We start from the raw sequence: 57,671 nt of genomic DNA, 5'->3' as shown, positions 1-57,671 counted from the left end.
TCAGGGGTCGGCAGAGGGGTGTCGAGCGCGAGCGCCTTGCCCAAACCCGGCCTGCCGGCCACGATGATCAATTGGCCGGCGTGCAGGCCGTTGAGCAGCCGGTCCAGGTCGGTGAAGCCGGTCGGCACACCGGTCATCATTCCGCCCTGCGCACCCACCGCCTCGATCTCGTCGAGCGTCGGCTGGAGCATGTCGGCCAGGATCGCGAAGTCCTCGCTGACCCGCCGTTCGGTGACGTCGTAGACCGCCTGCTGCGCGAGGTCCACGACATCGTCGACGTCGCGGCTGCCGCCGCTGGCGGTGCCGTAGCCGAGTTGCACGATCTTGGTGCCGGCCTCGACGAGCCGGCGCAGCACCGCCCGCTCGCTGACGATCCGCGCGTAGTAGGCGGCGTTCGCGGCGGTGGGCACGCTCGCGATGAGGGTGTGCAGGTAGGGCGCCCCGCCGACACGGACGAGGTCGCCGGAGTCGGCGAGTGCCGCCGCAACGGTGATCGAGTCGGCCGGCTCACCCCGGCCGTAGATGTCCAGGATGATGTCGAAGATGGTGGCGTGCACCGGCCGGTAGAAGTCGTTGGTCTTGAGGATCTCGACGACGTCGGCGATGGCGTCCTTGGAGAGCAGCATGCCGCCGAGGACGCACTGCTCGGCGGCGACGTCCTGGGGCGGGGTCTTGTCGAACTGGCCGTCCCGCTGCACGGGCGGCTGGCCGCCGCCGGGCCGTGACTCCGCCCGCCTGTCGTCGGTGACCGACACGGGTCCCCCCTCCACTGCGTCGGATCCGGTCCCAGCTCTACCGCCGGGGTACGACAGTTCCCTCCGACCAGGCCGGTCGATCGGGGGCCATCGCGCCGGCGGTCGAGGGCCAACCATACGGACCCCGAGGTCAGCGACTCAACAAGCCCGGTGGACGAGCCTCGGGACAACCTGTGGACACCGGTGGACGAGCATGTGCGCAGGGTGTGCACAGGCTGTGGACAACGGTTGGGGAATTCTCGGCCACAAGGCTCTGAGCTGCTGAAACGCAGTCCCCAGCCTGTGGAGGAGAATATTTCGGTCGGTTCTGTGACACGATCTTCCCGTACTATCTCCAGCGAACGGCTACACCTGGACAGCGGATTACGCTTTCGGTTCAGAAGGGTCACACTCCGGCCGTGAGTTACCGGGACTGGGGACGCGGGGAGGGCAGCCCGCGCGAGCGCCCGCCGACCGCCTCGTGGGGTGAGCCCATGCTGCCCGCTCCGGTCGCCCCGTACGACGAGGACGCGCGCTATCGCACCTCCAGTCGGCGGCGCGCGCTGGACCGTGGGCAGGATGAGCCGGTCGACGCCTACCTGCCGCGGTGGGCGCTGGAGTCGGGGGTTCGGCACGCCGACGGCGGTGGCCGACACGCCGCGCCCGACGAGGACGAGCCCGACGTCGAGGTCGAGCGTCCGAGTTCCGGGGGCGGCTGGCGAAGCCCCGAGACGGGCGCCCCACGGCGTGCCATCGAGACGGGTTGGCGTGCGCAGCCTGCGATCGGCGCGGGTCCCGATTCGGACCACACCCGGGAGTGGACGCTCGACCGACCGCAGGACGGGGGGTACGCCGGCCGCCGGCGTGCCGACGCGGCGGGCGAGGAGCCGGTCTCCGGCGCGGTCCCGGACCGTCGTCCCCGCCGTGCGCCCGCCGGCCGTCCCCAGGTGATCTGGTCCGGTGGGGATCTGGAGTCCGATCCGGCCGACGGGACGTCCCGTCCGGAGCCGAGCCGGCCGACACGGCGCAGCCGACGGGCGGCGGAGGAGTCCTGGACACGTCCGGCGGTGGATCCGTGGGAACGCGGGTCGGAGCGGGCGGCGGAGCCGGACCCGCCGTACGCGCCAGCCGTGGATCCGTGGGACGCGTCGGGTGTGCACGCGTGGCCGCCGGCCGGGCCGGACGGCACCGACCTGAGCGAGCAGTGGTCGCAGGCGGAGAGCATCGGTGGCTGGGAGCGGTCGGACCGCACCGGCCAGTGGGAACGATCGGCGGTCGAGGACGACCAGTGGGACCGGACGCTCCCACCCCGTTCCGACCGCTTCACGGCCGCCGAGGGGTGGCCGAGCCGGGACAACGGTTTCTGGTCCGGCACGCGGTTGTCCGGGGACGATCCGCGCTGGATGGACACGACGACGTCGGCGCCCCGGTCGCCTGTGGTCGGTTACACCGCTCCACGACCGCGCACTGCTCCCGTACCCCCTGAGGACGCCCGGCGTCGGCCGCCGGTCGGCGCGGCGTCGGTCCGACGGCGGGTGGAGTCCGTGGCGACCGGCGGTTGGGCGCGTCGTCTGGAGGACGACCTGCTCGACCCGGATCCCGGCGGGTCCGTCCGGCCTCTGCTCTACACCGCCGCCTGTTACCTGGTGCCGGCGGTGCTGATCTTCCTGTGGTTGCTGACGTTGGACGGGCAGGCGCCGGCGGGGTGTGTCACCGACATCAGCGGGGGTGGCTGCGACTCCGCCCGGTCACGGGCGTTGGAGTCGCTGCTGGCCGGCTCGCCGCGCTTCGGGTTGGCGCTGGTGAGCAGTCTGGTGGTGGCGGCCCTGCTGCGGCGGGTGGGCACGACGTGGCGGTCGGCCACCATCGCGCTGGCAGCCGCGGTTGTCGGCGGTGGCCTCTCCACGGTGCTGATCAGCGCGGTGACCGGTCAACCGATCGGCTGACGGCGAGCCGTCACACGAGGGCATGCGCGAGGGCCCGCACCGATCGCTCGGTGCGGGCCCTCGTCGTGGTGCAGCTGGTCGTCAGCCCTGAACGACGTTCAGGTTGAACGACGCGGTGACCTCGGGGTGCAGCTTGATCTTCACCGGGTAGGTGCCGGTCGACTTGATGTGACCGGGCACCTCCAGCCGGCGACGGTCGAGGACCGGGCCGCCGGCGCCCTTGACGGCGTCGACGATCTCGGCCGAGGTGACCGAGCCGAAGAGCCGACCGCCGTCGCCGGCGCGGGCCTTCAGGTTGACCTTGAGACCCTCAAGCTGGCCCTTGACCTCGTTCGCGTGGTCGAGGTCGCGGATCTCGCGGGCCGAACGGGCCCGCTTGATGACCGTGACCTGCTTTTCCGCGCCCTTGGTCCAGGCGATCGCGAAGCCCTGCGGCAGCAGGTAGTTACGGCCGAAGCCGTCCTTGACCTCGACGATGTCGCCCGGGGCACCGAGGCCGGACACTTCCTGAGTCAGGATGATCTTCATATCGGTGCCTCCTCTCAGCGGGCCGTTGCGGTGTACGGCAGGAGCGCCATCTCGCGGGCGTTCTTGACCGCGCGGGCGATCTGCCGCTGCTGCTGCGAGGTCACGCCGGTGACCCGCCGAGCGCGGATCTTGCCGCGGTCGGAGATGAACTTGCGCAGCAGCGCCGTGTCCTTGTAATCGATATAGGTGATCCCGTCCTTGTCGAGCGGGTTCACCTTCTTCTTCGGCTTGCGAAGTGCCGCAGCCTTGGCCATTGACCTTGCTCCTGGTTTGCGATCGCGGGCGCTCGGCGCCATTAGAACGGAGGCTCCTCGTCGAAGTTGCCGCCCGAACCGGCACGCGCGGGAGAAGGTGCGGCCGAAGCCCAGGGGTCGTCGAAGTTGCCTCCGCCGCCACCCTGGCCACCACCGAAGCCGCCGCCACCGCCACCGGAGCGGGACATCTTCTGCACCTTCGCCGTGGCGTAGCGCAGCGACGGGCCGATCTCGTCGACCTCAAGCTCGATGACGGTGCGCTTCTCGCCCTCGCGGGTCTCGTACGACCGCTGACGCAGCCGACCCGAGACGATCACGCGGGCGCCCCGCTGCAGCGACTCGGCGACGTGCTCCGCCGCCTGACGCCACACGGTGCAAGCCAGGAAGAGCGGCTCGCCGTCCTTCCACTCATTGGTGGTCTTGTCCATGAAACGGGGCGTCGAAGCGACCCGGAACTTGGCGACCGCCGCACCGGACGGGGTGAACCGCAACTCGGGGTCATCGGTCAGGTTGCCGATGACCGTGATGGTGGTGTCTCCTGCCATGACCATCTCCTCGCGCACTCAGCGTCTCGTCGTACAGGCTCGCAGAGCCGTACGACAGAGTCGCGGAGGCTGATCCGGGCGAACCGGGTTGAATGCCGGACTGAATGCTTAGCGCATCTCCGGCCGGATGACCTTGGTGCGCAGCACGGACTCGTTCAGCCGGAGCTGACGGTCCAGCTCGGCCACGGCAGCAGGCGTGGCCTGCAGGTCGACGACGGCGTAGATGCCCTCGGCCTTTTTGTTGATCTCGAACGCGAGGCGCCTGCGGCCCCACACGTCCGTCTTCTCAACCGAGCCACCCGCGGTCCGAATCACGTTCAGGTACGTGTCGAGCGACGGGGCGACGGTGCGTTCCTCGAGGCTGGGGTCGAGGATCACCATGATCTCGTAATGACGCAAGACGTGCTCACCTCCTGTGGGCTAAGCGGCCACGGTCCTTCCGTGGCAGGAGGTCGTGCGTCGCTGCCCGCACGTGCCGGGGGAACCCGGCCGGACGCGGACAACCTGACCAGGATACCCGGTCTGGACGATCATGCCCGGGGTGGTCGGGCCAGTGCCCCGGACATGCCGACGGGGGCCCGCCACCCGACCGTCACTGGTCGGTGGCGAGCCCCCGTCAACGAGGCCGCGGAGCGTCCCGTCCGCATTCCTTGGGTGGGACCTGGGGAGGAACGACCACACCGATGAGGTTGGACCGAAGACGCCCCGCGGAGCTTTATCGTGTTGTTATCTGACGATACAACGGCTCTTGTCCCTTGTCGGGGCAAAAGGCAGAATCTTCCGAGATTCTGCGTCGGCGGAGATCTGGTACGTCGAGGGGTCGCCCCCACGGCGCCGGGCCGCGCCGCGGGGATGACCTCGCTCCGGGGCCAACGAGCGCCGACTGCCATGCGCGGCGAACCGCCACGCGCAGCCCCGGGCCCTGCTCGCCGGGTTCCAACCCATCAACGATCGTCGACCGGCCGGGGTGACGCGACGAGCGACGACACCGCACCGGCCGTCGCCGCAGCCGTCGGGGTCGCGACGTAGGCTCGCTGCCATGCGTATCGGAGCCCACGTCGATTCGACCGACCCGCTGGCGGAGGCGACCGCCCGGTCCGCCGACACCGTGCAGTTCTTCCTCTCCGACCCGCAGGGATGGAAGGCACCCAAGCCGCGGGAGGACGCCGAGCAGCTGCGCGCGGCCGAGGTCGACCTCTACGTGCACGCCCCCTACGTCATCAACGTGGCGACCCTCAACAACCGCATCCGGATCCCCAGCCGCAAGCTGCTGCTCGGGCACGCGACCGCGGCGGCCGAGATCGGCGCCAAGGGCCTGATCGTCCACGGCGGGCACGTCAACGCCGGGGACGACCTGGCGGTCGGCTTCGACAACTGGCGCAAGACCTTCGCGTACGCGGCCGACTCCGGCGGCTTCGGCGTCCCGGTCCTCATCGAGAACACCGCCGGCGGCGACAACGCCTGCGCCCGCCGGCTGGACGCGCTGGCCCGGCTCTGGGACGCCATCGGCGACCACGAGGTCGGCTTCTGCCTCGACACGTGCCACGCGTACGCCGGTGGCGAGGAGTTGCTCGGTCTGGTCGACCGGGTGAAGGCGATCACCGGCCGGATCGATCTGGTGCACGCCAACAACTCCAAGGGCGCGTTCAACTCCGGCCAGGACCGGCACGACAACCTGGACGGCGGGACGATCGACCCGGAGCTGGTGGTGGCCGTGATCCGGGCCGCCGGTGCGCCGGTGGTCGTCGAGACCCCGGGCGGCGTGTCCGGTCAGGCGGCCGACATCGACTTCCTTCGCCAGCAGCTCGGGACGGAGCGCCCGGCCGCATGACCACCGGACAGCCCGGGAACCCCCGGCCCACTCCGACCGACGACGCGCCGAGCCCATCGGCGCCGACGCACGTCGGGGCCCCGCCCGCCCCGCCGTCTCCCGCCAGCGCCACGTCCCGGACCGACGCGACCGCCGGCACCGACGCGGCCAGCCCGCCCCGCGCCGATGACACGCCTGTCGCCACCGCCGGGGCCGAGGGTGACGCCGCCCCGAACGGCCGGGCAGAACGCGACGCCACGAAGGACGGCATCGTCAAGGTCGGCGGCAGGAAGTCCGCCGCGAAGGGCCGCCGCGCGAAGAACGGCGCGGCCAAGGACATCGCGGCCAAGGACATCGCGGCCAAGGACGTCGCCGTCAAGGACGCCGCGGCCAAGGACGCCGCCGTCAAGGACGCCGCGGCCAAGGATGTCGATGAAGCCGAGGGTACGAAGGCGGACGACGCCGAAGCTCCGCGCAAGGCCGACGGTGACGCGAAGCCGGTCGAGGCCGAACGCTGGGAGGCGTTCGCCTCGGCGCCGGAGCCGCGGCCCAGCCGACTCAGCCGAGCCGCCCGCGCCGTCGGCCGGTTCCTGGCCCACGAGTGGACCCTGGCGACCCTCGCCTCGCTGACGCTGGCCGTGCTGATGACCTGGCCGACGCTGCGCTACCCGCGCTACACCCTGCCGCAGGACACCTGGGATCCGAGCCTGCAAGCCTGGCAGATGGCCTGGTCCGGGCACATCCTGCTGGCCGACCCGGCGCGACTGTGGCAGTCCAACACGTTCTTCCCGGAGCTGTGGAGCTTCGCGTTCTCCGACACGCTGCTCGGCTATGCCCCGGCCGGGATGCTCGGCAGCGGTCCCCAGGACGCGGTGCTGCGCTACAACATCATGTTCGTGCTGGCGCATGCGCTCGCCACGCTCGGCGCGTACGCGCTGGCCCGGCAGCTCGGCGCCGGTCGGATCGGCGCCGCCGTCGCCGGGGTCGCCTACACCTATGCGCCGTGGCTGCTGGCCCAGGCCGGGCACCTGCACGTGCTCTCCAACGGTGGCATCCCGCTGGCGCTCGCGATGCTCGCGCGGGGGCACGGCTGGTCGCTGCGGCACGGCTACCGGCCGGAGCGGCGGCATGACGGCTGGGTGTACGCCGGCTGGCTGGTGGCGGCCTGGCAGGTCAGCCTCGGCTTCGGCATCGGCCTGCCGTTCGCGTACTTCCTGGCCGCCGCGGTGCTCGTCGTCGCGGTGCTGTTCGGAGTTCGCCGGCTGAGGTCCGGTCGGGCGCTGCCGTTCGGCCGCCGACTCCTCGTGGCCGACATGGTGGGTGGGTTGTTCTTCGCCGGGGTGGGCGTGCTGATGGCGTCCCCGTACTTCATGGTGACCGAACTGCACCCGTACGCCGAGCGGACGATCCGCGACATCAGCATCTTCTCGCCGCCGGCGTCCGGCTTCGTGACCGCACCTGCCGAATCACGGATCTGGGGTGGGTTGCACGAGGGCGCCCGTGCGGCGCTGCCGTGGCATCCCGAGATGACGCTGCTGCCGGGCTTCGTGCTCTACGCGCTGGCCGCCGGTGGGCTGTTCTTCTCGGTCTGGCGGCTACGGCACCGGTTGCTGTTGCTCGTCGGGGTGCTGGTGACGATGGCCTTCGCGATGGGCACCCGCTTCTTCGACGGCACGTTCACCTACGTGCCGCTCTTCGAGCACGCACCGGGCTGGAACGCGCTGCGTACCCCGGGCCGGTTGATGCTGTGGACCACGTTGCTGCTCGCGTTGCTCGCGGCGGGCGCGGTGACCGCCCTCACCGACCGGGTCCGTGAGCTGGCCGCGCAGCGGATCCCGTCCTGGCCGGGGCCGTGGCTGCGGATGGCCACCCTGCTGCCGCTGCTGCTGGTCACACTCGAGGGCCTGAACGCCACCCCGCATCCGGTGGTGCCGACCGAGCCGGCGGCGATGCGCTCGGCTGAGGGACCGATGCTGGTGCTGCCCAGCAACCAGAGCATCGACCAGCACGTGATGCTCTGGTCGACCGACGGGTTTCCGGACGTGGTGAACGGCGGCAGCGGTTTCACGCCTCGGCAGCTCGACGACGTCCGGCGGATCAGCCAGTCGTTCCCCGACCAGAAGAGCGTCGACTACCTGCGGACGTTCGGCGTGCGCACGGTGGTGCTGCTCCGCAGCCAGGTGCCCGGCACCCCGTGGGAGATCACCATCGACGCACCTGTCGAGTCGCTCGACATCACGCGTCAGGACGTCGGCGACGCCGTCGTCTATCGACTCTGACGCTCTCTCACGTGGTGATGGCCGGCTCCGGTTCGGGTTCGGTGGGCGTTGCTCGGCGGCGCCAGCGGTCCAGCCAGGGTGCGTCCGGTGCGCCGTCGAGCACGCCGCCGTCGGGGTCGTCGGCGTAGGTGGCCCGTACGGCGTCCTGCTCGGGGTGCATGATCTCCCGGATGACCAGCACGCACAGGGTCACCACTGTCGCCAGCCGCAGCGTCGAGGCCAGCACGAACACGCCCTCCGGGAAGACCGGGCGGCTGGTCGCCGCGCCGAGCAGCTCACCGTAGAAGGCGACGAAGTAGCAGACCTCGGCGAGCTGCCAGGCCAGGAAGGCCCCCCACTTCGGGCGGGCCAGCACCACCAGCGGCAGCATCCAGAGCACGAACTGCTGGGACCAGACCTTGCTGAAGATGAGGAACGCGGCGACCACCAGGAAGGCGAGTTGGGCGAGCCGGGGCCGGCGCGGCGCCCGCAGCGCCAGCACGGCCACGCCGAGGCAGGCCAGCCCGAAGAGGGCGTACGAGATGGTGTTGAGGGCGGGGATGTTGGCGTTCAACCATTCGAACGGGCCCTGCTGGCCGGGGTCGTTGCCGACCTTGCCGTCGAGATAACGCCCGATGTACCAGAGTGTGCCCCAGTCGATCGGCCGGGTGGTGTTCAGCTCGAAGAACCGGCCCCAGTTGTCGGGGTAGGCCCGCGCGGGTTGCAGGTTCACCAGCACCACCGCGGCGATCGCGGTGCCGATGGCGGTGAGCGCGGCGCGGAGCCGGTTGGCTCGCAGCGCCAGGACGAGGATCGGCCCCAGCAGGAACAGCGGCCAGAGTTTCGCCGCGCCGGCCAGGCCGAGCAGGACGCCGGCCACCGCTGGTCGTCGTCGGGCCCAGGCCAGCAGACCGAACGCCGCCAACCCGATGGCGAGCAGGTCCCAGTTGACGGTGGCGGTGAGCACCAGGGCCGGGGCGAGTGCGAACAACGCGGCGTCCCAGGGTCGTCGGCGCCGCAATGCCAGGATCACCGCCACTGTGGCAATGGCGAGGGCACCGAGCACCAGCGCGTTGAGGTTGTAGAACCACTGGCCCTGGTTGATGCTCGGGTCGCCGTCGCCGATGGCGTGCACCGGAAGGCCCAGCGCCCCCATGAAGTAGCCGGTCAGCACCGGGTATTCCACCGGGTGGTCCCGGTAGGGCACCTTGCCCTCGTTGAGACCCTCGGCGTAGTAGAGGGCGAGGACGTCGGTGTAGCAGAACCGCGTGTACTGGACGTTCTTCTGCCAGGCGCCGTCCTGGCACGGGGATTTCTGCACCCAGTGCAACGCGAGCGTGAGGCAGGCCAGCGCCAGGACGATCCGGACGACGGTCCAGAACCGACGCTCGTGGCCGGCTGGCCGGTCCAGTGCCGTCGCGTGGTCGCCGAGCGGCCCACCGATGGCGCCGGAAAGGCCGCGGACGAACCCGTCGGAGCGGGACGGGTGGTCGGTGGTGCCGGCGTCGTCGATGCCGGGCGTCGACTGGGTGCTCATAAAAAGGCATCCTGCCGTACGACGGGGGGTGCGTGGAACACGCACGTCACAGTCTGGTTCGACATGACCCATCGACGTCGGAAGCTGTGAGCGTCCGCACGCCGCACCTGACGGACCGGATCTGGGTGACCTTCGGACGTGCCGTCGCGGGCAGCTTCGCGTACGGAAAACGCCGCCGCCGACCGGACGGGTTCGTCCAGCCGGCGGCGGCGTCGTGCGTGGTGCGGGTCAGTCCCGCGTGGTGGGTGTCAGCCCGGGCAGCAGCCCACCACCGTTTCCGCCATTCCCGGGACCGCCGGGGCCGCCCGGACCGCCGGGGCCGTTGCCGCCGGTGTTGCCGTCGGTACGCGGGCAGAACGGGTTGGTCAGCGGGTCACAGGTAGGTCCGCCCGGCCCACCGGGTTGACCGGGCCCACCCGGCTGGTCCGGGGGCGGCGGCGGAGGTGCTGCCTCACCGTTGCCGGAGTTCGGGTCGCCGATGTTCGCCGCGGCCGGGAAGTCGAGCTTGTCCTTGCCCTTCAGCGCCTCGTTCATGTACCGCTCCCAAATGTCACCCGGGAGGTTTCCACCACTGACCTTGCGCTTGTCCTTGAGAATGAGTGGCTTGCGGTCCTTCACGTTGCCCACCCAGACCGCGGTGGCCAACTGCGGCGTGTAGCCGATCATCCAGGCGTCGCCGTTGTCGGAGCTGTCGCCCTTGAGTTCCCAGGTGCCGGTCTTGGAGGCGGCCTTGCGGCCGTCATCGAGCCGGTGGTTGACCGCAGCCGGGTAGTCCTTCAACACCGACGTGACGTCGGCTACCACGTCCTTCTCGATCCGCCGCTTCGAATCGAGCTTCTCGCTGGACACCTTGTCCCACTTGCCGGTGTTCGGGTTCTGCTTCTCCACCGAGTAGAGGAAGTGCGCCTTGTTGTAGACGCCGCCGTTGGCGAAGGTGGCGACGCCGTTGGCGTGGTCCAGCACGGTGATCGGGTACTGGCCGTAGCCGACCACGTTGAAGAACGGGTTGGGCGTGATGTCCTTCGGGTCGGACTTCGTCAGGTCGTACGCCTTGGCCGGGTTGGTGTCCGTACGCCACATGGTGGTGACGCCGGCCTGCTTGGCCATGTCGACGACCTTGTCGGCACCGATCTCCTGGGTGACGTAGTAGAACGGCACGTTCAGCGACTTGAGCGTCGACACCCTGAGCGTGCAGGAGTTGTGGCAGCTCGGGTCATCCGTACCAGCGTTGCTGACCTTGAACTTGGTGCCCTCCGGGGTGAACGCCTTGCCCTTCCACCGGGACTCGAGTGCCTTTCCGGCCTTGAGCGCGGCCGCGAGGGTATAGATCTTGAAGCTCGAGCCTGGTGAGTGGCCGCCGCTGATCGCCCCGTTGGAGTCGGTGTTCTTGCCGGCGTAGTCGGTGCCGGTGCCGTTGTCGCCGCCGTAGTAGGCGACCACCCGCCCGTTCGACGGGTCAACCGAAACCACCGCGGCCATGAGGTTGGACGGCTGATCGCTCAGTTCGGAGCCCTTGGTCTTGCGCTGGGCCGTCTCGACCGCCGCCGCCTGCATCTTGGTGTCGATGGTGGTGCGAATCCGGTAACCACCGGCCATCAACGCCTGCGTGCACAGTGGCTTGGCCTCCGTCACCTGCTCGTCCTTGTCGACGCAGATGCCCTTGTCCCGCATCTCGTCCCGGACGTAGTTGATGACGTTGCCGTACGGCGTGTCGACGCCGTAGTCGAGCCCGACTCCGCCCTTCTTCGGGCTCTTGATGCTCTTCAACGGATATTCGGTGGGCCGCTCGGCCGCGCTCAGCCAGCCCTCCTTGACCATGCCGTCGATCACGTAGTTCCAGCGATCCTGGGCGTCCGTCGGGTTGATCGCCGGGTCGTAGCCCTGGTGCGTCGCACTGGGCTCCGGTTGCTTGATCAGAGCGGCGAGCACCGCGCCCTCGGCCGGAGTCAGCTTCGACACCGACTTGCCGAAGTAGGTCTGCGCCGCCGCCTCGATGCCGTAGGCGCCGCGGCCGAAGTAGATGACGTTCAGGTAGTGCTGCATGATCTGCGGCTTGGTGTACTCGTCGTTGAGCTTGGAGGCGAAGATCGCCTCCTTGACCTTCCGGCCGTAGGTGTCGTCCTTGAGGTTCTCGATCGCGTTGCGGGCGTACTGCTGCGTGATCGTCGAGGCGCCCTGCTTGTCACCGCCGGAGACGTTGTTCCATGCGGCCCGGACGATGCCCTTGTAGTCCACACCGGAGTGCCGGTAGAAGTTGCGGTCCTCGGCGGCCGCTACCGCGTGCTGCACGTACTCCGGGATCTGCTCGATCGTGACCAGCGTGCGGTTCTGGGTACCGACCTTGGCGATGATCGTCTTGTTGTCGAACGCGTAGAGGGTGGTCGCCTGCGGCGGAGTGATCTCGTCTGGCATGACCACGTTCGTCGAGTAGTAGGTGAACCCGACCACGCCGACACCGGCGAGCATGATGAAGACGGCGAACCCGGCGATCAGCAGGTTCATCCGCTTGCGCTTCTTGGCCTTGGCCGCTGCGGCGGGGTCGCCCGCACCACGGCCGCCTCGCCCACCTCGGCCCGGCCCGTTCGGCCCACCAGGACCACCGGGGCCGCCCGGTCCACCGGATACCGGCGAGACGCTCGCCCGAGCGACCGCGGCGCGGCCACCCACCGACGCTGAACCGACGCTGGCCCGGCCCGCCGAGGCGGCGCCGACGGCGGCGGTGCCGACCCGCGCCCGGCCCGCGGGTGCGCCCGGCGCCGGGGAAACCGGCACGGAGGCGCGGCCCGAGCCGGCGCGTCCGGCAGCCGCACCCGGCGCCGGCGACACGGGCACCGAGGCTCGGCCGCCGCCGCCCGGCGTGGCCGAACCCACCGACGCGGACCCGGCCGCGGCACCGCCACGTGGCGGCACGGACGCCGAACCACCCACCGACGCGCGACCACCGGCGGCCGGCGGTGTCACAGAGGCACGACCGGGGGGCGCCGCAGGCTCCGAGGCGGACCAGCCGCCTGCCCGGGAGTCACCTCCGGGCCGGCGGTACGCGTCGTCCGCGCCCGGTCCGGGGTCGCCGTTCGGGCCCGGGTACTGGGCCCGCCCGCGCGCAGAACTGGGATCGCCGTACGAGTTCATTCCTCACACCCTGCCGGTCGCGGTGGGGCGCGACTGCGCCGCCACCGGGTTGCCGTGAGTTGTTTCACCCGGGACGCCGGCACGGGGGTGCCGGCTCGCCAAGGTCATTGCCGTATCAATGGGGCCAATCGGACCAACGAGTGGTCGACCGTCCCGGGCGATGTGCACGGCCCCGGAGCCGGTCGAACCAACTGAGATCACCGTTGCGCCTCTCGCCTCCGCCGACCCACGTTCCCGGCGCCCGCCGCGTCCTGCTCGCTGCCGCCAGCACCGTCGCCATCACCCGTGAGACCGTCCCGGCCGAGCAGGTACTGCTCGACGAGATGGTTCCAGTCACAGCCGAGGCACACCTCCACCACGAAGACCTGGAACTCACGTAGCGTCATCGCCAGCACGGGCAGCTCGGCCAGTGTCCGGGCCTGTCCGGCGGACTGCTTGAGTTCGTCCCCGTAAATGTAGTGGACGAGAGTCAGATTCTCGCTGCGACAGATGGGGCATCGACGGTCGGTCGGTTCACCGTGGAACCGGGCAGCGTTCTTCAGGTACGGCGACGCGTCGCACACGTCGTACGTGCCGACCCGGCCGGCCAGGAGCTCACGCAGCACTGCTCGCTTCTGAAGCGAGTAGTCGACGACCTGGCGCTGCGTACGCATGCGGAGAAGGGTACGCGGTCCGGCTCGACGAGGCGACCACGGTCACGATCCGTGACGGAAGGACCCCGGAACGGGGGTTTGCCCTGGCCCACGCGACCCGCTAACGTGCGATGTATCGGTCCGATACATCGCGGCGGTTACCGCTCCGCGCCGGAGGGTAAAGAGAGGGTGGCCCGTGCTCGAATTCGCCATCCTCGGCCTCCTGCAGGAGTCTCCGATGCACGGCTATGAGCTGCGCAAGGAGCTGACCGCCAAACTCGGCGCGATCCGGGCGGCGATCAGCTACGGCTCGCTCTATCCCACGCTACGCAGGCTCCAGGCGGCGGGATGGATCACCGAAGCTGCTGAGACGCCCGCCACCGCCGAGGAGGTTCCCGCGCTGACCAGCCGACGAGGTCGGGTGGTCTACAAAATCACCGCGGAAGGCAAGGAACGCTTCGCCCAGCTGATCGCACAGGCCGGGCCCGAGACGTACGACGACACGGGCTTCGGGGTGCACTTCGCGTTCTTCGCCCGGACCGACCAGGCGACCCGACTCCGCATTCTGGAGGGTCGCCGCCGCAAGATCGAGGAGCGTCGCGAAGGGCTTCGTGACGTGCTGGGCCGGGCGGCCGAGCGCCTCGACGCTTACACGCTGGAACTGCAGCGCCACGGTCTTGATGCCTGTGAGCGCGAGGTCCGCTGGCTGGAGGAGCTCATCGCCAACGAGCGCTCCGGCCGAGCCCCGACGGTCCCGAACATCGGGACAGCCGGCGGCCGACGAGAAGACAACAGCCCGCCTCCGCCTGGAGAGACCAGGAAAGAGCGGCCGTGACAGAAAAGAAGGAGGCAGACGCTATGGGCTCCGTCCGCGTCGCCATCGTCGGTGTGGGTAACTGCGCCTCGTCCCTGGTTCAGGGCGTCGAGTACTACCGGAACGCCAACCCGAACGACCGCGTCCCGGGTCTCATGCACGTCGCCTTCGGCGACTACCACGTCAACGCCGTGGAGTTCGTCGCGGCATTCGACGTGGACGCCAAGAAGGTGGGCATGGACCTCGCGGAGGCGATCGTCGCCAGCGAGAACAACACCATCAAGCTCTGCGACGTGCCGCCGACCGGCGTCACCGTGCAGCGCGGCCCGACCTTCGACGGTCTGGGCCAGTACTACCGCGAGATCGTCGAGGAGTCGGACGCCACCCCGGTCGACGTGGCGCAGGCGCTGCGCGACGCGCAGGTCGACGTCGTCGTCTGCTACCTCCCGGTCGGCTCCGAGCAGGCCGCCAAGTTCTACGCCCAGGCCGCGATCGACGCCGGCTGCGCGTTCGTCAACGCCCTGCCGGTCTTCATCGCCTCCGACCCGGAGTGGGCCCAGAAGTTCACCGACGCCGGCCTGCCGATCGTCGGTGACGACATCAAGAGCCAGGTCGGCGCCACCATCGTGCACCGCGCCCTCGCGAAGCTCTTCGAGGACCGCGGCGTCGAGCTGCTGCGCACGTACCAGCTCAACTTCGGCGGCAACATGGACTTCATGAACATGCTGGAGCGCAAGCGGCTCGTCTCGAAGAAGATCTCGAAGACCCAGTCGGTCACCTCGCAGATCCCGCACGAGATGAGCAAGAGCGACGTGCACATCGGCCCGTCGGACCACGTGCCGTGGCTGGACGACCGCAAGTGGGCGTACATCCGCCTCGAGGGTCGCTCGTTCGGTGACACCCCGCTCAACGCCGAGCTCAAGCTCGAGGTGTGGGACTCGCCGAACTCGGCAGGCGTCATCATCGACGCCGTGCGCGCCGCGAAGATCGCCCTGGACCGGAAGATCGGCGGCCCGATCCTGTCGGCCTCGTCGTACTTCATGAAGTCCCCGCCGGTGCAGTACGCCGACCACGACGCCCACCAGGCCGTCGAGGAGTTCATCGCCGGCGAGGTCGAGCGCTGACCCGCTGAGCACCAGCACGGCCGAGGGGCCGGGTCCTGTCGGACCCGGCCCCTCGCCGCGTCTGGCACCGCAGTGCGGCGATCGGTGGCGGCTCGGCAGCATGGTGCTCGGCGTGTCGAACTGCTCAGCAGCCAACGATCAGCCGATGGACCTGCGAGCGACGCCGTCAGGACCAGGCGTGGCGCAGCGCGACGCTCGCCTCCAGCTCCAACAGCGTGACCTTGCGCGGCAGGCCCCCGCCGAAGCCGACCAGCTTGCCGCCCGCGCCGACGATCCGATGACAGGGCACGATCACCGGGATCGGGTTGCGGTTGCAGGCCACCCCCACCGCCCGCGCCGCACCGGGATCGCCGACCAGCCGCGCCACCTCGCCGTACGTCAGCGTCTCGCCGTACGGGATGCGCGTCATCTCCCGCCACACCGCCCGCTCGAACTCGGAGCCGCGCGGCATCGACACCGGGGCGGTGAAAGCGGTGAGCTCACCCGCGAAGTACCCCCGCATTTCGGTCATCACCTGCCGGGACAACGCGTCGCCGGGCTCGTCGGCCGCCGCCCCGACCCGCCCGAAGGCCGCGCCACAGACGTTCGTGCCGTCGGTGGCCACGGAGAACTCGCCGATCGGTGAGTCGAGCACGGTCCAGCGCATCCACCCATTCTCCCCGACCCGTACGTCGCTACCCCTCCGGCTACCAGCGTCGGGTCGAACGCCATTCCTCGGCGGCCCGGACGGCTTCTTTCGCCGCGGCCCGTTCTGCCTGTGCCCGGTCGCGGTCGCGGAAACCCAGATAGAGCTTGCGGCCGGCGTAGATGGGGAGCAGCACAGCCCCGTAGAAAAGCACGACAGTTTCGTCGTTCGAGCTGAGCAGGTAGTAGGCGTAGTAGCCGGCGAGAGCACCACCGATGCCGGCCAGTACCCGATCGACCCGGGATGTGGTGGCGAACGAGGTGACCGCGACGCCCAGCAGCGCGACTGCGGTCAACGCCAGGCTGACGATGTAGAAGACGACCACGATGTTCGGGAGGGTCGGGTCGGCCACGGGCAGGTCCTCTCGATGCGCGTTGACCGGGACGATCTGCCGGCGGCGGAGAAGATAACGCGCCCGAGCCATCCGGCGCTGCCCTGTTTTCGATCAGCTCGGGAAAGATTCATCTCCGCGTCGAGCGCGACCGTTGAACCTTGCACCACGTCGATACCGTGCGGGTCGTGGCCACGGGGACGCTCATCTTTCTGATCATCGGTGGGGCGGGTGTCGGCGTGCTGGCACTCGCCCTGCTCGGCAGCGAACTGCTGCACTTCGGGCACGCCGACGTGGACGGGCCGATCTCCACCGAGACGGTCGCCGGGTTCGCCGGCGCTTTCGGGTTCGGCGGGGCGATCGTCAACGAGCTGCTCGGCGCGCGTACCCCCGCGCTGATCGCGGGTGCGGCGGCCGGCGGCCTGCTCGCGGCCGTGCCCACGGCGTGGCTGGCGTCGCGGCTCAGTCGGGCGGCGCGCAACATGCGCACCGACCCCACCCCCACCCGTGACGACCTGGTCGGCGCGCTCGGCCTGGTCGTCACTCCGGTGCCAGCCAACGGGTACGGCGAGGTCCGCATTCGCCTCGCCGGCCAACCGGTCAAGCTCAGCGCCCGCGCGGACCAGCCGATCCCGATCGGTGCCCAGGTCTTCGTCGTGCAGGCGCTCAGCGAGACCAGCGTGCACGTAGAAACCTACTGACCTCCCCCTCATAGACGGGACTCCTCATATGGCCCTACTCATCGCCATCGGTGGTGCGGTTCTCCTCGCGCTCGTCCTGGTGTTCTTCGTTCTCTCCCGGATCAAGGTGGCCGGACCGAACGAGGCGTTCATCGTCACCGGCCGCAAGGGCCGTACCACGCAGACCGCCGACGGTGCCCGGTCGACCGACAATTCCGGGCAGAAGGTGGTGCTGGGCGCCTCGGTCTTCGTGCTGCCGGTGGTGCAGAAGCTCCAGTCGCTCGACCTGTCCAGCCGGCGGATCGACGTCGGCATCCGGGGCGCGGTCAGCAAGCAGGGCATCCGCGCCGACCTGCACGGGGTGGCGATCGTCAAGGTCGGCGGGACCGAGGACGCGATCCGGGCAGCCGCGCAGCGGTTCCTGCACCAGCAGGACGAGATCGACAACTTCACCCGGGAGGTGCTGGCCGGCGCGCTGCGCTCGATCGTCGGCCGGCTCACCGTCGAGGAGGTCATCCGGGACCGAGCGGCGTTCGCCAGCGCGGTGGCCGAGGAGGCCGAGCACTCGATGACCAACCAGGGTCTCGTGCTGGACACCTTCCAGCTGCAGGACATCCTCGCCGAGGGTTCGTACCTCCAGGACCTGGGGCGACCCGAGGCGGCCCGGGTGCTCAAGGACGCGGCGATCGCCGAGGCGCGGGCCCGCCAGCAGGCCGAGCAGGAGCGGCTGCTCGCCGAGGAGGCCATCGCGGAGGCGAACCGGAACCTGGCCCTCAAGCAGGCAGGCATCCAGGCGGAGATCGATGCGGCGAAGGCCAAGTCGGCCGCAGCCGGGCCGCTCGCCCAGGCCGAGCGGGACCAGGCGATCCTCTCCGAGCAGCAGAAGGTCGCGGAGCGCAACGCCGAACTCAAGCAGCGTCAGCTGGACACCGAGGTGCGCAAGCCGGCCGACGCCGCCCGGTACAAGGTGGAGCAGGAGGCCGAGGCGGCCCGCAACGCGGCGGTGCTGAGCGCCGACGCGCAGCGCCAGGCCGTCATCGCCGCCGCGCAGGCCTCCGCCGAGCAGGCACGGCTCACCGGTGAGGGCGAGCGCGCCCGGCGGGCCGCGCTCGCCGAGGCGAACGCGATCGAGGGCGCCAAGGAGGGTGAGGCCGAGCAGCGGCGGCGCTCCGCGATCGCGGAGGCGGTCGAGCGGGAGGGTACGGCCGAGGCCGCGGCCATCCAGGCGCGAGGCCAGGCCGAGGCCGACGCGATGGCCCGCAAGGCCGAGGCTTTCGCTGCGTACGGCGAGGCCGCGGTGCTGGACCTCCTGGTCAAGGTGCTGCCGCAGGTCGTCGAGGCGGCGAGCGCTCCGATCGGGGCGATCGACAAGATGACAGTCATCTCCACCGACGGCGCGTCGTCGCTGACGAAGTCGGTGGCCGGCAACGTCGCCCAGGGACTTCAGCTCGGCAGCGACCTGACCGGGATCGACCTGGCCGGTCTGCTGGGCCGACTCGGCGCCCGTGCCGACGACGACGCCGCTCGCGCCGCCGATTCGGCGACGCGGGGCGGAACGCCGACGGCGGGTAACGCGGTCGTCCCGAGCACCCGCTGATCGGACTCCATCGTCCGGTAAGCAGTGACGCCGCCGAGCCGAACGGTTCGGCGGCGTCAGGCAGGCCACGGCTGGGCCAGCCAAACGCCGGTCGGTCCGCTGGACCCAGCGGACCGACCGGCGTCGGTAGAGAGGGCTGTTGGTCAGGCGAGCCCGATGGTGAACTTCTCCCAGGGCCCGAGCCCGTAGGTGGGGCTGGACCAGTCGATGTTCCGGTTCGCGATGAGCGGCTTGCCACCGCCGCTCTCGGCCGTCACGGCCTTGTCATTGACGTACGCACCGAAATGGACCGTTCCGTCGGCGTTGTGGTCGATGACGTAGAAGACGGTCGAGTCGGTGATCGCCGTGCCACTTGCGAGCAACGGGTTGGCCCCGGCGGCCACGTACTTGTTGTTGACCAGCGCCCGCAGCGCGTAGTACTGGTATCCGAGGTCGACCAGCTCGTACTTCTCCCATGCACCCGGTGCGGTGGCGCGGGCGATGAGCGGCTTGGTCCCGCCATTCTCCGCGGTGACGAACTTGCCGTTCGCTGACGCCTTGAGGCTGATCACCGGGTTCGGCGACTCCAGGTCGAACTTCTCCCAGGCACCGATGGTCGTGCCACGGGCGATCAGCGGCTTGGTGCCTGCGGACTCCGCGGTAACGAACTTGCCGTTGACCTGCGCCTTGAGGCTGACGCTGCCGTCGGTGTTGTTGAGCAGCTGGAACTTCTCCCAGGCCCCGATGGCCGTGCCACGGGCGATCAGCGGCTTGGTGCCTGCGGACTCCGCGGTGACGAACTTGCCGTTGACCTTCGCCTTCAGGGCGACAAGCCCACTGCCGGCAGCGACGAGGTCGAACTTCTCCCACGCCCCGAGGACGGCGCCGCGCGCGACAAGCGGCTTGGTGCCAGCGGACTCCGCGGTCACCAGGCTGTCGTTGGTCCGGGCCCGCAGGCCGACGTCGCTGCGGGTCGTCACCGCCGGTCCGACGTAGAGCAGCCGGTCCAGGGAACCCGTCGTGCCGAGCACGGCCCCCGAGATACCGCTGGTCACGATGTAGTCCCGTACCTGGGCCGGGGTCGAGGTGGGGCTGACGGCCAGCCGCAGTGCCGCAGCGCCGGCCACATGTGGCGACGCCATGGAGGTGCCGTCGCCGACCAGGGATGCGGTAGGGCTGGCGATACCCGCCGAGGTGATGCCCACGCCCGGGGCGAACGTGTCAAGGCACGAACCCCAGTTCGAGAAGGTCGCGCGCATGTCGATCCGGTCCGTCGCGCCCACCGTGATCGCCGTCGGCAACGCGCTCGGTGAGTAGTTGCAGGCGTCGTCGTAGCTGTTGCCGGCGGCGACCGCGTAGGTGATCCCGGAGGCGATGGAGGTGGCCACCGCCTGCTCCATGGCCGGGTCACGGCCGAAGACGGTCCCGAGACTCATGTTGGCGACGGCTGGCTTGACGGCGTTGGCCGTCACCCAGTCGATCCCGGCCAGGATCGTCTCGGTGTCACCCTTGCCCGAACAGTCGAGCACCCGTACCGCCACCAATTTGACATCCTTGGCGACGCCGTAGGTGCTGCCGCCGAGGGTGCCGGCGACGTGTGTGCCGTGACCCTCGCAGTCCTCGGCGACCGTGTCGTCGTCGACGGCGTCGTAGCCGTACGAGGCCCGGGTCCCGAAATCCTGGTGGTCGATCTTGATGCCCGTGTCGATCACGTACGCGGTGACGCCGCTCGCCGACGCGGAAGGGTAGCTGTACGTCTTGTTCAGTGCCGGCGTGACCTGGTCGATCCGGTCCAGACCCCACGACGGCGGGTTGGTCTGCGTACCACTCGCCCGGTAACGCCGCACCGGCTGGACCGACGCCACGTCCTCGTCTGCCGCCAACCGCTTCGCCTGCGTCGCGCTCAGCTGGGCGGAGTAGCCCCGCAGAGTGCGGGTGAAGACCTGCCGGACCGCCCCGCCGTTGTTTCGCGACAGTGCGGTCGCCGCCGCGCGGGTCTGCGCAGGGGTTGCCTTGGTGTCCTTCAACACGACGATGTAGCGACCGGGCACGACCGCGTCCGCCTGGTCATTCGGCGAATCGGCCGGGGTACGCGGAGCGGAGGGAAGCTGCGCCCCACCCGGCTCGGCCATCGCCGGCACGGTGGTGAGGACGGACGTCAAAGTTGTCACTGAGGCGAGCACCAGGCCCACCGCCGCCGTTCGGTATGTCACGCCACGGCTGAAAATCACATGTACTCCCCGTAAGCAGACCAGCGCCCACCCACGATGGATCATCGATGAGGCCCGCAATCCTGCGGCGCCTGACAGGCGCTGGTGAATGTTGCACCATCGTCTATGAGCGCCAATGCTGAGGCTTCATCCGTTCGGTGGACAACATTGGATATTCACCCGGCCCGCCGTCTCCGGAGTCCTTACCGGACTACCGAATACCCTGTTCGTTGGCCCAGCGCAGCAGCTCCGCCTCGGCGGCGTCGCGGTCCAGCGGGCCGTGCTCCAGACGCTGTTCCTTGAGGTGCTTCCAGGCCCGCCCCACGACCGGCCCCGGCGGTACGCCGAGCAGCTCCATGATCGCGTTGCCGTCCAGGTCGGGACGCACCCGGGCCAGGTCCTCCTCGGCGGCGATCCGGGCGATCCGGTCCTCCAACGCGTCGTAGTCGGCGGCGAGCTGCGCGGCCTTACGACGGTTGCGGGTGGTGCAGTCCGAGCGGGTCAGCTTGTGCAGCCGGGGCAGCAGGTCGCCGGCGTCGGCGACGTAGCGGCGCACCGCCGAGTCGGTCCACTCGCCCCGCCCGTACCCGTAGAAACGCAGGTGCAGCGCAACAAGCGCGGTCACCTTCGCGGTGATCTCCTTGGGGTAGCGCAGGGCCTTCATCCGGGCCTTGGTCAGCCGCGCGCCCACCACCTCGTGGTGGTGGAAGCTGACCCGACCGTCGGACCCGACGGCCTTGGTGGCCGGCTTGCCCACGTCGTGCATGAGGGCGGCCATCCGCAGGATGAAGTCGCAGCCCTCCTCCTCGAAGGAGACCGCGTTCTCGACGACCGTCAGCGTGTGCTCGTACACGTCCTTGTGCTGGGCGTGCTCGTCGATCTCCAGCTTCAGGCCCGTCAGTTCCGGCAGGAACCGCTCGGCCAGCCCGGTGTCGACAAGCAGCCGCAGCCCGGTGATCGGGTCGGCGCCGCAGAGCAGCTTGGTGAACTCGTCCCGCACCCGCTCGGCGGTGATCCGGTCCAGGTCGGCGGCCATCCCGGTCATCGCCGCGTGCACGTCCGGGTGGACGGCGAAGCGCAGTTGGGCGGCGAACCGGGCCGCGCGCAGCATCCGCAGCGGGTCGTCACCGAACGACTCACGCGGGGTGCTCGGCGTACGGATGACCTTGGCCGAGAGGTCGTCCAGCCCGCCGTGCGGGTCGGTGAAGCGGTGCTCCGGCAGGCTGACGGCCATCGCGTTGATGGTGAAGTCACGCCGCTTCAGGTCCTCGTCGAGGCTGGTGCCGTACACCACCACCGGGTTGCGGCTGACCTGGTCGTACGACTCGGCCCGGAAGGTGGTGATCTCCAGCCGGAGGCCGTCGCGCTGAGCGCCGATGGTGCCGAACTCCCGGCCGGTCTCCCAGATCGACTCGGCCCAGCCCTTGATGATCCGCAACGTCTCGTCGGGGTGGGCGTCGGTGCAGAAATCCAGGTCGTCGCCGAGCCGGCCGAGCAGGGCGTCGCGGACCGAACCGCCCACCAGGTGCAGCTCGTGACCAGCGCGAACGAAGCGGCGGCCCAACTCGTCGGCGACCGGCGAGACCCGGAGTAGTTCGGCGACGGCGTTGCGCTGCGCGGCGGTGAGTTCGCGGCGGTCGGCGGCGTGAGGAGCGGAGGCTTCGGACATGGGATCGCCAGCTTATCGGGCCTGGGTGTGATCCGATCCGCCGGGCGCGGGTAACGGGCAGGGGTTGACTATGGTCTGTGACGTGCGGGTCGGCGCCCGGCTCGACGTACCCCTGGGAGGCTGGAGATGAGCGGCGGGCTCTACCGCAGCGCGAACGCCGCGCGGGACGGCGGTGCGGGAGCCAACGTCCGCCCCTCCGACGGCGCCACGTTCATTTCGGCCGAACCACTGAACCAGCCGGCCATGGAGTCGACCGCCCCGCCGCAGGAGCAGGTGGGCGAGGCGAGCGCGGCGGCCAACAGCGCGGTGATGGCGGTCGGCAGCCTGGTCAGCCGGGGTACGGGCTTCCTGCGCACGCTCGCGTTGACCGCCGCGCTGGGCGGCGCGCTGGTCGGTGACGCGTACACGACCGCGCAGATCCTGCCCGGGATGGTGTACGAGTTCCTGCTCGGCGGCATCCTCACCAGTGTCCTGATCCCGGTTCTGGTGCGCCGGCGCAAGGTCGACAGCGACGGCGGCCAGGCGTACGCCCAGCGGTTGCTGACCCTCGCGGTGCTGGCCCTGGCCGCGGCGGCGCTGGTGGCGGTGGCCTTCGCCTCCGTGCTGACCTCGCTCTACGCCAGTAAGAAGACCGGAGCCGACTTCCGGGATCTGGTCACGGCGCTGTCCTACCTGATGTTGCCGATGATCTTCTTCACCGGCCTCAGCGCGCTGATCAGCGCGGTACTCAACACCCGGGGGCACTTCGCCGCCCCGATGTGGGCGCCGATCCTGAACAACATCGTGGTGATCGCCACGGCGGGCCTCTACATCGCGATCTTCGGCGCGACGATCGTCAAGCCGGACGAGATGACCACCGGCCGGATCCTGCTGATCGGCGGCGGCACCCTGCTCGGTGTCGCCATCCAGGCCGCCGGGCTGCTGCCAGCCCTGCGCAAGGTCGGTTTCCGCTGGAAGCTCCGGTTCGACTTCCGCACCCTCGGGCTGCGTGAGCTGGGCCGCCTCGGCGGCTGGATGTTCTGCTACGTCGCGGTCAGCCAGGTCGGCCTGATCGTGCTGTTCAACCTGCTGAACCGGGCCGGTAAGGAGAACGCCGCCGGCCCACTGATCTACAACAACGTGTTCCTGCTGCTGATGATGGCGCACGGCATCATCGCCGTCTCGATCATCACGGCGCTGATGCCCCGGATGAGCGCGGCGGCGGCCGACGGCCGGTACGCCGACGTCGCCGCCGACCTGTCCCGCGGCACCCGAACCGTCTCGGCGGTGCTCGCCCCGATCGCGGTCTGCTACGCGGTGCTGGCCACCCCGCTGGCCGTGACGCTGTTCCGCTACGGCGCGTTCACCGACGAGAACGCCGCCGACACCTCACTGGTGCTGCTGCTCGCGGCGCTGGCGCTGGTGCCGTTCGCGATCAGTCAGCTCTTCACCTTCGCCTTCTACGCCCTGCCGGACACCCGCACCCCGGCGCTGATCAACATTCCGGTGGTGGCGCTGCGCATCGGGGTGCAGGTGGTGCTCTACGTCGCCTTCGCCGCACACTTCGCGGCGGCCGGGATGATGATCGGTAACGCCGTGTCCTACCTGGCGGCGGCGTTCGCCTCCGCCTGGCTGCTGCGGCCCCGCGTCGGCCGGATCGGGATGGGCGCCATCCTGCGTACCCTCGGCCGGGTCGTCGTGGCCGCGTTGGGCTCCGCCCTGGTCGGCCTGCTGGTGGTGAGCCTGCTGCCCGGGGGCGACACGCCGAGCTGGATGCAGGCCGTGGTCCAACTCGTCATCGGTGGCGCGGTGATCGGCGGGACGTACCTCGGTCTCGCCACGGTGCTGCGGATCGGGGAGATCACCGAGGTCGTCGGCATGGTCCGCCGCCGCCTCGGTCGCTGAGCGCAAGAAGACGGGCAACCGAGAGTCACAGCCACACGGAACGTGACAGCGGATCACCAGGCTGGGGACGCACCTGTGGATAACTCCGCGATTCGCCGGTCAGCAACCGGATCGGCCTGTGGATAACCAGCCGTACGGCTGAGCGTGGTCGCCCGATCGGCGGGAACAGGCGGTTGGCGGAGGGCACCACGCCAGGTCCAGCCCCAACGTCGGTCACTTGCGGTGAAGCCGTAGATTGGCTAGTACATGTGCCAGCAACGTGGCTGACAACGGTCGTAACCGGACGACTTCCCCGACTCCCGGCACCCCGCCGGGTACGGCAAGAAGATGACATGTCGGGGAGACGGGCAACCCGGGTAAGGTCGCTCTCGACGGGTACGGCAGGCGCCGACGCTGCGCGTCGACACCGGTTGGCCGGTTCCTTCGACGGCAGAGCGGGAAGCCACATGCCCAGCAGTGCGGGTCCATCGATCGACACGATCACCGAGGGAGGACGGGTGACCCAGGTCGGCGAGGGTCAGGAGGCGGACGAGAGCGCTCCTCCGGTCATGACCTTCGGTGCTCCCACGGCCGGTGAAATTCTCGCCGAGCGTTACGAGCTGGTCGAGCACATCAACAACGACAGCGCGGGTCGGCTGGTCTGGCGCGGGGTCGACGTCATCCTGCGCCGCCCCGTCGCGGTGGTGCTGCGCTACCCGGGTGGCGACTCCGCCACCGAGATGCTCCAGGCCGCCGTCGCGGCGAGCCGGGTCATCCACCCCAACCTGGTCGGCGTCTACGACGCCATCGACGAGGCCGAGCGGGCGTACGTGGTCCGTGAGTGGGTGGACGGTCAGTCGTTGCGCGACCTGGCCGCCGACGGTCCGTTGGACCCGGCACGGGCCACCGCGATCGGCAACGCCGTCGCCAGCGCGCTCGCCGCGGTGCACGCCACCGGAATGGTGCACGGCAACGTCCACCCCGGCACCGTCATGATCAGCGACGAGGGTCGCGTGGTCCTGGCCGACGCGCGCACCGACGGCGACGACAGCCAGGAGAGTGACATCCGGGCGGTCGGCGGCGTCCTCTACTTCGCACTGACCGGTCACTGGCCGCACGCCGAGGCACCGCTGCGCGGCGCCACCGCCGGCCATGGTCGGGCCGCCATCCCGGACGCGGTCCGGGACGCCGGGGGCACCCTCGCGGCACCCCGCCAGGTTCGGGCCGGGGTGCCCGCGTACCTGGACGACCTGACCATGGATCTGCTCGACGCCGAGATCGCGCCGCCGTCGTCCGACGTGCTGGCGGCCGAGTTGGCCCGGCTGGACGTGCCCACCGAGGAGGAGCACTACCTCGACAACGGTGGGCCACTGCGCTTCGCCGCCGACACCGAGGACGAGCCGTCGCCGCTGGCCGCGGCCGGTGGTCGCAAGGTCGCCATCGGCATCGCCGGCCTGCTGGCGGTCGCCCTGGTCGGTTTGCTCATCGGGATCAGCGCGCTCGGCGACGGCGACAAGGACCCGCAGAACACCGCCGGGCCCACGCCCACCGCCAGCGCTCCGGCCGGCGACGCCACCCCGGCGGCCGCCACGGTCCGCAACCTCGGCGTGCAGGGCATCCGGATCATCGACCCGGACAGCAGCAAGCGCGACGAACTCGGCGGCGCCGACAAGATCATCGACGGTGACAACGACAAGGGTTGGGAGACCGACCGCTACCCGAACGCCACGTACGGGAACCTCAAGGCCGGCATGGGTGTCTGGCTGGACCTGGGCTCGCCGCACACGGTGAAGTCGGTGCAGGCCGTGCTCTCCGGTCGAGGCGCCACCGCGAAGCTGCTCGCCGGCACGACCACCTACCCGTCGACCTCCGGCGGCGACAAGCAGATGGTGGCGAACTACAAGACCGAGATCGGTGTCCTGAAGGAGCACGACGGCACCACGATGACCTTCAACGGCTTCAACGCCGACCAGAAGTACCGCTACCTGCTGCTCTGGTTCACCGAGCTGCCGGCCATCGGCGACGAGGACGGCTTCCGGCTCGGCGTGCAGGAGATTACGGTCCAGGGTTCGTGATCCGGCCAGCACGACCCGGGCACCGCATCCGCTGGACGTGGTGATGGACGGGCGCGACGCGGCAACGGACCTCGAGCTGCTGCGCGCCCACGTCGCCGGTGACCGGGACGCCTTCGCGGTGCTGTTCCACAGGCACCGCGACCGGCTCTGGGCGGTGGCCCTGCGGACGCTCGGCGACCGCGAGGAGGCCGCCGACGCCCTCCAGGACGCCCTTCTGTCGGCACACCGGGCGGCTGGCCGTTTCCGTGGCGACTCCGCAGTCACCACGTGGCTGCACCGCATCGTGGTGAACGCCTGCCTGGACCGGATCCGACGCCGGCAGGCGCACCCCACCGTGCCACTACCCGACGGCAACCGGTCCGGCGACGGATCCGGCACCGGCGGTGTCGAGCCGGCCGCGCCCGCACAGGACCACGACACGGCGCTTGTCGTCCGCGCCGCGCTCGCCGCGCTGCCGATCGAGCAGCGGGCCGCCCTGGTGCTGGTGGACGTGCAGGGTTACCCGGTGGCCGAGGTGGCCCGCATCCTCGGTGTCGCCGAGGGGACTGTGAAGAGCCGCTGCGCGCGGGGGCGGGCACGGTTGGCGGTGCTGCTCGGGCACCTGCGGCCGGCGACGCCGTCGCAGCCGGCCCCGGCCGGACGGAACGCGGACGTGCCCGGCGTCACGCCGGGGAACCCGCGCCCGGCCGAGGGCGTCGGATCAGGGTCGGTTCGGTACCGGCAGGACGCCAACCAGGAGGACGCGTGACGAACGAGGGGTTCAGGGAGGTCGACACCGACCTGCTCGCTGACTACCTCGGCGGCGCGTTGGACGGCACACCACAGCAGGCCCGGATCGCCCGGCTGGTCGACACGGAGCCGGCGTGGGCAGAGGCGTACGCGCTGCTTGCTCCCGCGGTGACGCAGGTCCGCGCCGAGCTGGCCCGCTGGGCCGAGCCCTCCCCGGAGCTGCCCCCGGCCGTCGCCGAACGGATCTCCGCCGCGCTGGCCGCGGCCGACACCCCGACTGACGACGCCCCGGCCACCCTCGGCGGCGCCACCGGCTCGCCCGAGCTGACTGCTCCCGCGACGCCGGTCAGTGTCCCGGCGCAGGGCGGCCGTCGCCCCGGCGGCCCGTCGCCGACCGAGTCGGGGCGCGGCAGAGCCACCGGCCCGGGTCGCCGGCACCGCCGCTGGGCTCGGACCGTCACTCCGGTGGCCGCCGCGGCTGTCGCTGTCGTCGCTGTCGGTCTGGGCCTTGCGCAACTGTCGACGAACACCACGGACAGCGGCGCCATGGACCGCCCGGCCGCCGCACCAGGTGCGGCAGCGGCCGGGGCGGCCCGCACCTCCGGGCCCGCGCTGCACAGCGGAACCGACTACACCCCGCAGACTCTCGGCCAGACGGCGACCACACGGCCGTCGCCGCTGCTGGGGAACGGCAGCGACGGCCGCAGCGAGCAGCAGGGGGTGGACGCCGAAGGGGGTCGACGGCCGGCCCCTGACGGATCGGACCAGCTGGCCCGGCTGAGCGGCGAGGCGGCGTTGACCGGCTGCCTGTCGGCCGTGGCGGCGGAGCACGGCTCGGCCCCGCTGGTCGTCGAGGTGATCGACTACGCACGGTTCCAGGGCGAGCAGGCGCTGGTCATCCGGTTCACCGACGCGACGGGGGTCCGTTGGGCGTGGGTGAGCGGCCCCGAGTGTGGTGTACCCGGGTCCGGCTCGGACAGCCGGTATTCGTCGCGGGTAGGGTGAATCCGCGGTCATCGGTGCGATGTGCGTCCACGTGACGTGACCCACCGGATGCCCGGCTCGGGAATCCCCGCTTCGTACGATGACGTTCTGGAAGTCAGCTGCCGGCACCCCCCAGGCGTCGGCACTCGGATCAGCATCGGTGCGCGCGCCGACGCCGAACACACACAACTCGGGAGACGGCAGTGGACGAGGTCCGCAACCTGATCATCATCGGCTCCGGCCCGGCCGGTTACACGGCGGCGGTCTATGCGGCGCGCGCCAACCTGAAGCCGCTGATCATTGAGGGCGTGCAGTCCGGTGGCGCGCTGATGACCACTACCGAGGTGGAAAACTTCCCGGGCTTCGCCGACGGCATCCTCGGCCCCGAGCTGATGGACAACATGCGCAAGCAGGCCGAGCGGTTCGGCGCCGAGTTCCTCACCGACGACGTGACCCGGGTGGAGCTGGTCGACACCGGCGACGCCGGCTCCGGCGCGGTGAGCACCGTGTGGGTCGGCGAGACCGCCTACCGGGCCCGCTCCGTCATCCTCTCCACCGGTTCGGCCTGGCGTCCGCTGGGTGTGCCGGGTGAGCAGGAATACCTCGGCCACGGTGTCTCCTCGTGCGCCACCTGTGACGGCTTCTTCTTCCGCAACCAGCACATCGTCGTCGTCGGCGGTGGTGACTCGGCGATGGAGGAGGCCAGCTTCCTCACCCGCTTCGCCGACTCGGTCACCATCATCCACCGGCGGGACTCGTTCCGGGCCAGCAAGATCATGGCCGACCGGGCGCTGAGCAACGACAAGATCAAGGTCGAGTGGAACAGCACGGTCGAAGAGGTCCTGGGCGCCGACGGCAAGGTCACCGGCGTACGGGTCCGCAACGTGCACACCGGCGAGACCAAGGTGCTCGACGTGACAGGCGTGTTCGTGGCCATCGGTCACGACCCGCGCAGTGAGCTCTTCCAGGGCCAGGTCGAGCTGGACGACGAGGGTTACGTGAAGGTCCAGGCGCCCGGCACCCGGACGAGCGTGCCCGGCGTCTTCGCCGCCGGTGACGTGGTCGACCACACCTACCGCCAGGCGATCACCGCGGCCGGCACCGGCTGTGCCGCCGCGCTCGACGCCGAGCGGTTCATCGCGACGCTCAGCTGAAACAGGAAACACATCCCGGAGGAGGGCAATAGTGGGAAATACCAAGGCGGTCACGGACGCGAGCTTCGTCGCTGACGTGCTGCAGGCCGACAAGCCGGTGCTGGTGGACTTCTGGGCCGAGTGGTGCGGGCCGTGCCGCAAGGTGTCGCCGCTGCTCGAGGAGATCGCGGGCGAGATGGGCGACCAGGTCACCATCGTCAAGCTCAACATCGACGAGAACCCGGAGACCGCCCGGGCCTACCGGGTCATGTCGGTGCCGACCCTCACCGTCTTCAAGAACGGCCAGCCCGTGCAGTCGATCGCCGGCGCCAAGCCGAAGGGCGAGCTGGTCCGGCTCATCGAGTCGGCCCTCTGATCCGCAGAGACACCACCGAACCCCGTACCCGCTCGTCGGGTGCGGGGTTCGCTGTCTCCCCGGTCGGCACGGACGGAGTTTTTCCAGGCCGAGCCACCTGGCCGCCCCGGAGCGCATAACCTCAAGCCGGGGCCGCCCGGCCAGCCAGATTCGTGCAGAGGGGGTCGTGCGTGCGTCCGATCCGAGCCGGAGACCGGGGACCCGCGGTCACGGAGATCCGTACCATCCTCACCGGCCTCGACCTGCTCGCCGCCGCCGGTCCGCACACCGACGAATTCGACCTGGACACCGAGCGCGCGGTCCGGGCGTTCCAGCAGTCCCGTGGGCTCAGCGTGGACGGCCGGGTCGGCTCGGAGACCTGGGGCGCGTTGGACGCCGCACGCTGGCGGCTCGGCGCCCGCACCCTCTACCACGCGATCCCCGAGCCGCTCACCGGCGAGGACGTCCGGTCGCTGCAGGAACGACTGCTGGAGATGGGGTACGACGTCGGCCGCGCCGACGCCATCTACGGCATCCGGACCTCCCGTGCGGTGGCCCAGTTCCAGCGCGAGGTCGGGCTCACCCCCGACGGCTCCTGCGGGCCGCACACCATGGACGCGCTGCGCCGGATCGGTCGCAAGGTCGTCGGCGGCCGCCCCCAGTGGTTGCGCGAGTCCGACGCGATCCGCCAGTCCGGGCCGGCGCTGGTCGGCAAGACGGTGGTCATCGACCCCGGCCACGGTGGCACCGATCCGGGCATGGTGGTGCCGGACGGGCCGCTGCGCTGGACGGAGGCGGACCTCGTACACGACCTGGCGAGCCGGTTGGAGGGGCGGCTCGCCGCGTCCGGGGTGCGGGTTCAGCTCACCCGCGGTCCCGCGCCCGACAAGTGCCTGCCGGACACCGACCGGGCGCTGCTGGCGAATTCGCTCGGCGCCGACGTCTTCATCTCGCTGCACCTGGACGGGCACGCCAACCCGGACGCGGAAGGGGTGGCGACCTACCACTACGGCACCGACAACGGGGTGACGTCGGCGACAGGTGAGCGGCTGGCCGGGTTGGTGCAGCGGGAGATCGTGGCGCGGACCGGGCTGCGGGACTGCCGTACGCACGCCAAGGCGTGGGACCTGCTGCGGCTGACGCGGATGCCGGCGGTCCGGGTCGAGGTCGGCTACCTCACCTCGCCCGTGGACCGCGCCCGGCTCGTCGACCCCCGCTTTCGGGACCGGGTGGTGGAGGCGATCGTGGCCGCGGTGCAGCGGATGTACTACCCGATCGAACGGGACGTGCCGACCGGCTCCCTCGACGTCAGCGAGCTGCGCGCGGTGGTGACCGCCGGCACGGTGGTCGACTGACGACCGTGCCGCGTCAGCCGCTGGTGGAGCGGGTGGCCGGGGCGGGCCGGACCGGCCGGAGCAGGGTCTCCGGGCTCATCGACCCGAGCAGCTTCTCCAGCGCGTACTCGACGTCGGACTTCCAGCTCAGGGCCGTACGCAGTTCGAGGCGCAGTCGGGGGAACCGGGGATGCGGACGTACCGTCTTGAAGCCGACGGAGAGGAAGAAGTCGGCCGGCGCCACGCACCCGCCCGCCGGATCGTCCGCGTCACCGAACTTGGCGTCCCCGAACGCCTCGATCGCCTTGATCCCCCGCTTGGTCAGGTCCCGGGCGACGCCCTGCACCAGCATGCGACCCAACCCGCCGCCGGCGAACGCGGCGACCACGTTGGCGGTCATCAACAGGGCGGCGTCGGCGGAGACCGGCGACGTCGGGAAGGCCATCGAGCGGGGCACGTAGGCGGGCGGGGCGTACATCACGAAGCCCGCCGGCATGCCGTCGACGTACGCGAGCTTGCCGCAGGAGCCCCACTCCAGCAGGGTCTGGGAGACCCACGCCTCCTTCTCCAGGCCCGGGTCGCCGGCGGCGCAGGCCCGATCGGCCGAGACCGGATCCAGCTCCCAGTAGACGCACTGGCGGCAGGGGCGCGGAAGGTCCTCCAGCGTGTCGAGGGTCAGGCTGACCAGACGTCGCGACATATGGCGCATCCCCACAATAGGCTCGGTCGTGAGGCCGGCATGGAACGACAGTGCCGCCTTCCTGCCCCCGACGAGCGATCGTACGCCGCCGATCGACCGGACGGGAGGGGACGCGCAAATGCCCACCACACCGGGGACGTCCGCCATGTGGTCGATCCGTCCCGGCACGGCGGCAGCCTGGTCACGGCCGACTAGGATCGACAATCGGTGTCCCGTCGCCATGGTCAGGAGCGTGCGGGGTACCCGGGGCGGGAGCCACCCGAGCAGCGATCGAGGTGAGGTCATGACCGGCACGACACTCGACGACTACACCGACCGGTACGCCCGGCGGGTACGCGGGATGACCGCCTCCGAGATCCGAGCACTCTTCGCGGTGGCCAGTCGACCCGAGGTCGTCTCCCTCGCCGGTGGCGCCCCGTACATCGCCGCGCTGCCGCTCGACGCGGTCGGCGAGATGCTGGGCCGCCTCGGCTCCGAGCACGGGGTGACCACCCTGCAGTACGGCATCGGGCAGGGCACCCTGGAGCTGCGCGAGCGGATCTGCGAGGTCATGTCGCTCTCCGGGATCGACGCCGCGTGCGGTGCCTCACCGGAGGACGTGGTGGTCACGGTGGGCGGGCAGCAGGCGCTCGACCTGGTGGCCCGCCTCTTCCTCGACCCCGGTGACGTGGTGCTCGCGGAGGGCCCGACGTACGTCGGCGCCCTCGGGGTGTTCCAGGCCGCCCAGGCGCAGGTGGTGCACGTGCCGATGGACGCCGACGGGCTGATCCCCGAGGCGTTGGAGACGGCGATCGCCGACCTCGCGCGTACCGGCCGGCGGGTCAAGTTCCTCTACACCATCCCCACCTACCAGAACCCGGCCGGCGTGACGCTCAGCGAGGAGCGCCGGGAACGCGTGCTGGACATCTGCGAGCGCGCCGGCCTGCTCGTGATCGAGGACGATCCGTACGGCCAGCTGGGTTTCGAGGGTGAGGCCCCGGCGCCGCTGCGGGCCCGGCGGCGCGACGGTGTCTTCTACCTCAGCACCTTCTCCAAGACGTTCGCTCCCGGCCTGCGGGTCGGTTGGATCCTGGCGCCCCACGCGGTCCGCGACAAGCTGGTCATCGCGAGCGAGGCGCAGATCCTCTGCCCCAGCGGCTACGCGCAGGCCGCCGTGGCCACCTACCTCGGCACCATGCCGTGGCGGCAACAGCTCAAGGTCTACCGCGAGGTCTACCGCGAACGCCGCGACGCGCTGCTCGACGCGCTGGCCGATCTGATGCCCGAGGGCACCAGCTGGACGACCCCGGCCGGTGGCCTCTTCGTGTGGGCCACCCTGCCGGAGGGGCTCGATTCGAAGGCGATGATGCCGCGCGCCATCGCCGCCCGGGTCGCCTACGTGCCCGGCACCGGCTTCTACGCCGACGGCACGGGCACCGGCGCCATGCGGCTGAACTTCAGCTTCCCGCCCCCGGAGCGGATCCGCGAAGGCGTCCGCCGACTCGCCGGCGTCATGGAGCAGGAGATCGCGACGCGCCGTGTCTTCGGTGCCGTGGGCGGTGCCGCCGGCCGTCGGGGCCGGCCCGGCTCCGACGTGCCGGGTCCCGACTTGGCATGATGCCGGCATGGGTACGACCGCTGCCGAGCGCTTCTCCGTGACCGATTCCGCCGTCGCGGCCGACCTGCGTGTGCTGGTGCTCGCCGGCGGGCTCTCCTACGAACGGGACGTGTCGCTGCGCTCCGGTCGTCGGGTGCTCGACGCTCTGCGTGCCGTAGGCGTCGAGGCCGAGCTGCGGGATGCCGACGTGGCACTCCTGCCCGCCCTCGCGGCCGACCCACCGGACGCGGTGGTGATCGCCCTGCACGGCGCCACCGGGGAGGACGGCTCGCTGCGGGGGGTGCTGGACCTGTGCGGCATCCCGTACGTCGGCTGTGACGCCCGGGCCTCCCGGCTCGCCTGGGACAAGCCCTCCGCGAAAGCGGTCCTGCGCGAGGCAGGCATCCCCACTCCCGACTGGGTGGCCCTGCCGCACGACCGCTTCTCCGAACTGGGGGCGGTCGCCGTGCTGGACCGGATCGCCGACCGGCTCGGTCTTCCGCTCATGGTCAAGCCGACGCAGGGCGGCTCCGGTCTGGGCGCCGCGGTGGTCCGGGACGCCGCGTCACTTCCGGCAGCGATGGTCGGTTGCTTCGCGTACGACTCGACGGCCCTGGTGGAGCGGTACGTGCCCGGCATGGACGTGGCGGTCTCCGTGATCGACCTCGGGGACGGCCCGCAGGCGCTGCCGCCGGTGGAGATCGTGCCGCGCAACGGCGTGTACGACTACGCCGCCCGCTACACCGCCGGTCGAACCACGTGGCACGCTCCGGCCCGGCTGGAGCCGGAGGTGGCCGCGTCGGTGGCCGAGGTCGCTCTCGCCGCGCACACCGCGCTCGGTCTGCGGGACCTGTCCCGGGTCGACGTGATCGTGGACGCCGCCGGCAAGCCGCACGTGCTGGAGGTCAACGTCTCGCCCGGCATGACGGAGACGTCGCTGCTGCCGCTGGCCGTCCAGGCCGCCGGCCTGGACTTCGGCCGCCTCCTGGGTTCGCTGGTGACCCGGGCCGCCGCCCGTCTCACGGCCTGACTCTGGCCTCGACCCGTCGCACGGCCCGCGGCCGTGGGTCGGCGGGTGTCCTACGCGCGGACCTCTCGCCGACCCACTGCCGAACCGACGGTCAGCGCGTCGTGCGCACGTCGGGTGGGATGCGCCCGTCGTCGGTGACGATGGTGGGGGCGCTGCGCGGAGCCGGGATGACCGGGCGGTGCTCATGGCCTGCTAACTCGGGGGCCGTCTCGGGATCGGCCACGGCCTCGGCTGCCGGACTGTCGGAGGGCGTCGACGCGGCAGTGGACGCCGCCTCGACGTCGGTCGCCGGCTCGTCGGAGGGCGCGGCTCCCCGGTTGGCGTCCAGGACCGGGGCCTTCGGGCCGCCGCCCACGTCCCCGCCAGCGCCGGGGGCGGAAGCATCGGCGGCGTCGGGGCTGCCTTCGACTGCTGGTTCCGGAATCTCCTCGGCCGCCTCGATGACCGACACGGTCTCCTCCTGGGCGGCTGCGGCATGGGCCGCCGCCGCGGCGGACTGGGCCAGCAGGCTCGACGGCGCCTGCCACTGGATGCGAGGCGGCTCGGCCAACGGCCGGCCACCGAACTCGGCGAGCCAGGCAGCGACGAGCGCCAGATTTTCCCGCCACTGCTCCTCGGAGATCGGCGGCAGGATCGAATCCCACAGGGACAGGAAGGTCCCCCGCAACTGAAGCCGGCCGTACGGTCGAGCGAGGAACCACATGTGCAGGTGGGCGGAGCCGTCGCCCCATCGGTTGACGTGCACCCGCGCCACGCCGTCCAACGACCGGATGGCCCGCTCAAGACGTACCGTCATCACGCCCAGCTCGGCGGCGAGCAGATTCGGCAGGTCACCCAGGTCGAGGTGGGTCCGCGATTCCAGGATGAGCACCATCGGCAGGCCGGTCGGCCGGTCCATGGCGCGGACCCGCCATCGCTCTCCCACCCAGATGTAGGCGTCGTCCGGCGCGTTGCAGGCGGTGCATTCCCGGAGGCCCTCGCCCTTGCGTGGCGGTTCGACCGGGACCGGGTCGTCGAGCTGCTTCACGCGGAGGTCGCCCTCGAAGGGGAACGAGGGCCACTGGGTGAAGTCCGGGACTGAGGGAGGGGTGTCGTGCACGACGCTGACCCTAACCGAGTCTGGGACCGCTGTCCCTACCTGTTCGACAGGTCCCGGCCCTTCCGATCAGTGCTCTTCGTCAATCGCTGCTCCCGTCGACGCAGACCGCCAGAGCGATATCCACAGGCTGCCGAGATCGCGAACACAGGCCGTCATCCACAGGCTGGCACCCGCTTTCACGCGGGGTTTCACGTGAAACGAGGGGTACCTGTGGACAACGGGTGTGGATAACTTTTCCGCCCCTCAGTCGTTGCTGGCGCACCCCGTCGTCACCATCTTGATGAAGGGGTGTCGGAGTGGTCTCGCTCGGAGGGACGGGGGCCTCGGCGGCGTGCCCGTGGCCTCGCGGACGGTGCCGAGCGGTCGCCGTTTCACGTGAAACGGGATCGCTCTGAAGCGGTCCTGCGGCGAACGCCCTTCCGGGCAGACGAACAGATGCCCCACTGCGCCCCTCTCAGTGAGCCGCTGCCGCCCCGAAGACCGAGAAGGGTGCCTCAGGTCGACCTACTGCTCCGCGAGCGCTCTCGTCGCTCGTGGAGGTCATCAGCCTCCGGGCTGGCCCTCCCGGACTCCGCGCGCCGACGGTGTGCCGGTTCCACGCGCTCAGCCGCAGGCGATTCGACGCTGCCCCTCGCTGACACGGGAGCGGGCGGGCCCCCGTCGACCTCGCAACGGTCGAGCCCTCGTGGCCGTGGCGCAGACGTCGGCGCTCACTCCCGCGACCTCGCAGGCGTGGGCTCCTACTGACATTCGCGGCCGGCCCACGTTGGTTCCGCCGAGTCGGCACTCGGCTTCCGGCCTCACGACTCCTGCGGTTCCAGGACCACGCTGTCACGCCGCGAAGATCGCCTGAGCCTCTCGGCACACCGCGCCGGCCAAGCGTCGTCTGCTCCCCGATGCGCTCCAACAGGTCCAGAGCCTCACCGAGGACCTACCTTCCCGGCCGCTGGTCCGGATACCGCGCCGCCGAGACCTCACCATCACGAAGCAGTTGTGGGCATCGGTACCGCCAGGTGCCGGCCATCCCGGTCTTGCGCTGGACAGCGCGCCGCCAAGGTGCCCAGCCTCCCGGCCCAAGCCCAGGGGCGCCGCGCCGGGTGTCCGCCATCCCGGCCGAAGCCCAGGGGCCCCGCGCTGTGGTGTTCGCCATCCCGGCCAGGTCTGGGCACTGCCCCGCCGACGTGCCGACCGTCCCGGCCTCGGTCTGGAGCATCGCGCCGGCGACGACATCGGCCATCCCGGCCTACCGAACCCTCATCAGCCGCACCGAGACGGCACCGTTCGTGCCCCGCCGCCCGGCACGGCGCCGGCGTCCCAGCCGAACGCCGAAGCCGGGTGGGCCCGGCCAGTCGAGAGGAGCGGTTCCTGGCCGCTGGATGAGCGATGCCGTTTCACGTGAAACGAGGACGGATGCGGAACGGCCGCGCACCCGAGGGGAAGCGCGGCCGTGAGTGGAGACGGGAGGCTCAGTCCTCCGTCTCCTCCTCCTGCGGAACGCCGATGATGCCGACGATCCGCTCCAGGTCGTCCACCGTGGCGAACTCGATCGTGATCTTGCCCTTGCTCCGGCCGATGTCCACCTTCACCCGGGTGTCGAAGCGGTCCGACAGCCGATCGGCGAGATCCGACAGCGCGGGCGCGTGCGGCTTCGGACGCCGCTTGGCAGCTTGGCCCTTCGCGGAGCCGTCGTTCAGGGTGAGGGCCACGATCTCCTCGGTCGCCCGTACGGACAGCCCTTCGGCCACGATCCGCAACGCCAACTGCTCCTGGGCCTCCGAGTCGTCGAGGCTCAACAGCGCGCGGGCGTGACCGGCGGACAGGATGCCCGCGGCAACCCGACGCTGCACCTGGGCCGGCAGGTTCAGGAGCCGGATCGTGTTGGAGATCTGCGGCCGGCTGCGGCCGATCCGGCGGGCCAACTCCTCGTGGGTGGCACCGAACTCCTCCAGCAGCTGCTGGTACGCGGCGGCCTCTTCCAACGGGTTCAGGTTGGCCCGATGGATGTTCTCCAGCAGCGCGTCGCGGAGCATCGCGTCGTCACGGGTGTCCCGGACGATCGCCGGGATGTTCTCCCGGCCCACCGCCTGGGCGGCCCGCCAACGGCGCTCACCCATCACCAACTCGTACTTCTCGTCGTCGAGCTGGCGCACGACGATCGGCTGAAGGAAGCCGACCTCCTGGATCGAGGTCTTCAGTTCCTCCAGCGCCTCCTCGTCGAAGACCTGGCGGGGCTGCTTCGGGTTCGGCACGATCGCGTCGACCGGGATCTCCGCGAACCGGGCACCCGGAACGGGACTGAGCGTGGACTCGGGCTGCTGGACGGTCGGCACGACGGAAGCCGTCGACTGGGGCCCGACTGTCCCCCCGTCATCGACGTCGACGTCAACGTGCCCGTTCTCCGGTTCGGCCGTCACGGTGCCGGCGGCACCCGGCACCGGCCCGGTCGGGATGAGCGCCCCCAGGCCCCGTCCCAGACCACCCCGAGGACGGTTCTTCATGCCACGCCTCCCAGCGACTTGTCCCCACTACGCATTCCGGCCCACCGGCTCCTTGACGCCCCGCTCGGCGATCTCCTGGGCAGCCTCGAAGTAACTCGTGGCGCCCCGCGAACCGGGATCGTAGGTCATCACCGACTGGCCGTAGCTGGGTGCCTCGGAGACCCGCACGTTGCGGGGGATGACCGCTTGGAGGACCTTGTCGCCGAAGTGGTTCCGGACGTCCTGCTCGACCGCGTCCGCGAGGCGGGTACGCCTGTCGTACATGGTCAGCAGGATGGTGGACACGTCGAGCTTCGGGTTGAGGTGTTGCCGCACCAGGTTGATGTTGTTGATCAGCTGGTTGAGCCCTTCCAGGGCGTAGTACTCGCACTGGATCGGGATCAGCACCTCCTGCGCGGCGACCAGGGCGTTGACCGTGAGCAGGCCGAGCGACGGCGGGCAGTCGATGAAGACGTAGTCGAACTGGCCCGGGTAGGCGGCGATCGCGCGGTCGAGGCGCGACTCCCGCGCCACCACCGACACCAGCTCGATCTCCGCGCCGGCGAGGTCGATCGTGGCCGGTACGCACCACAGGTTGGGGATGCCCTCGACCGCCTGCGCCACCTCGGAGAGCGGCACACTGTTGATCAGACAGTCGTACACGTCGGGGATGCCGGTGTGGTGCGGCACGTTGAGGCCCGTCGAGGCGTTGCCCTGCGGATCGAGGTCGACCACGAGCACCCGGTTGCCGTGCAGGGCGAGCGCCACCGCGAGGTTGACAGTGGTCGTGGTCTTACCCACGCCGCCCTTCTGGTTGGCGACGCACATGACCCGGGTCCGGTCCGGTCGAGGCATGGTCACCTCGCCACTGGGATTCAGGATCTGCACGGCGCGCATCGCCTCCATAGCCAACGGTGGGTCATCCTCTTCGCGCGTCGGGGTTTCACGTGAAACGTACGTGGGGTCGGCCGCTACCGCGGCCAGCGACTCGGTCGACGCGACCGGTACGTCCGGGACCACCGGTGCCGCATCGCGTGCCGCCGCGGCGGTCGGCTGGTGCGGCACCGCCGGCTCGAAGCGAACCGCCGCAGCCGTGTTCCGCCGGCCGAGCGGCTGTCGCACCTCGGCCGCGTTGACCGGTCGGCTGGGTCCGTCCGATGCTCGACGACCAGCCGTCGGCTCGGGAGTCTCCAGCCCGGCGGGATGAACCGCCGGGTCGTCCCGCGATGCCAGCGGATCGCTGTCCGCCGGAGGGGTGGACGCCCCGGTGGCACCGGGCGACCAGCTGGGGTAGTCGGTTTCACGTGAAACAGGGTCGCTGGTTGACCCGGTCACGCGTGGATCGTCGTACCTGCCGTCGTCATGCACCTGTCATCCCTGCCCGCTTCGGATGGTCGGTCCGCGCCCCGGTCAACTTGGCCACACCCGCGCTCGCACCCCGGAGCGTACGGCCCCTCGGGAGCGGTCGGAGTCCGCGACGTCCGTCGGCCGCTCCACATTATCGACGCGCGGTCAGCCTACGGCGGACGGGCGCGGCCGGTCCACGTCGGGTTCTCATTCCCTCGTCCATCCGTACCGGTACAACGAGGCAACCCTCCGACCGGACGCCCGATGGCGCGGTGGTCAGCGGCGTCGGGCTCGCCCGCCCCGGGAGCGCTTGCTGGCGGCCGGGCGGGCCGGACCGACCATCCGCTCGCGGACGATCTCCACCACGGTCGTGGGCGGGTCGATCACGCCGACCCCACAGAGGTGTACGGCGGCTTCCCCGCCACCGAGCCGCGCCACGACGTCGGCGTGCTCCTCGACCTCGGCGGCGGCGGACGATCCCTTGAGTGCCAGCAGCCGCCCGCCGCGCACGGCGAGCGGGAGGCACCAGGTCGCCAGCCGGTCCAGCGGTGCGACCGCGCGGGCCGTCACCACGTCGCCGCTGATCGGCTCCCGGCCACTCGATCCGCTGGCGGCTTCGTCGGCCCGGCCACGAAACACCCGTACCGACCGGGTCAGGCCGAGCCGTTCGACGACCTCGATCAGGAACGACGTCCGCCGAGCCAGCGGCTCGATCAGAGTGACCGTCAGGTCGGGGCGTGCGATGGCCAGCACCAGACCGGGCAGACCGGCGCCGGAGCCCACGTCGAGCACGCTCGCTCCGGTCGGAATGCGCTCGACCACCGCGGCGCAGTTGAGAAGATGACGGTCCCAGATCCGGGGCGCCTCGCGCGGGCCGATCAGACCGCGGACCACGCCGTCGGTGGCCAGGATTTCGGCGTACGCGGCGGCCAGGTCGAGCCGGTCACCGAACAGAGTCAGTGCGGCAGGTGCCAGCTCGGGCGGCAGCGCGACGTCCGACGGCGACGGTGTGCCCTCGGTCGAGGCAGCCGCCGGTGGCGAACCGTCAACGGGGACAGCGGAGGACGGGTCGTAGCCCGTCGGGTCGGTGTCGGTGCCGGGGGTGGTACGCCGGACAGCGGACGGCCCGGACGGCGTGCCGCCCGGGCCGGTCACGGTGTCAGCCGTGGTGTCGTCGTGGGTCAACGGAGTCAGTCCGCCGGCCGTACGACGATGCGACGGTTGGGCTCGACGCCCTCCGACTCGCTCTCCACGCCGGCCATGGCGTTGACGACGTCGTGGACGCACTTGCGCTCGAACGCGGACATCGCCTCCAGGCGCACCGGCTCGCCGTACTCCTTGACCTTCTCGACGGCGTTCTTGGCGACGGCGGCGAGTTCCTTACGGCGGTTCGCCCGGTAGCCGCCGACGTCGAGCAGCAGGCGGCTCGGCGTACCGGTCTGCCGGAAGATGGCGAGCCGGGTCAGCTCCTGGAGCGCCTCCAGGGTGGCGCCGCGCTGGCCGACCAGGTTCTGCAGTCGGGCACCGACGACCTCGACCACCGGACGGCCGCCAGCGACCAGCTCGTCGATGTCGCCGTCGTAGTCGAGGATGTCGAGCAGCCCTTCGACGTAGTCGGCCGCGATCTCGCTCTGCCGGAACAGGTCGGACTCGCCCACGGACTTCTTCTCACGGCCACCGGCGGTGGCCTCGGTCTCGTCGCCGTCGACCTCGTCGGCCTCTGTGTCGTCGCCGTCCACCGCGAGCGTCGCGGTCTCCTCCTCGTCCAGGGACTGCTCGGCGCGGGGGATGCTGGTCTCGGTCACGGTCTCATCTCCGTACTCGCTCGGCCGGACCGTCGGGTCCGCTGGTTTCCCGGGGCCGGCGGGAGGTCGCCGGTGCCCACGGGCACGTCTGTACGGGCAGTGTCGCCCGTGACCGCGGCCTGCGCGGTCGGTTCCGCCCGGCGCCGGCCGTACGGCGGCTGCGCGGTGCGGGGTCGGGCCGCCGTCGGTTGCCCGACGGCGGCCCGACGGGGGTCAGCCCTGCCGCTTGGCCGGGCGGCTCTTCTTCGGGTTGGCCGGCTTGGCGCCCGGCTTCGGGCCCGCCACCTTCGGGGCGGTCGCCTTGACCGGGGCCACCGGGGCGGCCTTGCCGCGACCGAACAGGCCGCCCGACTTGGCGGGCTGCACCGGCCCGCGAGTGGCGGCGGGAGCGGCTGCCTTCTTGGCGGTCACCGGCGGCGGGAACTTCCTCAGCACCCACTGCTGCTGCCCGAGCGTGAAGAGGTTGTTCGTGACCCAGTAGATGATGACGCCGATCGGGAAGATCGAGCCGGAGATCAACAGCGACGCGGGGATGCCGTAGAGCATCAGTCGCTGGATCATCCGCTGCTGCGGGTCCTCGGCCCAACCGGTCTTGAGGATCATCTGGCGGCTGGTCAGGTAGGTGGTGGCGATCATGACCAGGACCAGGACACCGGCGATGATCTTGACCGTGGTGCCGTTGGCGCCGAGACGGGCCAGCTCGTCGGCGCTGGAGCCGAACTTGCCGGCGATCGGGGCGGTGAAGAGCTTGGCGTTCGACGCGCTGTCGAACTGGTCGACGGTCCAGCCGTAGAGCGTCTTGCTCTGCTTGGCCGGGTCGAGGCGGCGCAGCACGTGGAAGAGGCCGAGGAAGACGGGGATCTGGAGGAACATCGGAAGGCAGCCCATGAGCGGGTTGGCCTTTTCCTTCCGGTACAGCTCCATCATCTCTTTCTGGAGCGTCTCCCGGTCACCCTTGTGCTTCTCCTGCAGCTCCTTGACCTTGGGCTGCAGCGCCTGCATCGCCCGCTGGGACTTGATCTGCTTGACGAAGACCGGGAACAGGATCACCCGGACGGAGACCACCAGGAAGACGATGGCCAGGATCCAGGCGAAGTTGGTGCCGATCACCGCGTCGACGGGCACCCCGATGGCGTCCCAGGCGGAGTGCCAGGTCAGCAGGATCCACGAAATCGCGTAGTAGATCCAGTCGAGACTCAATTCGGTGCTCCAGTCACATCGGCACGGCGGCGACCGCCCGGCTCCGGCACCGGGTCATGTCCACCAGGGTGGAAGGGGTGGCAGCGCAACAACCGCCGGACCGCCAGCGCGGCTCCCCGGAGCGCGCCGTGCCGGGCCACCGCCTCCTGGGCGTACGCACTGCACGACGGGTAGAACCGACAGCGGGCCGGCAGTGCCGGACTTATCCACCGACGGTACGCGATGATGGGCGCGATCAGCACCCTGGCACCGGTTGACGTCGGGCGCGTGGCGGTCGGGTCGGTGCTCACCGGGACCGCCTCTCCCGGGGCGTCCGTGCGACCGCGATGGCGGAGTCCAGGTCCGTGGCGAGCCGGGGGTACGAGGCGTCAGCCGCGGCGGGAAGCGCCCGGACGACAAGGGTGCTGCCGGCGGGCAGCGCGCCGAGCCGCTCCCGGACCAACGCCCGCAGTCGACGCCGGACCTTGTTACGGACCACCGCGTTGCCGACGGCCTTGGACACGACGAAGCCGGCGCGGGCCGGCGCGGAGGGCTGCTCCGCAACGGTGTCCCGCGCCGGCTCCGGCGAGGTCGTTGTGCTGGTCCCGGTGGTCGACGGCATGGTCAGGTGGACCACGATCGCGCCTCGGCCGACGCGTCGGCCACCGCGAACCGCTGCGGCGAAGTCAGTGCTACGCCGCAGTCGCTGTGCGGCGGCCAGCACGACTGCCCACGTCCCCCGGACCGGCCCGGTCGGCTCAGGCCGACAGGGTGGTGCGACCCTTGGCGCGGCGGCTCGAGAGGATGGCACGGCCGGCACGGGTGCGCATGCGCAGCCGGAAGCCGTGGGTCTTCGCGCGCCGGCGGTTGTTCGGCTGGTAGGTGCGCTTGCTCACGTCAGGCTCTCCGTTTTCGTACGCGCCCCGCGCGACGGGATCGCCGGGGTCGTGGGGTGGTCCAGGCCACCTCGACGGTGGCCACCGATCGGTGCTGCCCTGCGGAGCCGAACCTCAAAGGTGCGGGGATGCGACCGCGGACAGCAAGCACCCATCACCCTAGCAGAGGACGAGAGAGCAGCCGCTCCAGCCTACGCAGGGGTGCAATGACCGTCAAACACCCACAGCGGGGGACATCGGGACGCGCCCGGGACCGAAGGGGCGCTTTTCGCTGATGCCGACAAGGCCGCTGCCGCGTCGCCGGTTGATGGGGCAGGGACAACGCTGTTACCGTGCCCGATTGCGGTGAGCGTCGGAAGCTCCGGTCGTCGCGCGCAGGCAAGACCGGACACGCTGGTGAATCGTTCGGCACGGTGAACCCGCTTCAGCGCACGTCCAGGCAGGGGGCAGGTCCCACCCGCGCCCGGCGGGCGACCACAATCGGTCGGTACACAGGCTGTGGATAACCTGTGGACGACCGCTGGTCAGCTGTCCGGGTGGGTGTTGTTCCACCCGCGCACGCGGCGGGCCCGGGACGGCCGGCTGGCAGACAGCGGCGGCCGGGAGCAGAGGCGAGGGGGTGGCACGACGGTGGCCGGTACGACCGACCTTGCCGCGGTGTGGTTGGCGGCGACCGACGAGCTCGCCGACGAGATCATCTCCGCCCAGCAGCGCGCCTACCTCCGGCTGACCCGGCTCCGGGCGATCGTCGAGGACACCGCGCTGCTCTCCGTACCGGACGCGTTCACCCGGGACGTGATCGAGTCGCGGCTCCGCCCGGCGATCACCGAGGCGCTGACCCGCCGGCTCGGCCGGCCGATCCAGGTGGCCGTGACGGTGCGGGTGGCCGAGGACGCCACCGGACGCCCGGCCGGCACCGTCTACCGCAGCACTCCCGAGCCGGGTCTGCTCGACGTCGAGGACCCGCCGTCCGCCCCGCTCGGCGACGAGTACACCGGACGGCCCGCGGCCGACGAGTACAGCGGACGGCCCGCCGCCGACGACGCCATCGGTGAGCAGCAGCGCCCGCCCGCGACCGCCGTACCGCCGCAGCCGGCGGGCCCGCCTCCCGCTCCGGCCGTCGACGGGCACCGGTCCGGCCTGATCCCCGCCAGTCGGGACGGGCAGGAGGCCCTCTTCAGCGCGGCCTTCGTCGAGCCGATGCGGTCGCCCCGACCGGCACCCGAGCGGCGTGGGTACGACGAGCAGGCCGCCCGCCTCGACCCGCCCGGCCCGGACACCCGGCCGTACGAGCCCCGCTACCGCGAGGACGCCGCGTCCCCCCGGGACCAGCACGTGATCCGTTCGCTGCCCCGTGACGGTGCGACGGACAGCGGTCCGGGCCGCAGTGGGATGGAACACCGCGCGGGCGGCCGCGACGACCGCCGCCTGCCCGGCGCCGACACCGGCGGCAACCGGCTGAACCCGAAGTACATGTTCGAGACGTTCGTCATCGGCTCGTCCAACCGGTTCGCCCACGCGGCGAGCGTGGCGGTGGCCGAGTCGCCGGCGAAGGCGTACAACCCGCTGTTCATCTACGGCAGCTCGGGGTTGGGCAAGACGCACCTGCTGCACGCGATCGGGCACTACGCCACGACGCTCGGCAACGCCCGGTCGGTGCGGTACGTCTCGACCGAGGAGTTCACCAACGACTTCATCAACTCGCTGCGGGACGACAAGACCAGCGCGTTCCAGCGGCGCTACCGCGACGTCGACATCCTGCTGATCGACGACATCCAGTTCCTGGAGAACCGCGAGCGTACGCAGGAGGAGTTCTTCCACACCTTCAACACCCTGCACAACGCCAACAAGCAGATCGTCATCACCTCGGACCGGTCGCCGAAGCAGTTGGCGACGCTGGAGGACCGGCTGCGGACCCGCTTCGAGTGGGGCCTGCTCGCGGACATCCAGCCACCGGATCTGGAGACGCGCATCGCGATCCTGCAGAAGAAGGCGGCGCAGGAGCGGCTGTACGCCCCGCCGGACGTGCTGGAGTTCATCGCCTCGCGGGTGTCGAACTCGATCCGGGAGTTGGAGGGCGCGCTGATCCGGGTGACCGCGTTCGCGAGCCTGACCCGGTCGACGGTCGAGCTGTCCCTGGCCGAGGAGGTGCTCCGGGACTTCATCCCGGACGGCGCCGGCCCGGAGATCACCGCGGACCAGATCATGGTCTCCACTGCCGACTACTTCGGCGTGAGCCTGGAGGACCTGCGTGGCCAGTCCCGCTCCCGGGTGCTGGTGAACGCCCGCCAGGTGGCCATGTACCTGTGTCGGGAGCTGACCGAGTTGTCGTTGCCCCGGATCGGGCAGGCGTTCGGCGGCCGGGACCACACCACAGTGATGCACGCGGACCGCAAGATCCGGCAGCAGATGGCCGAGCGGCGCTCGCTCTACAACCAGATCGCCGAGCTGACCAACCGGATCAAGCAGAACACCTGAGGGGTACGCCCGCACGACGCGGTGGACACGCCCGGCCGGAGATCCGGCCGGGCGTTCTTTTTTCGTCTCCGAGGGGCCTCGGGCCGCCTCTCGGGACGGCTTCGGCTTGACCCTCGACATGGTGCAGACCACAGGATCGACCCCGTGACCACCTTGATACTCGCTCGTTGTCCACAGTTCGTTATCCACCGACGGTGGATAACTACGGTCCGTCCTCCGCCAGTTACCCACAGGCTGTGGAGAAACCCTGTGGACGACGCTGTGGACGGCTGGGGACAACGGCTGCGTTGTCCACCGATGATCATGGACCTGTGTACGAGCTGTTGAAGGTTCTGGGGACAACGGCAATGGTGATCTTCTTGGTCGTCCACAGGCATGGGGAGAAAGTCGGTGGATTACCGGTGGACAACCGGTGGACAACGGTGGACAACTGGCCGTCGTCGCCGGGCTGTGGACACACGAGGCGGTTGTACCCCCGGTTCTCCACAGCCAACTCACCGGTGGATAACCTGTCTGAGCTGCGCAGACCCGAGTTCTCCACAGTTTGCACAGGTGCGATGAAGACGATGGGTTATCTCTTCTAAGAGAACAAAAACCAATCATCACCGTTGGGCTTTCTGTGGATCGGGCCGAACGCTGCCGGACAGGCCGGTCAGCATCGACACGATCCACGGGGTCGGGCGCACAGCCGATGTCCCTGCGCCCTAAGGTGCGATGGACACCCGCACGGTCGGGCGGGACGGTAGGCAGCGGTCGGCATGAGAGAGTTGTCGCTGACGTCGACGCGGAGGCATTGATGAAGTTCCGAGTGGAGCGCGACGCGCTCGCCGAGGCCGTGGCGTGGACCGCGAAGAGCCTGCCCAACCGGCCATCCGTACCGGTGCTCGCCGGGGTGATGCTCCGCGTCACCGACGGCAACCTGCGGGTCTCCGGTTTCGACTACGAGGTTTCCAGCCAGGTGACAGTCGAGGTGCAGGGTGACGCCGACGGCGCCGCTCTGGTCTCCGGCCGCCTGCTCGCCGAGATCACCAAGGCGCTGCCGGCCAAGCCTGTCGACATCGCCGCGGTCGGCGCCCACCTCGAGCTGGTCTGCGGCAGCGCCCGGTTCACCCTGCCCACAATGCCTGTGGAGGACTACCCGGCCCTGCCCGAGATGCCGCAGAGCGCCGGCACTGTCGACGCCGCGGCGTTCGCCACGGCGGTCTCCCAGGTGGCCATCGCCGCCGGCCGGGACGAGACGCTGCCGATGATGACCGGCGTCCGCGTCGAGCTCTCCGGCAGCACGCTGTCGATGCTCGCCACCGACCGGTACCGGCTGGCGTTGCGCGAGATCCAGTGGCGGCCCGACGACCCCGAGGTCAGCATCAACGCCCTGGTGCCGGCCCGCACCCTGAACGACACCGCCAAGGCGCTCGGCCCGCTGGGCGGCGAGGTCACCCTCGCCCTCGCGCAGGGCGCTGCGGGCGAGGGCATGGTCGGCCTCGCCGGTGGCACCCGTCGCACAACGAGCCGGCTGCTCGACGGCGCCAACTACCCGCCGGTGCGCTCGCTCTTCCCGGCCACCCACAACGCCGAGGCCCGGGTGTCGGTCAGCACCCTGATCGAGGTCGTCAAGCGGGTCGCCCTGGTGGCCGAGCGCACCACCCCGGTGCTGCTCAGCTTCAGCGCCGACGGGCTGGTGGTCGAGGCCGGTGGCTCCGAGGAGGCACGGGCGAGTGAGGCGATGGAGGCCACCTTCACCGGTGACGCGCTGACCATCGGCTTCAACCCGCAGTACCTCATCGACGGCCTGGCGAACCTGGGTTCGCAGACCGCCGTGCTGTCGTTCGTCGATGCCTTCAAACCCGCGGTGATCTCACCCGCCGGCGAGGATGGCGAGGCCATTCCGGGGTATCGGTACCTCATCATGCCGATCCGCGTGTCTCGCTGATCGCGCCCAGCAACACCCAGATCCACGGAGGTAGGAACAGATGCAGCTCGGCCTGGTAGGACTCGGCCGGATGGGCGGCAACATGCGCGAGCGGTTGCGGGCTGCCGGCCACGAGGTGGTCGGATTCGATCACAACCCGCAGCTGAGCGACGCCGCAAGCCTCGCCGAGCTGGCGCAGAAGCTGGAATCGCCGCGGGCGGTCTGGGTCATGGTGCCCGCCGGCGTCACCGATGCCACTATCGACGAACTCGCCGGGGTGCTCGGCGACGGCGACATCATCATCGACGGCGGCAACTCCCGCTTCAGCGACGACGCGCCCCGGGCCGAGCGGTTGAACGAGCGCGGCATCGGCTACGTGGACGTCGGCGTCTCCGGTGGCGTCTGGGGCCGGCAGAACGGCTACGGGCTGATGGTCGGCGGCGCCCAGCAGCACGTCGACCGGCTCATGCCGATCTTCGAAGCGCTCAAGCCGGAGGGCGAGTTCGGTTTCGTGCACGCCGGCCCCGTCGGCGCCGGGCACTACTCGAAGATGGTGCACAACGGCATCGAGTACGGCCTCATGCACGCCTACGCCGAGGGCTACGAGCTGTTGACAGCCTCCGAGCTGGTGACCAACGTCCCGGGCGTGTTCAAGTCCTGGCGTGAGGGCACTGTGGTCCGCTCCTGGCTGCTCGACCTGCTGGACCGCGCCCTCGACGAGGACCCGGAGCTGGCCGAACTGAGCGGCTACACCGAGGACACCGGCGAGGGGCGCTGGACCGTCGACGAGGCGGTCCGGCTCGGCGTACCGCTGAACGTCATCACCGCCTCCCTGTTCGCCCGGTTCGCCTCCCGGCAGGACGACTCACCCGCCATGAAGGCCGTCTCCGCGCTGCGCCAGCAGTTCGGTGGCCACGCCGTCCACAAGCGCTGAGCGGTATCCACACCCTGTGTACGTCCACCGGCTGGAACTGGTCGACTTCCGCTCGTACGAGCGGGTCGCCGTCGACCTCCAGCCGGGGGCGAACGTCCTGATCGGCGCCAACGGCGTCGGCAAGACCAACCTCGTCGAGGCGCTCGGCTACGTGGCGACCCTGGATTCGCACCGGGTCGCCACGGACGCGCCGCTGGTCCGGATGGGCGCCACCTCGGCGGTGATCCGCTGTGCGGTGGTCCACGACGGTCGCGAACTCCTCGTCGAGCTGGAGATCGTGCCGGGCCGGGCCAACCGGGCGCGGCTGGGTCGCTCCCCGGCTCGGCGGGCCCGGGACGTTCTCGGCGCCCTGCGGCTGGTGCTCTTCGCGCCGGAGGACCTGGAGCTGGTCCGTGGCGACCCGGCCGAGCGCCGCCGCTACCTGGACGACCTCCTGGTCAACCGGCAGCCCCGCTACGCGGGCGTACGGGCCGACTACGAGCGGGTCGTCAAGCAGCGCAACGCTCTGCTGCGCACCGCGTACCTCGCCCGCAAGACCGGTGGCTCCCGGGGCGGCGACCTCGGCACCCTCGCCGTCTGGGACACCCACCTGGCCCAGCACGGCGCGGAGCTGCTCGCCGGGCGGCTGGAGCTGGTCGCCGCGCTCACCCCGCACGTCGCGAAGGCGTACGACGCGGTGGCCGCCGGGCGGGGCGCGGCAGGTATCGCCTACCGGCCGTCGATCGAGCTGGCCGAGCCGACCACCGACCGGGCCGCGTTGGCCGAGGCGCTGACCACCGCGCTCGCCGCCTCGCGGACCGCGGAGATCGAACGGGGAACCACCCTCGTCGGGCCACACCGCGACGAGCTGGCCCTGTCTCTCGGGCCGCTCCCCGCCAAGGGGTACGCCAGCCACGGCGAGTCCTGGTCCTTCGCGCTCGCGCTGCGGCTGGCCGGGTACGACCTGCTGCGCGCCGACGGTATCGAGCCGGTCCTGGTGCTCGATGACGTCTTCGCCGAGCTGGACAGCGGGCGGCGGGAGCGGCTGGCGGAGCTGGTCGGCGGGGCGAGTCAGCTGCTGGTCACCTGCGCCGTGGACGACGACGTGCCGGCCGCGCTGCGCGGCACCCGCTATCAGGTAGGCGAGGGGACGGTACGCCGTGTCGGATGAACCGGACGCCAGGCGGTCAGGCGCCAACCGCACCGGCAGCGGCCGGCCGGCCGGTGACGCCGCGAGCGCGCGTACCGCGAGGTCGGGAGCGACCGGAGGCGGTGCCGGCGGCCCGGACGCGGCCGGAAGCGGCGCGGCCGGTGTCGACGGCGGCGGGCCGGCGGACGGTGCGACGGGACCGGAGTTGGCCCGGGCGGTGCTCGACGCCGCGCTGTCGCGCCGGCAGGCGGCGGCGCGCACCCGGCGTGCCCCCGGCGGCGCGGGCGCCGACGGTGCCGGCGGCTCGGGTCGGCGGCTGCGTGGCTACTCCGGCCCCGGCCCTGACCCGCGCGACCCGCAACCCCTCAGTGCGGTGCTGAATCGGCTGGTCAAAGCACGCGGCTGGCAGCAGCCCGCGGCCGAGGCCACCGTGTTCGGTGCCTGGGAGCGGGTGGTCGGTGCCGAGGTCGCCCAGCACAGCCGACCGGTCAAGCTGGAGAACGGCGAACTGACAGTGGAGGCGCGCTCGACGGCCTGGGCGACCCAGCTGCGGCTGCTCGCCGGCTCGCTGCTCAAGCAGATCGCCCAGGAGGTCGGTCACAACGTGGTGCGCAAGCTGCACATCCACGGCCCGGCCGCGCCGTCCTGGCAGAAGGGGCCGCGCCGGGTGCGCGGTCGGGGGCCGCGCGACACGTACGGCTGAGCGGCCCGCTCAGCGCCGCCGGTCGGCTTCGCGGGCCGCCCGCTTACGTTCGCGCTGCTCCTGGGTGTAGCGCTTGCGCTCGGCCAGGTCGCGTTTCCACGCCTCGCGGGCCTCGGCCGAGCCACCCTGCACGGCGCCCGCGACCCCGTCGGCCGGGCCGGCGAGGTTCCGGAACGTCCACCGCATCAGGCGACCACCCTCGCCCGGGGTCCTGTTCGCCGCGCCGTTCTCGCTCATCGCAGTCCTTCCACGCCGTCAGTTGCCACACCAATGATTGGTACACCAACGATCGCTAGAATAATCAGCATGCAGTCAGCGAGCAACCGATGAGCGGACAGCCGGAGGGCGTCGACCCGTTGGCGCTGGAACAACAGGTCTGCTTCGCCCTGTCGGTCGCCGCACGCAGCGTGGTGGCCGTCTACCGGCCGCTGCTGGAACCGATGGGGCTGACCCACCCGCAGTACCTGGTGATGCTGGCGCTGTGGCAGCACGCGCCGCTGTCCGGCCGCGACCTCAGCCGCCTGCTGCAGCTCGACCCGGGCACCCTGTCACCCCTGCTCAAGCGGCTCGAAGCAGCCGGTTACCTGCGCCGGGAGCGCGACGCCGCCGACGAGCGCAGCCTCGCCGTCACCCTCACCGCCAGCGGCGCGGCGCTGCGTGCCCAGGCCGAACGGATCCCGGCCGCGATCGTGCAACGCCTCGGGCTGCCCGTCGAGGACCTGCGGCATCTGCACGCGGTGCTCACACAGGTGATCGCGGCGGCGAACCGGCCCGCCGGCGACCCGGCCGCCCCGCCGAGCGGGACGGCCGCTCAGGCGTCGGCGTAGACGGCGAAGCCGCGCTCGGCGCAGCGGCGGTAGAACGCCGCCAGCACGCCCAGCTCCGCGCAGGTGAAGTTCCACTGCGGCGGATCACCGCGCTCGTCGCGCAGCGCGTCGAGTCGGGTCTCCAGCCAGCGCAGCTGCTGCTCGGCCAACCGGCCGTCGCCGAGCAGCGCCCGCAGGACCGTACTCACCGAGTCGAAGGTGACCGTCTCGCCGTACTCCCGGTGGCCGGCCACGAACCGCTCGATGCCGCCGGCGATCCAGGCGCAGCCGTCCGGGTCGATCACCGGATCCTCGTCCTCGGCGGCGGCGTCTGTGGCGTACAACACACCTTCGAGGCCGAGCAGGAGATCCACCAGCTCGGTGTACGCGGTCGCCCGGACGGTGCCGGTCTTCGCGATCAGCTCGGCCAGCGCCGCCGTCGGCGCGGAGATCCGCGGCAGGTCGACGATCTCGCCGAAGTCGACGAACTCGGCCGGCGCCACCGGATCGTAGAAGCGGCCGGTCCGCGGCCAGTGCACCGCGACGTTGTCCAGCCCCATCTGTCACCTCTTAATGAGCACGTGTCGGGTCGATCGGGTCGATCGTCCCGGTTCCGGCCGGTAAAGATCAAGGCCGCTTCCGGGGCGCCGCAAACGTACGGCACGGACGATCGGGCCGCGACCCCCGACCCGCCCGAGCGCGGGTCAACCCGTTCGGGGGCGGCGCGTCCGAACGGAGCCTGGCGTGTGGGGGGAGTCGCGGGTAACGGGGTTCTGCCGGCTACGGACATCTCAGCCGCCTCGTTGAGGGTGCCGAGTGGTGGTTCTGTCCTCCGCGCACAGTAGGATTGACAGCGAGACGAAGACCCGGTGCGGGGCGAGGGACGGGGCCGGTGGCCCAGGTTCATTCTCCACTCCGGGTCGAGCCGATCGCGATCCGCGGGCAACCGCGGCGACCGGCGCGTTCGACCCGCTGTCCGGAGGTCTCCGGCGCCGGTCCGCGCGCCGACGTCGCGTCCTGTCCGCCGAACCCGCGCCCGACGCGCCCTCCCGGCGCCGACGACGCGAGAAAGTGGCCGAGGGTGGCAGCGCAGGACAAGCAGGAGTACGGCGCAGAGTCGATCACCGTTCTCGAGGGGCTGGAGGCGGTCCGCAAGCGGCCCGGTATGTACATCGGGTCCACCGGCGAACGCGGTCTGCACCACCTCGTCTGGGAGGTCGTCGACAACGCGGTCGACGAGGCGCTGGCCGGATACTGCGACACCATCGACGTGGTGCTGCTCGCCGACGGCGGCGTCCGGGTCACCGACAACGGCCGAGGCTTCCCCGTCGACCTCCACCCGAAGCTCAAGAAGCCGGGTGTCGAGGTCGCGTTGACCATCCTGCACGCGGGTGGCAAGTTCGACGGCAAGGCGTACGCGGTCTCCGGCGGTCTGCACGGCGTCGGTGTCTCGGTGGTGAATGCGCTCTCCACCAAGATGTTCGTCGAGATCCACAAGTCCGGCTCCGTGTGGCGGCAGCACTACACCAACTCCAAGCCGAGCCCGCTGGAGAAGGGCGAGGCCACCGACCGCACCGGCTCGGCCGTCTCCTTCTGGCCCGACCCCGACGTCTTCGAGACCGTCGACTTCGACTTCCAGACCATCTACCGGCGCCTGCAGGAGATGGCCTTCCTCAACCGCGCCCTGCGCATTCACCTTCTCGACGAGCGGGTGGCCGAGGAGGACGGCCGGCAGCGCGAGGTCACCTTCTACTACGAGGGCGGCATCGCGGACTTCGTCCGGCACCTCAACGCCTCGAAGAGCCCGATCCACAAGACAGTGGTCGAGTTCGAGGCCGAAGAGGAGGGCATGTCCCTCGAGATCGCCATGCAGTGGAACGAGTCGTACGGCGAGTCGGTCTACACCTTCGCCAACACGATCAACACCCACGAGGGCGGCACCCACGAGGAGGGCTTCCGGTCCGCGCTGACCAGCGTGGTCAACCGGTACGGCACCGACAAGAAGCTGCTCAAGGGCGACGAGAAGCTCTCCGGCGAGGACATCCGGGAAGGGCTCGCGGCGATCATCTCGGTCAAGCTGGCCAACCCGCAGTTCGAGGGCCAGACCAAGACCAAGCTGGGCAACACCCCGGTGAAGAGCTTCGTGCAGCGGGTCTGCAACGACCGGCTCGTTGACTGGTTCGACCGCAACCCGGCCGAAGCCAAGATGATCATTACGAAGGCGTCCCAGGCGGCCCGTGCCCGGATCGCCGCGCAGCAGGCGCGCAAGCTGGCCCGGCGCAAGTCGCTGCTGGAGTCCGGCTCGATGCCGGGCAAGCTGGCCGACTGCCAGTCCACCGACCCGCGCGAGTCCGAGGTCTTCATCGTCGAGGGCGACTCGGCCGGTGGTTCGGCCAAGCAGGGCCGCGACCCGCGGACCCAGGCGATCCTGCCGATCCGGGGCAAGATCCTCAACGTGGAGAAGGCCCGGATCGACCGGGTTCTGAAGAACAACGAGGTCCAGGCGCTGATCACCGCGCTGGGCACCGGCATCCACGACGACTTCGACATGGAGAAGCTGCGCTACCACAAGGTGGTGCTGATGGCCGACGCGGACGTCGACGGCCAGCACATCCAGACGCTGCTGCTCACCCTGCTGTTCCGCTTCATGCGTCCGCTGGTCGAGATGGGGCACGTCTACCTGGCCGCCCCGCCGCTCTACAAGATCAAGTGGAACAAGCGGGGCGACGACGCGCAGTACGCGTACTCCGACCGCGAGCGGGACGGGCTCATCGCGCTGCGCCAGCAGAAGAAGCCGAACGCCAAGCCGGACGACATTCAGCGCTTCAAGGGCCTCGGCGAGATGAACTATCCCGAGCTGTGGGAAACCACGATGAACCCGGCGACGCGTACCCTGCGTCAGGTCACGCTCGACGACGCCGCAACTGCGGACGAGTTGTTCAGCGTCCTGATGGGTGAGGACGTCGAAGCGCGCCGGTCGTTCATCCAGCGCAACGCCAAGGACGTGCGGTTCCTGGATATCTGACGGGCCTCGGCGGGCCGGTCGGGCACCACCCGACCGGCCCGCCGGTCCACAGAGTTATCCACAGGTTGGTCGGTATCCACAGCCGTTATCCACAGCACGAAAACGACTCTGAGTCTGATAAGGGTATACAGTGACCGATTCCCCCGAGTCCACACCGAACGAGCCCGAGGTTCCCGCCGAGGCACTCGCCGCCGTGGTCGCGCACGACCGGATCGAGCCGGTCGGGCTCGAGGTGGAGATGCAGCGCTCCTACCTCGACTACGCGATGAGCGTGATCGTCGGGCGCGCGCTGCCGGACGTCCGGGACGGGCTCAAGCCGGTCCACCGCAAGATCCTCTACGCCATGTTCGACTCCGGCTACCGGCCGGACCGCGGCTACGTGAAGTGCTCCCGGGTCGTCGGCGACGTGATGGGTCAGTTCCACCCGCACGGCGACTCGGCGATCTACGACGCGCTGGTCCGGATGGCGCAGCCCTGGTCGCTGCGCTACCCGCTGGTCGACGGCAATGGCAACTTCGGCTCGCCGGGTAACGACCCGGCCGCCGCCATGCGATACACGGAGTGCAAGCTCGACCCCCTCGCCATGGAGATGCTGCGGGACATCGACGAGGACACCGTCGACCTGCAGGACAACTACGACGGCCGGGCCAAGGAGCCCACGATCCTGCCGTCGCGGATCCCCAACCTCCTGGTGAACGGCTCCGAGGGCATCGCGGTCGGCATGGCCACCAAGATCCCCCCGCACAACCTGCGGGAGATCGGCGCGGCGGTGCAGTGGTGCCTGGAGCACCCCGAGGAGGACGAGGAGACCACCCTCGAAGCCCTGCTCGGCATCGTCAAGGGCCCGGACTTCCCGACCCACGGCCTGATCGTCGGCACGACCGCCATCCAGGACGCGTACCGCACGGGTCGTGGCTCGATCCGGATGCGCGCCGTGGTGGAGGTCGAGGAGGACAAGCGGGGCCGGCCCTGCCTGGTCGTCAGCGAGCTGCCCTACCAGGTCAACCCGGACAACCTGGCCGAGCGGATCGCCGAGCTGATCAAGGAGGGCAAGCTCGCCGGCATCGCCGACATCCGCGACGAGTCCTCCGGGCGTACCGGCATGCGGATCGTGCTGGTGCTCAAGCGCGACGCGGTCGCCAAGGTGGTGCTGAACAACCTCTACAAGCACACCCAGCTCCAGGAGACCTTCGGCGCCAACATGCTGGCGCTCGTCGACGGTGTGCCGCGCACGCTCAACCTGGCCCAGTTCATCCGCTACTACGTCGAGCACCAGATCGACGTGATCCGCCGACGGACGGCGTTCCGGCTGCGCAAGGCCGAGGAGCGGGCGCACATCCTGCGCGGTCTGGCCAAGGCGCTGGACGCCCTGGACGAGGTGATCGCGCTGATCCGGCGGTCGCCGACGGTGGACGACGCCCGGCAGGGCCTGATCCGGCTGCTGGAGATCGACGAGATCCAGGCGACCGCGATCCTGGACATGCAGCTGCGCCGCCTGGCTGCCCTGGAGCGGCAGCGGATCGTCGACGACCTGACCAAGCTCGAGATCGAGATCGCCGACCTCAAGGACATCCTGGCCAAGCCGGAGCGGCAGCGCCGGATCGTCTCGGAGGAGCTGGGCGAGATCGTCGCCAAGTGGGGCGACGAGCGGCGTACGCAGATCATCCCGTTCGACGGCGAGGTCTCGATGGAGGACCTCATCGCCCGGGAGGACGTGGTCGTCACGATCACCCGGACGGGGTACGCCAAGCGGACCAAGGTCGATCTGTACCGCTCGCAGCGGCGTGGCGGCAAGGGCGTCAGCGGCGCCACGCTGCGGCAGGACGACATCGTCAGCCACTTCTTCGTATGCTCCACGCACGACTGGATCCTGTTCTTCACGAACAAGGGCCGGGTGTACCGGGCCAAGGCATACGAGTTGCCGGAGGCCAGTAGGGTAGCCAAGGGCCAACACGTGGCCAATCTGCTCGCCTTCCTACCCGACGAGCAGATCGCGCAGATCATCGAAATCCCGAACTACCAGGTAGCCCCCTATCTGGTACTGGCCACGAAGAACGGCCTGGTGAAGAAGACGCGGCTCGAGGAGTTCGACTCCAACCGTTCCGGCGGAATCATCGCGATCAACCTGCGCGATGAGGACGAGCTGGTCGGTGCTGCGCTGGTGGCGCCGGAGAACGACCTGCTGCTGGTCTCCAAGAAGGCGCAGGCGATCCGGTTCAACGCCTCCGACGAGGCGTTGCGGCCAATGGGCCGGGCCACCTCGGGCGTGATCGGCATGCGCTTCACGGACGACGACGTCCTGCTCGCCATGGAGGTCGTTCGGGACGGCTTGGACGTCCTGGTGGCCACGAACGGGGGATACGCGAAACGTACCCCGATCGAGGAATACCCGGTGCAGGGCCGGGGAGGTAAGGGCGTGCTGACTGCGAAGATCACCGAACGGCGCGGTGGTCTGGTCGGTGCCGTGGTGATCGACCCAGACGACGAGTTGTTCGCGATCACCAGCAACGGTGGTGTCATCCGGACTCCGGTGAAGCCTGTACGCCGTACGCGTGACCGGAACACAATGGGGGTCAAGCTGATGGACCTCCCGGACGGCGTGACTATCGTGGCGATTGCTCGCAATGCCGACGAGCCTGACGAACAGGACTAGTTGAATGACGGAGACACAGGCGAAGTCGGGGAACACGGGGACCTCGGCCAACCCGGTCGACGAGGAGGCCGCCAAGGGCGGCACACCAGCGACCGGCCGCGCGGCCGTGGGCCGGGCCACGGTTCCCGCCGACGCGCCTGCCCCGAAATTCACCCGGGCTCCCGGCATGACACCTCCGCCGGAGCAGACCGGCGAGGACGGGGGATCGGGCGACGCCAAGGCCGAGACGTCGCCTGTCGAGGCACCGACGTCCGCCGGGGTGGCCCCTGCGGCGGCCGCACCGACCCCGGGTCGTCCGACGACCACCCAGCCGACCAACACGCGGCCCGGTCAGGCGACGTCGACCGGGGCCACCGGCACCCAGCCGCGGATCACGCCGGGCATGACCCAGCCGGACTCGGGGCGTACGGCCGCTGGCGGTCGCCCCGCGAGCGGTGGTGGCCTGCCGCCGGGGATCGGCAACGCGTCGGCCGTCGGTGCCGCTCGCGTCGGTGAGGCGGTACGCGCCGCGCGTACCTCGGTCAGTTCGGCGGCGTCCCGCGGTCCGCGTCGGGCCCGGCTGAACCTCAAGCGGATCGACCCCTGGTCCGTGATGAAGTTCGCGTTCGCCGTCTCGGTGGTGCTGTTCATCGTCGTGGTGGTCGCCACGTCGGTGCTCTACCTGGCGCTGGACGCGATGGGTGTGTTCCAGAGCGTCAACGACAGCCTCAGCGACCTGGTCAACGCGGGCGGTGGGCAGAGCACCAGCGGGTTCCAGATCACCGCCAAGGGCGTGATCCTCAGCTCGGCGCTGATCGGTCTGGTCAACGTGGTGCTGTTCACCGCGCTGGCCACGCTGGGAGCGTTCGTCTACAACGTCTGCGCCGACCTGGTCGGCGGGATCGAGCTGACGCTCGCCGAGCGGGACTGAGTGTGACCGGGGCGTCGGGGCACCGCGAAATGCGGTCGCTCCGGCGCCCCGTACTCGGGTAGTTTTTGCAGGCGGCGACG

50 protein-coding genes (1 of these 50 cut by a window edge) are annotated in these 57,671 nt (G+C 70.5%); 26 read left to right on the top strand and 24 right to left on the bottom strand.

Annotated elements, in window-relative coordinates; genetic code table 11:
- Positions 1-626 carry the 5' end (the start) of a replicative DNA helicase gene (locus AB0B39_RS07370; RefSeq protein WP_357573791.1) on the bottom strand. It extends 3,346 nt beyond the left edge of the window, so only the first 626 of its 3,972 coding nucleotides appear in the window; it begins with the start codon at positions 624-626; its stop codon lies off the left edge, out of view.
- Between AB0B39_RS07370 and AB0B39_RS07365 the strand changes: the two genes are divergently transcribed.
- On the top strand, positions 552-725 hold the full coding sequence (locus tag AB0B39_RS07365; RefSeq protein WP_357573795.1) for a hypothetical protein: 174 nt from the start codon (positions 552-554) through the stop codon (positions 723-725). The two genes, AB0B39_RS07370 and AB0B39_RS07365, sit on opposite strands and share 75 nt — an antisense overlap.
- A 428-nt stretch (positions 726-1,153) precedes the next feature.
- The gene (locus AB0B39_RS07360; RefSeq protein WP_357491751.1) at positions 1,154-2,680 is read left to right on the top strand and encodes a hypothetical protein; all 1,527 of its coding nucleotides are present in this window, start codon (positions 1,154-1,156) and stop codon (positions 2,678-2,680) included.
- 81 nt (positions 2,681-2,761) lie between these two features.
- Here the strand turns inward: AB0B39_RS07360 and rplI are convergent, their stop codons facing one another.
- From rplI to rpsF, 4 genes are all read right to left on the bottom strand, one after another.
- The gene (gene rplI / locus AB0B39_RS07355; protein WP_007453817.1) at positions 2,762-3,208 is read right to left on the bottom strand and encodes a 50S ribosomal protein L9; all 447 of its coding nucleotides are present in this window, start codon (positions 3,206-3,208) and stop codon (positions 2,762-2,764) included.
- Positions 3,209-3,222: 14 nt separating this feature from the next.
- On the bottom strand, positions 3,223-3,462 hold the full coding sequence (rpsR, locus tag AB0B39_RS07350; RefSeq protein WP_007073789.1) for a 30S ribosomal protein S18: 240 nt from the start codon (positions 3,460-3,462) through the stop codon (positions 3,223-3,225).
- 41 nt (positions 3,463-3,503) lie between these two features.
- The gene (locus AB0B39_RS07345) at positions 3,504-4,025 is read right to left on the bottom strand and encodes a single-stranded DNA-binding protein (RefSeq protein WP_357573722.1); all 522 of its coding nucleotides are present in this window, start codon (positions 4,023-4,025) and stop codon (positions 3,504-3,506) included.
- Between the two features lie 90 nt (positions 4,026-4,115).
- Positions 4,116-4,406: a 30S ribosomal protein S6 gene (rpsF, locus tag AB0B39_RS07340; RefSeq protein ID WP_007453836.1), complete on the bottom strand. Its 291-nt coding sequence runs from the start codon at positions 4,404-4,406 to the stop codon at positions 4,116-4,118.
- Positions 4,407-5,046: 640 nt separating this feature from the next.
- Between rpsF and AB0B39_RS07335 the strand changes: the two genes are divergently transcribed.
- Positions 5,047-5,838: a deoxyribonuclease IV gene (locus AB0B39_RS07335; protein WP_357573721.1), complete on the top strand. Its 792-nt coding sequence runs from the start codon at positions 5,047-5,049 to the stop codon at positions 5,836-5,838.
- Positions 5,835-8,096: a hypothetical protein gene (locus tag AB0B39_RS07330; protein WP_357573720.1), complete on the top strand. Its 2,262-nt coding sequence runs from the start codon at positions 5,835-5,837 to the stop codon at positions 8,094-8,096. The genes AB0B39_RS07335 and AB0B39_RS07330 overlap by 4 nt, the downstream gene beginning before the upstream one ends.
- 7 nt (positions 8,097-8,103) lie before the next feature.
- Here AB0B39_RS07330 and AB0B39_RS07325 read toward each other — a convergent pair whose 3' ends face one another.
- The 3 genes from AB0B39_RS07325 to AB0B39_RS07315 form a co-directional block, all read right to left on the bottom strand.
- The gene (locus AB0B39_RS07325; RefSeq protein WP_357573719.1) at positions 8,104-9,612 is read right to left on the bottom strand and encodes a glycosyltransferase 87 family protein; all 1,509 of its coding nucleotides are present in this window, start codon (positions 9,610-9,612) and stop codon (positions 8,104-8,106) included.
- Positions 9,613-9,840: 228 nt separating this feature from the next.
- Positions 9,841-12,741 (bottom strand): transglycosylase domain-containing protein, encoded by a 2,901-nt coding sequence (locus AB0B39_RS07320; RefSeq protein WP_357573718.1) that lies wholly within the window; start codon positions 12,739-12,741, stop codon positions 9,841-9,843.
- Between the two features lie 197 nt (positions 12,742-12,938).
- On the bottom strand, positions 12,939-13,394 hold the full coding sequence (locus AB0B39_RS07315) for a DUF5318 domain-containing protein (RefSeq protein ID WP_357491741.1): 456 nt from the start codon (positions 13,392-13,394) through the stop codon (positions 12,939-12,941).
- Positions 13,395-13,569: 175 nt separating this feature from the next.
- Between AB0B39_RS07315 and AB0B39_RS07310 the strand changes: the two genes are divergently transcribed.
- Positions 13,570-14,208, top strand: coding sequence for a PadR family transcriptional regulator (locus tag AB0B39_RS07310; protein ID WP_074315526.1), 639 nt, complete (start codon positions 13,570-13,572; stop codon positions 14,206-14,208).
- A gap of 23 nt (positions 14,209-14,231) precedes the next feature.
- Complete coding sequence (locus AB0B39_RS07305; protein WP_234588668.1) at positions 14,232-15,311, top strand: inositol-3-phosphate synthase; 1,080 nt, start codon at positions 14,232-14,234, stop codon at positions 15,309-15,311.
- Positions 15,312-15,477: 166 nt separating this feature from the next.
- On the opposite strand, the gene AB0B39_RS07300 is transcribed toward AB0B39_RS07305, so the two are convergent.
- Positions 15,478-15,957: a methylated-DNA--[protein]-cysteine S-methyltransferase gene (locus AB0B39_RS07300; protein WP_357573717.1), complete on the bottom strand. Its 480-nt coding sequence runs from the start codon at positions 15,955-15,957 to the stop codon at positions 15,478-15,480.
- Between the two features lie 40 nt (positions 15,958-15,997).
- Positions 15,998-16,420 carry a hypothetical protein gene (locus AB0B39_RS07295; protein ID WP_357491736.1) on the bottom strand — a complete coding sequence of 141 codons (423 nt, stop codon included), beginning with the start codon at positions 16,418-16,420 and terminating at the stop codon, positions 15,998-16,000.
- Positions 16,421-16,506: 86 nt separating this feature from the next.
- Here AB0B39_RS07295 and AB0B39_RS07290 point away from each other — a divergent pair, with 86 nt between their 5' ends.
- Positions 16,507-17,028 (top strand): hypothetical protein, encoded by a 522-nt coding sequence (locus AB0B39_RS07290; RefSeq protein ID WP_357492091.1) that lies wholly within the window; start codon positions 16,507-16,509, stop codon positions 17,026-17,028.
- A gap of 28 nt (positions 17,029-17,056) precedes the next feature.
- On the top strand, positions 17,057-18,604 hold the full coding sequence (locus AB0B39_RS07285) for an SPFH domain-containing protein (RefSeq protein WP_234588674.1): 1,548 nt from the start codon (positions 17,057-17,059) through the stop codon (positions 18,602-18,604).
- Positions 18,605-18,747: 143 nt separating this feature from the next.
- On the opposite strand, the gene AB0B39_RS07280 is transcribed toward AB0B39_RS07285, so the two are convergent.
- The gene (locus tag AB0B39_RS07280; protein WP_357491733.1) at positions 18,748-20,796 is read right to left on the bottom strand and encodes a S8 family serine peptidase; all 2,049 of its coding nucleotides are present in this window, start codon (positions 20,794-20,796) and stop codon (positions 18,748-18,750) included.
- Positions 20,797-21,004: 208 nt separating this feature from the next.
- Positions 21,005-22,462, bottom strand: coding sequence for a CCA tRNA nucleotidyltransferase (locus tag AB0B39_RS07275; RefSeq protein ID WP_234588678.1), 1,458 nt, complete (start codon positions 22,460-22,462; stop codon positions 21,005-21,007).
- Positions 22,463-22,588: 126 nt separating this feature from the next.
- Between AB0B39_RS07275 and murJ the strand changes: the two genes are divergently transcribed.
- From murJ to AB0B39_RS07240, 7 genes are all read left to right on the top strand, one after another.
- Positions 22,589-24,346, top strand: a complete 1,758-nt coding sequence (gene murJ, locus AB0B39_RS07270; RefSeq protein ID WP_357573716.1) for a murein biosynthesis integral membrane protein MurJ — start codon at positions 22,589-22,591, stop codon at positions 24,344-24,346.
- 446 nt (positions 24,347-24,792) lie between these two features.
- Positions 24,793-26,400, top strand: a complete 1,608-nt coding sequence (locus AB0B39_RS07265; RefSeq protein ID WP_357491729.1) for a protein kinase family protein — start codon at positions 24,793-24,795, stop codon at positions 26,398-26,400.
- Positions 26,401-26,443: 43 nt separating this feature from the next.
- Positions 26,444-27,148, top strand: coding sequence for an RNA polymerase sigma factor SigM (gene sigM / locus AB0B39_RS07260; protein ID WP_357573715.1), 705 nt, complete (start codon positions 26,444-26,446; stop codon positions 27,146-27,148).
- The gene (locus AB0B39_RS07255; protein ID WP_357491725.1) at positions 27,145-28,134 is read left to right on the top strand and encodes a hypothetical protein; all 990 of its coding nucleotides are present in this window, start codon (positions 27,145-27,147) and stop codon (positions 28,132-28,134) included. The genes sigM and AB0B39_RS07255 overlap by 4 nt, the downstream gene beginning before the upstream one ends.
- Before the next feature lie 182 nt (positions 28,135-28,316).
- A complete protein-coding gene (gene trxB, locus AB0B39_RS07250; RefSeq protein ID WP_234588684.1) occupies positions 28,317-29,267 on the top strand; it encodes a thioredoxin-disulfide reductase in 951 nt (316 codons plus the stop codon).
- Between the two features lie 31 nt (positions 29,268-29,298).
- Positions 29,299-29,622: a thioredoxin gene (trxA, locus tag AB0B39_RS07245; protein ID WP_007453873.1), complete on the top strand. Its 324-nt coding sequence runs from the start codon at positions 29,299-29,301 to the stop codon at positions 29,620-29,622.
- 170 nt (positions 29,623-29,792) lie between these two features.
- Positions 29,793-30,956, top strand: coding sequence for an N-acetylmuramoyl-L-alanine amidase (locus AB0B39_RS07240; protein WP_234588685.1), 1,164 nt, complete (start codon positions 29,793-29,795; stop codon positions 30,954-30,956).
- 13 nt (positions 30,957-30,969) lie between these two features.
- Here AB0B39_RS07240 and AB0B39_RS07235 read toward each other — a convergent pair whose 3' ends face one another.
- Positions 30,970-31,635 (bottom strand): GNAT family N-acetyltransferase, encoded by a 666-nt coding sequence (locus tag AB0B39_RS07235; protein ID WP_234588686.1) that lies wholly within the window; start codon positions 31,633-31,635, stop codon positions 30,970-30,972.
- A gap of 283 nt (positions 31,636-31,918) precedes the next feature.
- On the opposite strand from AB0B39_RS07235, the gene AB0B39_RS07230 reads away from it, so the two are divergent.
- Positions 31,919-33,232, top strand: coding sequence for a PLP-dependent aminotransferase family protein (locus tag AB0B39_RS07230; RefSeq protein ID WP_234588687.1), 1,314 nt, complete (start codon positions 31,919-31,921; stop codon positions 33,230-33,232).
- Between the two features lie 7 nt (positions 33,233-33,239).
- The gene (locus AB0B39_RS07225) at positions 33,240-34,241 is read left to right on the top strand and encodes a D-alanine--D-alanine ligase (RefSeq protein ID WP_357573714.1); all 1,002 of its coding nucleotides are present in this window, start codon (positions 33,240-33,242) and stop codon (positions 34,239-34,241) included.
- A gap of 91 nt (positions 34,242-34,332) precedes the next feature.
- On the opposite strand, the gene AB0B39_RS07220 is transcribed toward AB0B39_RS07225, so the two are convergent.
- The 9 genes from AB0B39_RS07220 to rpmH form a co-directional block, all read right to left on the bottom strand.
- The gene (locus tag AB0B39_RS07220) at positions 34,333-35,340 is read right to left on the bottom strand and encodes a hypothetical protein (protein WP_357573713.1); all 1,008 of its coding nucleotides are present in this window, start codon (positions 35,338-35,340) and stop codon (positions 34,333-34,335) included.
- A gap of 1,466 nt (positions 35,341-36,806) precedes the next feature.
- Positions 36,807-37,838, bottom strand: coding sequence for a ParB/RepB/Spo0J family partition protein (locus tag AB0B39_RS07215; protein WP_357573712.1), 1,032 nt, complete (start codon positions 37,836-37,838; stop codon positions 36,807-36,809).
- Between the two features lie 27 nt (positions 37,839-37,865).
- Positions 37,866-39,185 (bottom strand): AAA family ATPase, encoded by a 1,320-nt coding sequence (locus AB0B39_RS07210; RefSeq protein WP_357491717.1) that lies wholly within the window; start codon positions 39,183-39,185, stop codon positions 37,866-37,868.
- A gap of 255 nt (positions 39,186-39,440) precedes the next feature.
- Positions 39,441-40,151, bottom strand: coding sequence for a 16S rRNA (guanine(527)-N(7))-methyltransferase RsmG (rsmG, locus tag AB0B39_RS07205; RefSeq protein WP_357492089.1), 711 nt, complete (start codon positions 40,149-40,151; stop codon positions 39,441-39,443).
- 203 nt (positions 40,152-40,354) lie between these two features.
- Complete coding sequence (locus AB0B39_RS07200; RefSeq protein WP_357491715.1) at positions 40,355-40,969, bottom strand: R3H domain-containing nucleic acid-binding protein; 615 nt, start codon at positions 40,967-40,969, stop codon at positions 40,355-40,357.
- A 213-nt stretch (positions 40,970-41,182) separates the two neighbouring features.
- Entirely contained in the window at positions 41,183-42,169 is a 987-nt protein-coding gene (gene yidC, locus AB0B39_RS07195) for a membrane protein insertase YidC (protein WP_357491713.1), read from the bottom strand.
- Positions 42,166-42,459: a membrane protein insertion efficiency factor YidD gene (gene yidD / locus AB0B39_RS07190; RefSeq protein WP_007453899.1), complete on the bottom strand. Its 294-nt coding sequence runs from the start codon at positions 42,457-42,459 to the stop codon at positions 42,166-42,168. The genes yidC and yidD overlap by 4 nt, the downstream gene beginning before the upstream one ends.
- Entirely contained in the window at positions 42,456-42,872 is a 417-nt protein-coding gene (rnpA, locus tag AB0B39_RS07185) for a ribonuclease P protein component (protein ID WP_357491711.1), read from the bottom strand. The genes yidD and rnpA overlap by 4 nt, the downstream gene beginning before the upstream one ends.
- 34 nt (positions 42,873-42,906) lie before the next feature.
- Complete coding sequence (gene rpmH, locus AB0B39_RS07180) at positions 42,907-43,044, bottom strand: 50S ribosomal protein L34 (protein WP_007453904.1); 138 nt, start codon at positions 43,042-43,044, stop codon at positions 42,907-42,909.
- Positions 43,045-43,674: 630 nt separating this feature from the next.
- Here rpmH and dnaA point away from each other — a divergent pair.
- The 5 genes from dnaA to AB0B39_RS07155 all read left to right on the top strand — a co-directional run bounded on the left by dnaA (position 43,675) and on the right by AB0B39_RS07155 (position 50,197).
- Positions 43,675-45,522, top strand: a complete 1,848-nt coding sequence (gene dnaA / locus AB0B39_RS07175) for a chromosomal replication initiator protein DnaA (protein WP_357491709.1) — start codon at positions 43,675-43,677, stop codon at positions 45,520-45,522.
- Between the two features lie 796 nt (positions 45,523-46,318).
- Positions 46,319-47,452, top strand: coding sequence for a DNA polymerase III subunit beta (gene dnaN / locus AB0B39_RS07170; protein ID WP_357573711.1), 1,134 nt, complete (start codon positions 46,319-46,321; stop codon positions 47,450-47,452).
- Positions 47,453-47,492: 40 nt separating this feature from the next.
- Positions 47,493-48,365 (top strand): phosphogluconate dehydrogenase (NAD(+)-dependent, decarboxylating), encoded by an 873-nt coding sequence (gene gnd / locus AB0B39_RS07165; protein WP_357573710.1) that lies wholly within the window; start codon positions 47,493-47,495, stop codon positions 48,363-48,365.
- A gap of 16 nt (positions 48,366-48,381) precedes the next feature.
- Complete coding sequence (gene recF / locus AB0B39_RS07160; protein WP_357491705.1) at positions 48,382-49,515, top strand: DNA replication/repair protein RecF; 1,134 nt, start codon at positions 48,382-48,384, stop codon at positions 49,513-49,515.
- On the top strand, positions 49,505-50,197 hold the full coding sequence (locus tag AB0B39_RS07155; RefSeq protein WP_357573709.1) for a DciA family protein: 693 nt from the start codon (positions 49,505-49,507) through the stop codon (positions 50,195-50,197). Before recF ends, AB0B39_RS07155 begins: the two co-directional genes overlap by 11 nt.
- 9 nt (positions 50,198-50,206) lie before the next feature.
- On the opposite strand, the gene AB0B39_RS07150 is transcribed toward AB0B39_RS07155, so the two are convergent.
- Positions 50,207-50,434: a hypothetical protein gene (locus tag AB0B39_RS07150; RefSeq protein WP_234584447.1), complete on the bottom strand. Its 228-nt coding sequence runs from the start codon at positions 50,432-50,434 to the stop codon at positions 50,207-50,209.
- A gap of 89 nt (positions 50,435-50,523) precedes the next feature.
- On the opposite strand from AB0B39_RS07150, the gene AB0B39_RS07145 reads away from it, so the two are divergent.
- Positions 50,524-51,024, top strand: a complete 501-nt coding sequence (locus tag AB0B39_RS07145) for a MarR family transcriptional regulator (protein ID WP_357491701.1) — start codon at positions 50,524-50,526, stop codon at positions 51,022-51,024.
- Here the strand turns inward: AB0B39_RS07145 and AB0B39_RS07140 are convergent.
- Positions 51,009-51,563 (bottom strand): hypothetical protein, encoded by a 555-nt coding sequence (locus AB0B39_RS07140; RefSeq protein ID WP_234584449.1) that lies wholly within the window; start codon positions 51,561-51,563, stop codon positions 51,009-51,011. The genes AB0B39_RS07145 and AB0B39_RS07140 overlap by 16 nt on opposite strands.
- A gap of 521 nt (positions 51,564-52,084) precedes the next feature.
- Between AB0B39_RS07140 and gyrB the strand changes: the two genes are divergently transcribed.
- From gyrB to AB0B39_RS07125, 3 genes are all read left to right on the top strand, one after another.
- A complete protein-coding gene (gene gyrB, locus AB0B39_RS07135; RefSeq protein WP_234584450.1) occupies positions 52,085-54,028 on the top strand; it encodes a DNA topoisomerase (ATP-hydrolyzing) subunit B in 1,944 nt (647 codons plus the stop codon).
- A gap of 130 nt (positions 54,029-54,158) precedes the next feature.
- Positions 54,159-56,681, top strand: coding sequence for a DNA gyrase subunit A (gene gyrA / locus AB0B39_RS07130; RefSeq protein WP_234584451.1), 2,523 nt, complete (start codon positions 54,159-54,161; stop codon positions 56,679-56,681).
- A gap of 4 nt (positions 56,682-56,685) precedes the next feature.
- On the top strand, positions 56,686-57,591 hold the full coding sequence (locus tag AB0B39_RS07125; RefSeq protein ID WP_234584452.1) for a DUF3566 domain-containing protein: 906 nt from the start codon (positions 56,686-56,688) through the stop codon (positions 57,589-57,591).
- The last annotated feature ends 80 nt before the right edge of the window (positions 57,592-57,671 follow it).

The sequence above is a fragment of the Micromonospora sp. NPDC049114 genome (assembly GCF_040648635.1).
In the GTDB taxonomy this organism is placed as follows: domain Bacteria; phylum Actinomycetota; class Actinomycetes; order Mycobacteriales; family Micromonosporaceae; genus Micromonospora.
The sequence above is the reverse complement of the archived record's forward strand: the minus strand, read 5'-3'. Positions and strand labels throughout refer to the sequence as shown.

What these genes read in the sequence shown, in the direction of transcription:
- rplI (WP_007453817.1), bottom strand. Translation starts at nt 3,208, where the DNA reads ATGAAGATCATCCTGACTCAGGAAGTGTCCGGCCTCGGTGCCCCGGGC.
- rpsR (WP_007073789.1), bottom strand. Translation starts at nt 3,462, where the DNA reads ATGGCCAAGGCTGCGGCACTTCGCAAGCCGAAGAAGAAGGTGAACCCG.
- AB0B39_RS07335 (WP_357573721.1), top strand. Translation starts at nt 5,047, where the DNA reads ATGCGTATCGGAGCCCACGTCGATTCGACCGACCCGCTGGCGGAGGCG.
- AB0B39_RS07330 (WP_357573720.1), top strand. Translation starts at nt 5,835, where the DNA reads ATGACCACCGGACAGCCCGGGAACCCCCGGCCCACTCCGACCGACGAC.
- AB0B39_RS07325 (WP_357573719.1), bottom strand. Translation starts at nt 9,612, where the DNA reads ATGAGCACCCAGTCGACGCCCGGCATCGACGACGCCGGCACCACCGAC.
- AB0B39_RS07320 (WP_357573718.1), bottom strand. Translation starts at nt 12,741, where the DNA reads ATGAACTCGTACGGCGATCCCAGTTCTGCGCGCGGGCGGGCCCAGTAC.
- AB0B39_RS07315 (WP_357491741.1), bottom strand. Translation starts at nt 13,394, where the DNA reads ATGCGTACGCAGCGCCAGGTCGTCGACTACTCGCTTCAGAAGCGAGCA.
- AB0B39_RS07305 (WP_234588668.1), top strand. Translation starts at nt 14,232, where the DNA reads ATGGGCTCCGTCCGCGTCGCCATCGTCGGTGTGGGTAACTGCGCCTCG.
- AB0B39_RS07300 (WP_357573717.1), bottom strand. Translation starts at nt 15,957, where the DNA reads ATGCGCTGGACCGTGCTCGACTCACCGATCGGCGAGTTCTCCGTGGCC.
- AB0B39_RS07295 (WP_357491736.1), bottom strand. Translation starts at nt 16,420, where the DNA reads ATGGCTCGGGCGCGTTATCTTCTCCGCCGCCGGCAGATCGTCCCGGTC.
- AB0B39_RS07285 (WP_234588674.1), top strand. Translation starts at nt 17,057, where the DNA reads ATGGCCCTACTCATCGCCATCGGTGGTGCGGTTCTCCTCGCGCTCGTC.
- AB0B39_RS07275 (WP_234588678.1), bottom strand. Translation starts at nt 22,462, where the DNA reads ATGTCCGAAGCCTCCGCTCCTCACGCCGCCGACCGCCGCGAACTCACC.
- murJ (WP_357573716.1), top strand. Translation starts at nt 22,589, where the DNA reads ATGAGCGGCGGGCTCTACCGCAGCGCGAACGCCGCGCGGGACGGCGGT.
- AB0B39_RS07265 (WP_357491729.1), top strand. Translation starts at nt 24,793, where the DNA reads ATGCCCAGCAGTGCGGGTCCATCGATCGACACGATCACCGAGGGAGGA.
- sigM (WP_357573715.1), top strand. Translation starts at nt 26,444, where the DNA reads ATGGACGGGCGCGACGCGGCAACGGACCTCGAGCTGCTGCGCGCCCAC.
- AB0B39_RS07235 (WP_234588686.1), bottom strand. Translation starts at nt 31,635, where the DNA reads ATGTCGCGACGTCTGGTCAGCCTGACCCTCGACACGCTGGAGGACCTT.
- AB0B39_RS07230 (WP_234588687.1), top strand. Translation starts at nt 31,919, where the DNA reads ATGACCGGCACGACACTCGACGACTACACCGACCGGTACGCCCGGCGG.
- AB0B39_RS07225 (WP_357573714.1), top strand. Translation starts at nt 33,240, where the DNA reads ATGGGTACGACCGCTGCCGAGCGCTTCTCCGTGACCGATTCCGCCGTC.
- AB0B39_RS07215 (WP_357573712.1), bottom strand. Translation starts at nt 37,838, where the DNA reads ATGAAGAACCGTCCTCGGGGTGGTCTGGGACGGGGCCTGGGGGCGCTC.
- dnaN (WP_357573711.1), top strand. Translation starts at nt 46,319, where the DNA reads ATGAAGTTCCGAGTGGAGCGCGACGCGCTCGCCGAGGCCGTGGCGTGG.
- gnd (WP_357573710.1), top strand. Translation starts at nt 47,493, where the DNA reads ATGCAGCTCGGCCTGGTAGGACTCGGCCGGATGGGCGGCAACATGCGC.
- AB0B39_RS07150 (WP_234584447.1), bottom strand. Translation starts at nt 50,434, where the DNA reads ATGAGCGAGAACGGCGCGGCGAACAGGACCCCGGGCGAGGGTGGTCGC.
- AB0B39_RS07145 (WP_357491701.1), top strand. Translation starts at nt 50,524, where the DNA reads ATGAGCGGACAGCCGGAGGGCGTCGACCCGTTGGCGCTGGAACAACAG.
- AB0B39_RS07140 (WP_234584449.1), bottom strand. Translation starts at nt 51,563, where the DNA reads ATGGGGCTGGACAACGTCGCGGTGCACTGGCCGCGGACCGGCCGCTTC.
- AB0B39_RS07125 (WP_234584452.1), top strand. Translation starts at nt 56,686, where the DNA reads ATGACGGAGACACAGGCGAAGTCGGGGAACACGGGGACCTCGGCCAAC.